Annotated in this window: 49 protein-coding genes and 2 pseudogenes (1 of these 51 cut by a window edge); 29 read left to right on the top strand and 22 right to left on the bottom strand. The window is 64.1% G+C overall.

Features of this window, described 5'->3' with window-relative positions; all coding sequences use genetic code 11:
- The 6 genes from LH128_RS02070 to LH128_RS02050 form a co-directional block, all read left to right on the top strand.
- Positions 1-538, top strand: partial view of a hypothetical protein gene (locus LH128_RS02070; protein ID WP_008827915.1) — the 3' portion only. The gene continues 23 nt to the left of window position 1, outside the view; 538 of the gene's 561 nt are visible here — the last part of the coding sequence; its start codon lies beyond the left edge, outside the window; its stop codon occupies positions 536-538.
- On the top strand, positions 535-1,155 hold the full coding sequence (locus tag LH128_RS02065; protein WP_008827914.1) for an enolase C-terminal domain-like protein: 621 nt from the start codon (positions 535-537) through the stop codon (positions 1,153-1,155). Before LH128_RS02070 ends, LH128_RS02065 begins: the two co-directional genes overlap by 4 nt.
- Positions 1,156-1,590: 435 nt before the next feature.
- A complete protein-coding gene (locus LH128_RS02060; RefSeq protein ID WP_008827913.1) occupies positions 1,591-1,866 on the top strand; it encodes an HU family DNA-binding protein in 276 nt (91 codons plus the stop codon).
- Positions 1,867-1,949: 83 nt separating this feature from the next.
- The gene (gene aac(6'), locus LH128_RS02055) at positions 1,950-2,420 is read left to right on the top strand and encodes an aminoglycoside 6'-N-acetyltransferase (RefSeq protein ID WP_036530796.1); all 471 of its coding nucleotides are present in this window, start codon (positions 1,950-1,952) and stop codon (positions 2,418-2,420) included.
- A gap of 332 nt (positions 2,421-2,752) precedes the next feature.
- Complete coding sequence (locus LH128_RS31805; protein ID WP_083910046.1) at positions 2,753-3,841, top strand: MucR family transcriptional regulator; 1,089 nt, start codon at positions 2,753-2,755, stop codon at positions 3,839-3,841.
- Positions 3,842-4,136: 295 nt separating this feature from the next.
- The gene (locus LH128_RS02050) at positions 4,137-4,799 is read left to right on the top strand and encodes a DsbA family oxidoreductase (protein ID WP_008827910.1); all 663 of its coding nucleotides are present in this window, start codon (positions 4,137-4,139) and stop codon (positions 4,797-4,799) included.
- Positions 4,800-5,413: 614 nt separating this feature from the next.
- Here LH128_RS02050 and LH128_RS02040 read toward each other — a convergent pair.
- Positions 5,414-6,745 (bottom strand): carbohydrate porin, encoded by a 1,332-nt coding sequence (locus tag LH128_RS02040; protein WP_008827908.1) that lies wholly within the window; start codon positions 6,743-6,745, stop codon positions 5,414-5,416.
- Positions 6,746-6,988: 243 nt separating this feature from the next.
- Between LH128_RS02040 and LH128_RS02035 the strand changes: the two genes are divergently transcribed.
- Genes LH128_RS02035 through LH128_RS31800 form a run of 3 tightly spaced genes read left to right on the top strand, consistent with a single transcriptional unit; the run spans position 6,989 to position 10,730 of the window.
- Positions 6,989-9,301, top strand: coding sequence for a membrane-bound PQQ-dependent dehydrogenase, glucose/quinate/shikimate family (locus LH128_RS02035; RefSeq protein ID WP_008827907.1), 2,313 nt, complete (start codon positions 6,989-6,991; stop codon positions 9,299-9,301).
- Positions 9,302-9,326: 25 nt separating this feature from the next.
- Positions 9,327-10,358, top strand: a complete 1,032-nt coding sequence (locus LH128_RS02030) for a LacI family DNA-binding transcriptional regulator (RefSeq protein WP_008827906.1) — start codon at positions 9,327-9,329, stop codon at positions 10,356-10,358.
- Between the two features lie 12 nt (positions 10,359-10,370).
- Positions 10,371-10,730, top strand: a complete 360-nt coding sequence (locus LH128_RS31800; protein WP_081799253.1) for an FAD-dependent oxidoreductase — start codon at positions 10,371-10,373, stop codon at positions 10,728-10,730.
- Here LH128_RS31800 and LH128_RS31175 read toward each other — a convergent pair.
- Both LH128_RS31175 and LH128_RS02020 read right to left on the bottom strand, forming a co-directional pair.
- Complete coding sequence (locus LH128_RS31175) at positions 10,710-11,207, bottom strand: IS110 family transposase (protein ID WP_172704884.1); 498 nt, start codon at positions 11,205-11,207, stop codon at positions 10,710-10,712. The two genes, LH128_RS31800 and LH128_RS31175, sit on opposite strands and share 21 nt — an antisense overlap.
- 184 nt (positions 11,208-11,391) lie before the next feature.
- Entirely contained in the window at positions 11,392-11,997 is a 606-nt protein-coding gene (locus tag LH128_RS02020; protein WP_008827904.1) for a TetR/AcrR family transcriptional regulator, read from the bottom strand.
- A gap of 87 nt (positions 11,998-12,084) precedes the next feature.
- Between LH128_RS02020 and LH128_RS02015 the strand changes: the two genes are divergently transcribed.
- A complete protein-coding gene (locus LH128_RS02015) occupies positions 12,085-13,308 on the top strand; it encodes an MFS transporter (protein ID WP_008827903.1) in 1,224 nt (407 codons plus the stop codon).
- A gap of 80 nt (positions 13,309-13,388) precedes the next feature.
- On the opposite strand, the gene LH128_RS33010 is transcribed toward LH128_RS02015, so the two are convergent.
- Positions 13,389-13,664, bottom strand: a complete 276-nt coding sequence (locus tag LH128_RS33010; RefSeq protein ID WP_327195022.1) for a hypothetical protein — start codon at positions 13,662-13,664, stop codon at positions 13,389-13,391.
- Positions 13,665-13,898: 234 nt separating this feature from the next.
- On the opposite strand from LH128_RS33010, the gene LH128_RS02010 reads away from it, so the two are divergent.
- The 3 genes from LH128_RS02010 (at position 13,899) to LH128_RS02000 (ending at position 16,621) form a co-directional block, all read left to right on the top strand.
- Positions 13,899-14,576: a response regulator transcription factor gene (locus tag LH128_RS02010; protein WP_008827902.1), complete on the top strand. Its 678-nt coding sequence runs from the start codon at positions 13,899-13,901 to the stop codon at positions 14,574-14,576.
- The gene (locus LH128_RS02005; RefSeq protein WP_008827901.1) at positions 14,573-15,931 is read left to right on the top strand and encodes a sensor histidine kinase; all 1,359 of its coding nucleotides are present in this window, start codon (positions 14,573-14,575) and stop codon (positions 15,929-15,931) included. The genes LH128_RS02010 and LH128_RS02005 overlap by 4 nt, the downstream gene beginning before the upstream one ends.
- A 198-nt stretch (positions 15,932-16,129) precedes the next feature.
- Complete coding sequence (locus LH128_RS02000; RefSeq protein WP_008827900.1) at positions 16,130-16,621, top strand: hypothetical protein; 492 nt, start codon at positions 16,130-16,132, stop codon at positions 16,619-16,621.
- 115 nt (positions 16,622-16,736) lie between these two features.
- Here the strand turns inward: LH128_RS02000 and LH128_RS01995 are convergent, their stop codons facing one another.
- Entirely contained in the window at positions 16,737-17,798 is a 1,062-nt protein-coding gene (locus tag LH128_RS01995) for a YncE family protein (RefSeq protein WP_008827899.1), read from the bottom strand.
- A 140-nt stretch (positions 17,799-17,938) separates the two neighbouring features.
- Positions 17,939-20,434, bottom strand: a complete 2,496-nt coding sequence (locus LH128_RS01990) for a TonB-dependent receptor (RefSeq protein WP_172704882.1) — start codon at positions 20,432-20,434, stop codon at positions 17,939-17,941.
- Between the two features lie 332 nt (positions 20,435-20,766).
- On the opposite strand from LH128_RS01990, the gene LH128_RS34265 reads away from it, so the two are divergent.
- Entirely contained in the window at positions 20,767-20,916 is a 150-nt protein-coding gene (locus LH128_RS34265; RefSeq protein WP_327195021.1) for a hypothetical protein, read from the top strand.
- Here LH128_RS34265 and LH128_RS01985 read toward each other — a convergent pair.
- Positions 20,903-21,046 (bottom strand): SDR family oxidoreductase, encoded by a 144-nt coding sequence (locus tag LH128_RS01985; RefSeq protein WP_008827897.1) that lies wholly within the window; start codon positions 21,044-21,046, stop codon positions 20,903-20,905. The genes LH128_RS34265 and LH128_RS01985 overlap by 14 nt on opposite strands.
- Positions 21,047-21,056: 10 nt before the next feature.
- Between LH128_RS01985 and LH128_RS34260 the strand changes: the two are divergent.
- Positions 21,057-21,281: pseudogene (locus LH128_RS34260) on the top strand (IS21 family transposase); the annotation flags it as partial.
- A 131-nt stretch (positions 21,282-21,412) separates the two neighbouring features.
- Here the strand turns inward: LH128_RS34260 and LH128_RS01980 are convergent.
- The 3 genes from LH128_RS01980 to LH128_RS01970 form a co-directional block, all read right to left on the bottom strand.
- Positions 21,413-22,426, bottom strand: a complete 1,014-nt coding sequence (locus LH128_RS01980) for an aldo/keto reductase (RefSeq protein WP_008827896.1) — start codon at positions 22,424-22,426, stop codon at positions 21,413-21,415.
- A 14-nt stretch (positions 22,427-22,440) separates the two neighbouring features.
- Positions 22,441-22,737 (bottom strand): putative quinol monooxygenase, encoded by a 297-nt coding sequence (locus LH128_RS01975; protein ID WP_008827895.1) that lies wholly within the window; start codon positions 22,735-22,737, stop codon positions 22,441-22,443.
- A gap of 65 nt (positions 22,738-22,802) precedes the next feature.
- Positions 22,803-23,606, bottom strand: coding sequence for a type 1 glutamine amidotransferase domain-containing protein (locus tag LH128_RS01970; protein WP_008827894.1), 804 nt, complete (start codon positions 23,604-23,606; stop codon positions 22,803-22,805).
- Between the two features lie 123 nt (positions 23,607-23,729).
- Here LH128_RS01970 and LH128_RS01965 point away from each other — a divergent pair, with 123 nt between their 5' ends.
- Entirely contained in the window at positions 23,730-24,644 is a 915-nt protein-coding gene (locus LH128_RS01965) for a LysR substrate-binding domain-containing protein (RefSeq protein WP_008827893.1), read from the top strand.
- A 13-nt stretch (positions 24,645-24,657) separates the two neighbouring features.
- On the opposite strand, the gene LH128_RS01960 is transcribed toward LH128_RS01965, so the two are convergent.
- Complete coding sequence (locus LH128_RS01960; RefSeq protein WP_008827892.1) at positions 24,658-25,530, bottom strand: sensor domain-containing diguanylate cyclase; 873 nt, start codon at positions 25,528-25,530, stop codon at positions 24,658-24,660.
- Between the two features lie 276 nt (positions 25,531-25,806).
- On the opposite strand from LH128_RS01960, the gene LH128_RS01955 reads away from it, so the two are divergent.
- The 4 genes from LH128_RS01955 (at position 25,807) to LH128_RS01940 (ending at position 32,965) form a co-directional block, all read left to right on the top strand.
- Positions 25,807-26,493, top strand: a complete 687-nt coding sequence (locus LH128_RS01955) for a response regulator transcription factor (RefSeq protein WP_036530845.1) — start codon at positions 25,807-25,809, stop codon at positions 26,491-26,493.
- On the top strand, positions 26,474-27,817 hold the full coding sequence (locus LH128_RS01950; RefSeq protein WP_236727511.1) for a FecR domain-containing protein: 1,344 nt from the start codon (positions 26,474-26,476) through the stop codon (positions 27,815-27,817). The genes LH128_RS01955 and LH128_RS01950 overlap by 20 nt, the downstream gene beginning before the upstream one ends.
- Complete coding sequence (locus tag LH128_RS01945) at positions 27,814-30,084, top strand: CHASE2 domain-containing protein (protein WP_008827889.1); 2,271 nt, start codon at positions 27,814-27,816, stop codon at positions 30,082-30,084. The genes LH128_RS01950 and LH128_RS01945 overlap by 4 nt, the downstream gene beginning before the upstream one ends.
- 307 nt (positions 30,085-30,391) lie before the next feature.
- Positions 30,392-32,965, top strand: coding sequence for a TonB-dependent receptor (locus tag LH128_RS01940; protein WP_008827888.1), 2,574 nt, complete (start codon positions 30,392-30,394; stop codon positions 32,963-32,965).
- A gap of 96 nt (positions 32,966-33,061) precedes the next feature.
- Here LH128_RS01940 and LH128_RS01935 read toward each other — a convergent pair whose 3' ends face one another.
- Positions 33,062-33,865: a FadR/GntR family transcriptional regulator gene (locus LH128_RS01935; RefSeq protein ID WP_008827887.1), complete on the bottom strand. Its 804-nt coding sequence runs from the start codon at positions 33,863-33,865 to the stop codon at positions 33,062-33,064.
- A 431-nt stretch (positions 33,866-34,296) separates the two neighbouring features.
- Between LH128_RS01935 and LH128_RS01930 the strand changes: the two genes are divergently transcribed.
- From LH128_RS01930 to LH128_RS01900, 7 genes are read left to right on the top strand one after another with little or no spacing between them, the layout of a single operon-like run.
- Positions 34,297-35,079, top strand: coding sequence for an SDR family NAD(P)-dependent oxidoreductase (locus tag LH128_RS01930; protein ID WP_008827886.1), 783 nt, complete (start codon positions 34,297-34,299; stop codon positions 35,077-35,079).
- Positions 35,076-36,362: a sulfotransferase family protein gene (locus tag LH128_RS01925; RefSeq protein ID WP_008827885.1), complete on the top strand. Its 1,287-nt coding sequence runs from the start codon at positions 35,076-35,078 to the stop codon at positions 36,360-36,362. The genes LH128_RS01930 and LH128_RS01925 overlap by 4 nt, the downstream gene beginning before the upstream one ends.
- Before the next feature lie 47 nt (positions 36,363-36,409).
- Positions 36,410-37,660, top strand: coding sequence for an MBL fold metallo-hydrolase (locus tag LH128_RS01920; RefSeq protein WP_172704881.1), 1,251 nt, complete (start codon positions 36,410-36,412; stop codon positions 37,658-37,660).
- Positions 37,657-38,448, top strand: coding sequence for a sugar phosphate isomerase/epimerase family protein (locus LH128_RS01915; protein ID WP_051211384.1), 792 nt, complete (start codon positions 37,657-37,659; stop codon positions 38,446-38,448). Before LH128_RS01920 ends, LH128_RS01915 begins: the two co-directional genes overlap by 4 nt.
- A 38-nt stretch (positions 38,449-38,486) precedes the next feature.
- Positions 38,487-39,341: an SDR family NAD(P)-dependent oxidoreductase gene (locus LH128_RS01910; protein WP_008827882.1), complete on the top strand. Its 855-nt coding sequence runs from the start codon at positions 38,487-38,489 to the stop codon at positions 39,339-39,341.
- Positions 39,342-39,351: 10 nt separating this feature from the next.
- Complete coding sequence (locus LH128_RS01905; RefSeq protein WP_008827881.1) at positions 39,352-40,137, top strand: carboxymuconolactone decarboxylase family protein; 786 nt, start codon at positions 39,352-39,354, stop codon at positions 40,135-40,137.
- Positions 40,134-40,952 carry an NAD(P)-dependent oxidoreductase gene (locus LH128_RS01900; protein ID WP_037517131.1) on the top strand — a complete coding sequence of 273 codons (819 nt, stop codon included), beginning with the start codon at positions 40,134-40,136 and terminating at the stop codon, positions 40,950-40,952. The genes LH128_RS01905 and LH128_RS01900 overlap by 4 nt, the downstream gene beginning before the upstream one ends.
- Before the next feature lie 58 nt (positions 40,953-41,010).
- Here LH128_RS01900 and LH128_RS01895 read toward each other — a convergent pair whose 3' ends face one another.
- The 4 genes from LH128_RS01895 to LH128_RS01880 all read right to left on the bottom strand — a co-directional run bounded on the left by LH128_RS01895 (position 41,011) and on the right by LH128_RS01880 (position 45,085).
- A complete protein-coding gene (locus tag LH128_RS01895; RefSeq protein ID WP_008827879.1) occupies positions 41,011-41,856 on the bottom strand; it encodes an SDR family oxidoreductase in 846 nt (281 codons plus the stop codon).
- Positions 41,853-43,127 (bottom strand): MFS transporter, encoded by a 1,275-nt coding sequence (locus LH128_RS01890; protein WP_008827878.1) that lies wholly within the window; start codon positions 43,125-43,127, stop codon positions 41,853-41,855. The genes LH128_RS01895 and LH128_RS01890 overlap by 4 nt, the downstream gene beginning before the upstream one ends.
- Positions 43,128-43,369: 242 nt before the next feature.
- Positions 43,370-44,128, bottom strand: a complete 759-nt coding sequence (locus LH128_RS31170; protein ID WP_008827877.1) for a GntR family transcriptional regulator — start codon at positions 44,126-44,128, stop codon at positions 43,370-43,372.
- A gap of 48 nt (positions 44,129-44,176) precedes the next feature.
- The gene (locus LH128_RS01880) at positions 44,177-45,085 is read right to left on the bottom strand and encodes a sugar phosphate isomerase/epimerase family protein (protein WP_083910042.1); all 909 of its coding nucleotides are present in this window, start codon (positions 45,083-45,085) and stop codon (positions 44,177-44,179) included.
- Between the two features lie 419 nt (positions 45,086-45,504).
- Here LH128_RS01880 and LH128_RS01875 point away from each other — a divergent pair, with 419 nt between their 5' ends.
- Positions 45,505-47,658, top strand: a complete 2,154-nt coding sequence (locus tag LH128_RS01875; RefSeq protein ID WP_172704880.1) for a PKD domain-containing protein — start codon at positions 45,505-45,507, stop codon at positions 47,656-47,658.
- A gap of 118 nt (positions 47,659-47,776) precedes the next feature.
- Here LH128_RS01875 and LH128_RS01870 read toward each other — a convergent pair whose 3' ends face one another.
- From LH128_RS01870 to LH128_RS01855, 5 genes are all read right to left on the bottom strand, one after another.
- On the bottom strand, positions 47,777-49,567 hold the full coding sequence (locus LH128_RS01870) for a TonB-dependent receptor domain-containing protein (protein WP_327195025.1): 1,791 nt from the start codon (positions 49,565-49,567) through the stop codon (positions 47,777-47,779).
- Between the two features lie 32 nt (positions 49,568-49,599).
- Positions 49,600-50,529: a TonB-dependent receptor plug domain-containing protein gene (locus LH128_RS34255; protein WP_327195019.1), complete on the bottom strand. Its 930-nt coding sequence runs from the start codon at positions 50,527-50,529 to the stop codon at positions 49,600-49,602.
- A gap of 73 nt (positions 50,530-50,602) precedes the next feature.
- The gene (locus LH128_RS01865) at positions 50,603-52,306 is read right to left on the bottom strand and encodes a class I adenylate-forming enzyme family protein (RefSeq protein ID WP_008827874.1); all 1,704 of its coding nucleotides are present in this window, start codon (positions 52,304-52,306) and stop codon (positions 50,603-50,605) included.
- 13 nt (positions 52,307-52,319) lie between these two features.
- Complete coding sequence (locus tag LH128_RS01860) at positions 52,320-53,507, bottom strand: MaoC family dehydratase (protein ID WP_008827873.1); 1,188 nt, start codon at positions 53,505-53,507, stop codon at positions 52,320-52,322.
- Between the two features lie 295 nt (positions 53,508-53,802).
- A complete protein-coding gene (locus LH128_RS01855; protein ID WP_008827872.1) occupies positions 53,803-54,744 on the bottom strand; it encodes a homocysteine S-methyltransferase family protein in 942 nt (313 codons plus the stop codon).
- A gap of 457 nt (positions 54,745-55,201) precedes the next feature.
- On the opposite strand from LH128_RS01855, the gene proP reads away from it, so the two are divergent.
- Positions 55,202-56,707 (top strand): glycine betaine/L-proline transporter ProP, encoded by a 1,506-nt coding sequence (gene proP / locus LH128_RS01850; protein ID WP_008827871.1) that lies wholly within the window; start codon positions 55,202-55,204, stop codon positions 56,705-56,707.
- A gap of 36 nt (positions 56,708-56,743) precedes the next feature.
- Here the strand turns inward: proP and LH128_RS01845 are convergent.
- A pseudogene (locus LH128_RS01845) lies at positions 56,744-57,334 on the bottom strand (DUF4139 domain-containing protein); the annotation flags it as partial.

Below are 57,334 nucleotides of genomic sequence, written 5' to 3'. Positions count from 1 at the left end.
CCCAGGCGCGTTCCTGCAGACCGGCTGCGGTGAAGACACCGGCGATCGCCTTATGGTCCTGCTTCCCGCCGGAAAGCGCCAGCAGATACTGTGCGTTCTCCACGGCACTCAAGTGTTCCTAGAGCGCGACGTTTTCGGGCAGGCAGGCGACCTGGCGGCGGGCGGTATCGTCGGCGCGCTTGCCGGAGGGCAGGGCGCGGAACTCGGCCGTCGGCGTGGGGGCCGGGCCGGGGTGCTGGCCCTCAACCTGACGATGGGTGCGGTGACGGCGACGATCGGGGTGATCGCGATCGCGCTCAACGTCCCCAACGAGATACGCGGGCTGGCGCTGGGCACGAACGTCTTCGTCTCGGCGGTATTCGGCGTCGCGACCGCGCCGTCCGCCATCGCCCTGCTCAGCCAGGCGCTGGGCGGCGAAGCGATGCTGGGGCAGGCGATCGCGGGCGTCAGCTTTCCCAGTTCGCTGCTGGCGGCGTTCTTCTTTCTGCTTGCCATGCGCGGCGCGCGGCGGACCGGGATCGTGGGGGCGACGGCATGAGCAAGCTCACGCTGCACGTAGCTACCGACCCGATGACCTTCAGGCAGCCGCTGCGCATCGCCGGCCATGTCTTCACCGGCATCCCCGCCGTACGGGTCAGGCTGGAAGGCGGTGGTATCGCCGGGCGCGGCGAGGCGAGCGGGGTCTACTACACCGGCGATACGCTCGATCACATGCAGTCCGAGCTGGAAGCCTACCGCCCCTTGATCGAGGACGGCCCCAGCCGCGAGGAACTGCGCCGGGCGATGCCTGCGGGCGGCGCGGGCATTCCCATCGCGGCGGACGAAAGCCTGCTGGGACTGGAGGACATCGCGGGACTGGTCGGCCGGTTCCAGGTTGCCAACATCAAGCTCGACAAGTGCGGAGGCCTGACCGAAGCGCTGGACATGGAGGCGTTCGCGCGCAAGCTGGGGCTGGGCGTGATGGTCGGCAACATGGCGGGGTCCAGCCTTGCCGCGGCTCCGGCGTTTCTGCTCGGTCAGCTATGTGACTTCGTGGACCTCGACGGTCCGGCCTTCATCGCTGCGGATTTGCCCGAGCCTGTGTCCTATCGTGACGGACGCATTCATTGCCCGCCGAACCTCTGGGGCGCGGCGTGGGGGAGCGTGACTGCCTGACTTCGGCGGGGACGGCTTCATGCCGCCCCCGGAAACGCGCGGTTCAGCCTAGCTGCACGCCTGCACCCAGCCATGCCGATCCGGCCGATCGCCGCGCTGCAGCGCGGTGAGTTCGTCGCGGAGCGCCCCCCTGGACGTGCTTTGCGGCCTTGTTTCCTGCGATTGCGCCGATGACCATGCCAAACATGGGAATTCTCCTTGTGTGCGTTATGCAAGAGACCGGCCGAGAATGGTTCCGCGCGCGATGTTTTCCGGGTAATTCGGTCACCGAATGAGTTTCACATATCCACAGACTGTGGACAAAGCGGCCTCAAGGCGCGTTCAGCGTGAGTATGCGACTTTGAACGCGGTTTCGGCTGTTCCATGGTGGAAGGCCGCGAAGCTCGAAAGCAACGTAGCTTTGCGAACCATAGACATCGACAGGACGAACTTCTCATGAACAACAGCGATCTCGCCGACGCCATCGCCAACGATCACGGCATTACCAAAACCGACGCCCGCAAGATTGTCGACGCCGTGTTCGAGGCGATCGGCAGCGCGGCGGCCAAGGGTGAGGAAGTCTCGCTCAACGGCTTTGGCAAGTTCAAGGTGAAGGACAGCCCTGAGCGTGAAGGCCGCAACCCCGCTACCGGCGAGGCAATGACCATCAAGGCTTCGAAGAAGCTGACCTTCACGGTCGCCAAGGCGGTCAAGGACAAGCTCAACGGCTGATGCAATACGGTGGCGGCATCGCGCCTATTGCCGGCGTCGCCACCATGCATAATTTCCCTGACCAGTTCCCGAGGCCGAGCGGCATGATCGTACGGATAACAGTGGGCAGCAACGCTGATCTTCTTGAATGGTCGGCTCTGCGCACGTCGCTCTGGCCAGATGGCTCGGAAGCGGAGCACCAGGAAGACGTGGTTCAGCTAATGGCGGAGCCGCAGCCTTTCATTGGCTTCCTAGCGCGCGATAAGCACGGCGCGCTTGTCGGATTTGCGGAAGCCGCGATGCGCGTCGATTACGTCAACGGCTGCGAAACTTCACCGGTCGCGTTCCTTGAGGGGCTGTATGTCGTGGAAGAATGCCGGCGACAAGGCATCGGGCGCGGCTTGGTGGACGCCGTGGAAGCTTGGGCTCGCAGCATGGGCTGCGCTGAACTCGCCTCGGATGCCATGTTGGACAACACCGTGTCGCATGCAATGCACGCAGCGCTGAAATTCGAGGAAACCGAGCGAGTGGTGTATTTTCGCAAGGTCCTGACGCCGATGCCGCTGTTAAGCTGAACTGCTCCAGATGAAGCTTCGGATGTCGATTGACACCTTTTTCCGCAGCTTGTTCACCGTGTTATCAACAGGCCGTACATCTATGGGGCATGCCGGGCAGATCGGGCATTGATGCTGATCGGCCGCCGCCAATCCGACGATAGGAGTATCTGCTGGCTAATCGTCTCATAGGAGTACGCGCCGTTGACGCATTGTCGTACTCGGGCGTGCCTCAGATCGAGGTGTTCGCTATATTTACCCTTGAAAAGCACTGCAACCGCGTCGATCCATGACAAATTGCCATAAAGGCAATAGCTCAACGTCGTCGTTATAAATCCGAGAGGGGCAAATCGATGCCTGACACCGAACCGACTTCCGATATTGCTGCACTCACCGTTCAACTTCTGAGCGCGTATCTCGCCAACAATACGGTCAGTGCCGATGATCTTGCCGGGCTCATTCGCTCGACACGGGCCGCTCTGGTCGAAGACAGCACCCCTGAACAAGCAGAACCCGAAGCACCTATCTTCACGCCCGCGGTTTCAGTGCGCAAGAGCCTGGCGTCGGCGGATCACATTCTCAGCCTCATCGACGGCAAACCTTACAAAACGCTCAAACGTCACCTGGCGAGCAACGGCCTCACCCCGGAACAATACCGTGAACGCTACAACCTGTCCTCGACCTATCCTATGGTCGCGCCGTCATTCGCGGCGCGGCGCCGCGAGATCGCCGAAAAAATCGGATTGGGCAGCCGCAAGGCAGTCGCTGAAAGTTTAGCGCCGGAACGCACTGGTTCGGTCGATGAAAGCGTTGAACTGAGCCCGTCAAGTGAACCCGCATCAGCACCAGGAAAGCCCAAGCGTACGGCAAAGTCGAAGTTTACAGCAGCGCCAGAACAGCGCAAAGCTGCTCCAGCAACTGATGTGCGGCAAGCACCCGCTTCTTCGGTCGCCGCCCCTTCTGCCAAGCCCGTGAAGGAGGCAGCGAAGGCTGCTCCGGCAATGCCAAAGCGGCGCAACGCAAAAAAGGCTGGCAAAGCTCTCGCGGATTCCCCGTCTGCCGCGGCTGAAACGGGAGCCATCCCAGCGGTCGAGATACCTTCGAACACTGCTGAGCCGGAGACCGCCGCGCCAAAGGTCGAAACCGCTGCTGTTGCCTCTGCCGAAACGGGGAAGCCAGAAAAGGCCGCGACCGGCGCCAAGACGCGGAGGAAGCAGCCGGTAAAGCGTATGGCACGGACACCTCAGCCGGCGAGAGGGTCTGCTGCCTCAATTCCAGTGGTGGAAGAAACTGCCGAAGTGGTCGAAAAGCCGAAGCGCCGGCGCAAGCTCGGCCTATTCGGGAACGAGGCCGCTGAGGCAACCACTGCGGTTGAAACGACCGTACCCGCTGTCGCGGAGGCTAAACCGCGCCGTAAGCGTCAGGCCACTAAGGCCAAGTAAAGCTGTCGGACCCACCACTCTGCCGCGACAGGCGGCAGAGTGGGATGGGGAGGTTGGCGTTCCCTACCAGACAGCTTCGCACTACCGACGATCCAATGGTAGTTCCTGGTCGCCAACCCATAACGCCGAACCGAAGCCGTTATCCATTCTCGCCACCACGCGCTCCTTTAGATCTGACGAAGCGGCGCGCCTTGCAGGGGCATTGGCCTTCGATACAACACCGTAACCTCGTCATGTGCCGAGAACGTTCCTATCTGTCTGGGGCATGTGAAGCTGATCGAAGGAACGCCTGAGAATGCCCCAGCAGTTGAAGATCGATTTCGTGTCCGATGTGGCCTGTCCCTGGTGCGTCATCGGACTGAAGGGCCTGGAAGCCGCCCTTGAGCGGCTCGAGGGAGAAGTCACTGCCGAGATCCATTTCCAGCCGTTCGAACTGAATCCGAACATGGGGAGCGAGGGGCAAAACCTGCGTGAGCACATTGCCCAGAAGTACGGATCCACGCCCGAACAGTCGGCCGCGAGCAGGGCGGTGCTTCAGGAGCGCGCCGCAAGCGTCGGCTTCACAATTGCGATGAACGACGAGAGCCGCATCTACAATACGTTCGACGCGCATAGGCTGCTGCATTGGGCGGGAGAACAGGGCCGCCAATCCGAACTCAAGCACGCGCTGTTCGAGGCGTACTTCACTCAGGGCGCCAATATCTCGCGCCATGAAGTGCTGCTGGACGTAGTCGCGCGCGCAGGCCTCGATACGTTGCGCGCGGCGGAAATCCTCTGCGGAGACGAATTCGCTTCGGCAGTCCGTGATGACGAGGAACTCTGGCGCTCGCGGGGGATCTCGAGCGTCCCGGCGATCGTCATCGACGAGAAGTACCTTGTGTCGGGCGGCCAGCCAGTCGAGGTGTTCGAGGACGTGTTGAAAAAGATTGCCGCAGAACGGGTTGCAGTCACTCAGTAGCCCCGGACGGCACCTTGATGCAGGCCGATGTCGTTATCTCTGCGGCTTTGGCATGGCTGGCTCCGTCCGGGTGAAGTCGATGAAGGCCCTGAGCGGAGGGGGAAGCTGGCGGCGGCCGGAGTAATAGAGCATCGGCCCCGAGAACGGCTCGTCCCATTCGTCGAGAATCCTTCCAGGGCTCCTGACTGCACGACCGGAGCAAGCCAGTCCTCGAACAGCCGTATGATTCCGAGGCCCGCGATCGCCGTCTCGACCAACAGGTCGCACGCCGATCCGGGCTGGATCAGCACAGGGCCAGGCGGGTCGAGGCGGATCACTTCGTCGCCGCGCTCAAACTCCCAGGTGGCCCGCGCGCCACTGGAGAAGCGCAGGCGTAGGCAGGCGTGGTCGAGGAGGTCGCGGGGATGCGTAGGGCGGCCATGGGCGTCCAGATAGGCGGGAGCCGCCGCCGTGATTATCCTCTGCGACCGTGGCCCGATCGGTACGGCAATCATGTCCTGCTCCAGCCGTTCCTCGTAGCGGATGGGCTGGCGGGGGCGACGCTCTTAATACCGTGCGCACTATCGCGGTCTTCCAGTCAGCCCGTGCTGGCCGCGCGAGTGAGCCTGGTCGCATCAGAAGGTCGTGGCGGTCCTGAAGCCGAGCAGAACTGCGGTTCGCTGGCTCGAATTGCCGCCGGGATGGACGATCACCTGCGCATCGGGTTCAAGCAACAGGCCCGGCATCACGTTGATGGCGTAGAATCCCTCCACGCCATATTCCCGCCCGCGCACCGGCGTGTCCGTGCCGGTGGCGGCGCGGATGATCTTGTCCTGATTGGTAATGCGATCGTTGATGTGCGCCGTGCCGAAGGCGAGGCCGATCTTGTCCTTCGGGCGCGCCTTGAAGATGCCCGAGTATTCCAGCCCCATGCCCAGCGCATTGCTGTTGAGCGCACTCTGGCTGCTGAACTCCGAGGCGTGGAAGAGGGCGGACAGGGCATGTGACCCATCGTCGCGCGCGGCGGTCAATTGCTGCTCCGCGCCGAAATAAACACCGAGCTCGGTATCGCGCATGAGCGGCGTGCCGCCCTGCAGAACCAGGCGCTGATGCTGGGTGTTGAGCACGGGATCGACCTGGTGCGAATTGCTGAAGAAGCCGCCCAAGATATACCTTCCCTGCAACGTCCCGCCGATCTTGGGCTTGTAATCGAGTTCGACGGGCACGGAGACGCCGTTCGCGCCGCTGAATCCGACGTAGAAATCGCGGTTCGTGGCGAGATTTTTCGGGTTGAAGCTGTAGATAGCGGTCTTGAGCGACCAGCCCGCGCCAAAGTCATAGACCAGCCGCGCACCCCATTGCGAGGCCGGGGTGACGACCCAGCTGTTGTTGGCGACGCGGATATTCTCGCCCAGGCAGCTATAGCCGTTGACGAAGTCGCACTGGCCGATGTCGAAATCCTCGTCCATCAGCATCCTGCCAACTTTAACGTCCACGCGTCCCAGGGCGACCTGGTAGGAAAACTGGCTGACCCGCCACAGTTCGCCGCGCCCCTGGATCGCCATAGGGTTGACCAGCGCGTTCACGCCCGACGCCGTGTTGAAGGCCTGGCCATAACGTCGGGTCAGCAGGACCCTGAAGGTGCCAGGCAACGATCCGGTAAGCGAGTGAAGGTCGGCAACGGCGCCGATGTTGAACTGTCCGGCGGTGACGAACCGTTGCCGTGATCCCCCACGGACATTGTCGAGGCTTTGAGTGGTGTTGGCGAGGATCGGCGTGATTCCGATGTCGACGAGCTTGTGCCGCAACCCGAACCAGTCACCGAGCAAATGCGGGGTGTCGGGCGTTTTCCCGTTCGCGGCATCATGTTCCGTAGCCGGTGGCAGGTGGTGCGCGGTCGAATTATCGGCGCCCGCCGCATTGTCCGAGCCGTCTGGGATAGGGCCGTTCGATTGCTCTACGAGCATGCGATCCGCTGTGACGGGCGGTATCGCTGCGACATAGTGGACGATCGTAAGTGGCTGAACAGGAAGGGAGAACATGGCGGATACTGCAAACTCGGGTTACCTCAGACCGCTTGTTGCGAACCGAGGGTTGCCAATTTATGGAACCGGTTCCATACACATTTGGTCACGATTATCGAGTCCTTTCCCATGACCTCTTCTTCACGTTCGGCCCCAGGCAGCCGCTGGCCACGCCGAATCCTTAGCGTGTTGCTGCTACTGTTCTCGCTCCCCCTTCTCGTCGGCGGCCTGTGGCTGATAGGCCTCGGGGGGTCCTTCTATTATGCCATTGCCGGAGCGCTGTTCCTGGGTTGTTCCGCGCTGCTCTGGCTGGGACGGACCCGCAATGCCATGTGGCTTTATTGCCTACTCGCGCTCGGTTCGATCCTTTGGTGCTATTCCGAAGTCGGGTTCGACTGGTGGCAGATCACTCCGCGCCTGGGCGTGATCGGCATCCTGGCGGCCGCGTTGCTGGTGATCCCGTCGATTTCGCGCGGGGTCCGCACCCCGCTGGTCGCGACGGTGGTGATCGGCGCCGCCTACATGGGGATCGCGGTTGCGCAGGACCCGCACAGCTTCGAAGGCGATCTCACCGCCAACCAAAGCCAGGTCGATGCCGCGATGGCGGCGGTCCAGCCGGCGGGCGACTGGCGCGCCTATGGCCGTAGCCAGGGCGGCGATCGCTTCTCGCCGCTCGACCAGATCACGCCGGCCAATGTCGACAAGCTCAAGGTCGCCTGGCAGATCCACACCGGCGACGAAGTGCGTCCCAACGATCCCAAGGACGCCACCTTCGAGGATACGCCGCTGGCGGTGAACGGCACCGTCTATCTGTGTTCGACGCACCAGAAGGTGATCGCCGTTGACGGCGCCACCGGCCATGTCCGCTGGCAGTTCGATCCCAAGGTCTTCGGCAACAAGACCTTCCAGCACATGACCTGCCGCGGCGTCTCCTATCACGAGACCCCCGCCAACGCGCTCGACAGCCAGGGCAAGCCGGCCCCGGCCGAATGCGCCGCGCGTATCTATCTGCCGACCAACGACGCCCGCCTGATCGCGCTCGACGCCAAGACCGGCCAGGTCTGCAAGGGGTTCGGCACCAACGGCACCGTCGATCTGAACAAGGACATGGGCATGTCCAAGGTCGGCTTCTACGAGCCGACATCGCCGCCGATCGTTTCCGATCACGTCCTCGTCCTGGGCGGATCGATCACCGACAACTATTCCAGCAATGAACCCTCGGGCGTGATCCGCGGCTACGACGTCTACACCGGCCGGCTGGTCTGGGCGTGGGATTCGGGCGCGATCGACGAGAATCACCTGCCCGGCAAGGGCGAGAGCTTCAAGACCAACTCGCCCAACGCCTGGGCACCGCTCGCCTTCGACGCAAAGGCGGGGCTGGTCTACCTGCCGATGGGCGTGAGCACCCCCGACGTATGGGGTGGCAACCGTTCGCCGTCCGTGGAGCGCTACAGCAGCTCAATCGTCGCGCTCAACGTCAACACCGGGCATCGCGTCTGGTCGTACCAGACCGTTCACCACGATCTGTGGGACATGGACATTCCCGCCCAGCCCTCGCTCGTCGATCTGCGTCGGAATGGAAAGGTCGTCCCGGCGCTCTTTGCCCCCACCAAGAGCGGCGACATCTTCGTGCTGAACCGCCTGACCGGCAAGCTGCTGGTCGATGCGCCCGAAACGGCGGTCCCGCAGGGCGGCGCTCCCGGCGAGCGTCTGTCGCCGACCCAGCCGTTCTCTCAGCTGAGCTTCCGCCCGAAGGCCCCGGTTACCGGCGCCGACATGTGGGGGGCGACGATGTTCGACCAGCTCGCCTGCCGGATTCAGTTCCACCAGCTGCGTTATGAAGGGCCGTTCACACCGCCGAGCACGCAAGGGACGCTCGTGTTCCCGGGCAACATCGGCATGTTCGAATGGGGCGGTGTCGCGATCGACCCCGAGCGCCAGATCATGGTCGGCAACCTGAACTACATGCCGTTCGTGTCCAAGCTGCTGCCGCGTGGCCCGCAAAATCCGTCCTATGCCACGCCGCAGCACCCGCCGGGACCGGAAGGCGGCCTGCAGCCGATGCTCGGCACGCCTTATGGCGTCGCGCATGGTCCGCTGTTCTCGCCGATCGGCCTGCCCTGCTTCCGTCCGCCCTGGGGCGCCGTGGTCGCGGTCGATCTGCGCACGATGAAAACCGCCTGGCAGGTCCGCAACGGCACCATCCGTGACAGCGCGCCGCTGCCGATCCCGCTGCGTCTGGGCGTGCCCAGCATCGGCGGACCGCTGATCACCCGTGGCCGCGTGATGTTCCTGACCAGCACGCTCGACCAGTACATCCGCGCATATGCGGTTGATAGCGGCAAGCTGTTGTGGGAGGACCGGCTCGGCGCCGGTGGCCAATCGACCCCGATGACGTACGGGGCCGGCGGGCGGCAATACGTGGTGACCGCGGATGGCGGACACGGTCCGCTCGGCACCAAGCACGGCGATCTGGTCACCGCCTATACCCTGAAGTAGGAAAAAGGATTATCGGAGCAATCCGATGACCAAGAAGAACGCCTCGAACACCGTCACCATCAACGACGTCGCCCGCCGCGCGGGGGTCGGCAAGGTAACGGTGTCGAGGCTTCTCAATTCCCCCTCGACAGTTGCGCCCGCCACGCGCGAGGCGATCAGGCGGGCGATCGAGGAACTGGGCTATCTGCCTTCCAGCGCAGCCCGGGCGCTTGCATCGAAGCGTAGCCACCTGATCGGAGCCGTAGTGCCTACGCTCGACAATCCGATCTTTGCCAATTGCCTGGACGGCTTGCAGAAGGAGGTGGCGGCCGCCGGATCGACGCTCCTGCTCGCGACCAGTAATTATGACGGTGTGCGGGAAGCGGAAGCGGCGCGGATACTCATCGAACGCGGCGCCGAGGCGATCATGCTCGTCGGTGCCGCGCGCGATCCTGCCCTTTATGCGTTGCTCGACCAGCAGGGCGTACCCTATTGCCTGACCTGGACCGCTGATCCGGATATCGACGCAAGCTGGGTCGGTTTCGACAATGCGGCGGCCAGCACCTCGGTCATCCGATATCTGTTCGAATTGGGCCATCGCCGTTTTGGCGCGATCGCCGGCGTTACCGCAGGTAACGATCGCGCCTTCGCCCGACTGCAGGCCCTCGTCGATTTCACGGCCGCGCATGGCTGTACGCTGGCCGTGAGCGAACAGCGCTATACGGTCGATCGCGGAGCGGTTGGCCTTTCCGAAATCCTCGCGGACCAGCCGACCGCGATCATTTGCGCCAACGACATTCTGGCGATCGGCGCGATGGCGGAGGCGCAACGGCTGGGATTTCGGGTTCCGGACGATATCTCGATCGCCGGCTTCGACGATATGGAAATCGCCGCCTGCATGAACCCGCCGCTGACGACGGTGCGGGTGAATGCCTCGGAAATAGGGCGGGCGGCCGCGCAAGCCCTGCTCGGTCAGATTGGCGGCGAGAGCAGATCCATGAAGCTGGTCGAAACCAACCTGATCGTCAGGGCATCTTCGGCGGCTCCACGCAGTTTACCGGATACGACGCTGGCATAGTCGCGCTCGAATATCCTGCCCGCCTTGCCCGAGCGGCTCTCCAACGCGGCCCGGCGGGAACTGGAAACATTGGGCGTCCGCGTGCTGACCGAGGTTCCCGTTACCGAAGTGACCGCCGATGCACCAAGAGCGGCGAACATATCCCGGCAGACCTCATGGTGTGGGGCGGCGGGGGTTCGCGCCACGCCGATCGCCGGCAAGCTCGGCACGTTGGAACTGACGCGCACGGGCCAGATCCTCACTACCCCTACGCTGCGGTCGGTCTCGGACCCGCGCGTTTTCGCGATCGGCGACTGTGCATCCTGCACGCTGCCGGGAAGCGAACGTCCTGGCTTCGGCCATTTTCCTGCCTCAAGCCTGAGGGGTAAATAGCGCCTTCAGGTCAGGGCGCTGGGCGTAGAAGGCCGCCAGTCGCTCTGCCCGACGGCCGGGTGTTCTGGCGGTGCCGATACGAAGGCCGAATAGCTTTAATAGTCCACGCAGTTGGTTGGCCATGGATGTCCGCGCGGTGATGAGCTGAGCACGGATGCGCAGCGCGGCCCGGGCGATATGCGTGGCCAACGCCACCATGTGGACTCGTTTGAACCAGCCGGTGCGTGCCAGCTGAGCAAGTCCCTCTGCGTCGTGGACATCGCTCTTGTTCACACGTGCAGATAGGACGCCCTTGGCGCGCCGCGCACATATACACTCCACCGCGACACCACGCTCGGCCAGTCCATGATAGAGAAAGGTCGATCGCGTTCGTGTTTCCAACACTACGCGCACGAGATCCGCGCAATGCCGGGGCAGCCACTTGGCCAAAACATCGGGATCGCTCGCGACAACATCGCATCGGAAAAACTTTACCATCGGCATCGACCACGCAGATATGCGTCGTCTTGTCACTCACATCTAATCCTGCATCGACATCGGGCACCCTCCTGCATTGAAGCGCCAAGGCGACTTCGTACCATGCACGAGGGTGGCTACGTGAATTATGCGGTGTCCTATGATCCGGCGTTCGCTCCCCGTCAGTCACGCATCAGCCCCAGCGTCAGACAGCAGCCTGATCCCAAAGCCGCATCAACGACGTAATCGCTGCGTCAATCTGCGATAAAGGTACGCCATCTCTGGCTTCGACTGACATACCGCTCAGGAAGGTGCTAAACATCCGTGCCATTGCGGCCGTGTCAGTACCGGGTGACAACTCTCCGTTCGTTTTGGCTCTCTCGACATGCCGTTCGATCCCTTGGCGGTTGCGTTGACGCTCCTGTACCAGGATCGCCTCGACCTGCCGATTTTCTGGCGAGCAATTGTTGGCGCCAAGCATGATCAAGCAGCCTGGGGGATGCGACTGCGCCGTTTGCATAGCGGCCGATTTGCGCAATGCCGTCTCGATCGCATTGCGCGGGGCGAGCGTATCGTCCTTGAGGCTTGCGGTCACTTGACCATAGGATCCGATATAACGGTCCACGACATCCTGGAACAGCGCCTCCTTGGACGTGAAAGCCGCATAGAAGCTGGCCGACGATAGCCCCCCCATGCTGGACCTGAGCTGCGACAAGGATGTCGGCTCATAACCTTGGGCCCAGAAAAGCGTCATGGCCGCATCGATGGCGGCGTCTCGGTCAAAAGTGCGTGGGCGTCCTGTGCGCGGCATGCAATCCTCATTTATGGACTGATCAATCTATAAATCATTGCCATTCGGCTGTCACCTGCGTAGTTATGGATCGATCAATCCATAAGTATGAAGGTTTCCATGCCGAACGAAGAATGCAACCGGGCAAGTGATCCCATGCCAGTTTCCGCACTTCTCGCGCTTGCGATGACTGGCTTCATCTGCATCGCCACCGAAACCTTGCCGGCTGGACTGCTGCCGCAAATATCCTCGAGCATGGACATTTCATCAGCGCTCGCGGGACAAACTGTTACCGCTTATGCGATCGGTTCGCTGATCGCTGCCATTCCGCTCAGCATTGCGACGCAGGGGTGGCGGCGGCGCAGCGTGTTGTTGCTGACGATTGTCGGTTTCCTCGTCTTCAATTCGATCACTGCACTCTCGCACGACGTTGTGCTCACGATGGCCGCCCGCTTCATGGCCGGCATGTCGGCGGGGTTGGCCTGGAGCCTGCTGGCGGGATATGCGCGCCGGATGGTTGCACCCGAACAACAGGGCCGAGCGATGGCGATTGCCATGGTTGGAACGCCTGTAGCCTTGTCACTCGGTGTTCCCTTCGGAACTTGGCTGGGTGCCGCAGTCGGCTGGCGTTCTGCTTTTGGTGTAATGTCACTGCTGACGATCGTGCTGATCCTGTGGGTGCTGGCGAAGGTTCCCGATTATCCCGGTCAGGCCCGCAGCGCGCGAATGCCGCTTTACCGCGTTCTCGCGACACCGGGGGTCCGTCCCGTCCTGGGCGTCGTCGTCAGTTGGATGCTCGCACACAACATCCTTTATACCTACGTGGCGCCGTTCGTGACGCCTGCTGGCCTGGCAGACCGTGTGGATCTCGTCCTGCTCACATTTGGCATGACCGCGTTGGCCGGAATATGGTTGACCGGGAAGCTGGTGGACCATTTCCTGCGGTCGACCGTGCTGGCGAGTCTTGCTTTGTTTGCACTGGTCACGGTGACACTTGTGCTGGGCGCTAGGTCCGTCATCGTCATCTACGCCTGCACTGCGATCTGGGGGCTGACTTTTGGCGGCGCGGCAACTTTGCTCCAGACCGCCCTCGCAGATGCTGCCGGCGACAGCGCGGACACGGCTCTGTCGATGAATGTCGTTGCCTGGAACGGTGCGATCGCAGCGGGAGGCCTTGCTGGCGGTTTTATGCTTCAGACTTGGGGTGTCGCAGCATTTCCCTGGGCCATGCTCGCGTTGACATGCGTTAGCTTCGTGGTTGCATGGTCATCACATGCGCACGGCTTTCTCACAGGAAGCCGCACGGGAGACATGACGGTCATAGGCCATTGATTTAACTCGGCTGCTTGGGTGGCGTGCCTCGACTTTCGGCCTCTCTTGCTTGAGCGAGCGAAGCTGCGGGAATGACAGCTTTAGCCTAGGTCGTGAACTGAATGGCCACTCTTGCCGTAACAGGCCATGTCGATATGCTGTACCTTCTGAAAGTCTGCGAAGACACGAGGAATCCTGACTGCACCGCTTTCAAGCGTGGTCCTCACAACCGACGGCGCATCGAAGTAGACGACCTCAATTTCGTGGTTAGCCATATTTTTACATTGCGAATGAATTGGCCCGCGGGCGCCAAGTGGGTTGGCGAGCAGCAATCCTGTCAGGAGCGGAATGCGCACCCGCAAGGCAGGAACTGTCATAGAGCGATTGTGATTCCCCTCGGCGCTGCGCAGTTCAGGCAACCCTTAAACGAGGTGGAATCGCTCGTGCGCCCCGGCTGCTCCCAGAGGTAAGTTGTGATTTGCCAATGTTTGGCCATCGACCTTTATTGGGCGGTGGCCCTCGACCTATAAGGCGCATGACACAGGGAGCGCCCAGGCCGGTATGGTGCTTCGCAACCCGTGTATATTAGCTGGCACGCGAGGAACCTGTCGATGCGTATTCTCTTGGCCGAGGACGATCCCCAGGCGGCCGAATTTGTCGCGCGTGGGCTTCGCGATCTCGGTCATAGCGTCACCGTGGCCGCAGACGGCCGTGATGCGCTCCAGATAACCCAGTTGCACGACCACGATGTCCTCGTGCTGGATAGGATGATGCCCGTACACGACGGGATACAGGTCTTGCGAGCCTTGCGTAGCGCGCAGGTGCATGTTCCCGTGCTGCTGCTTACCGCACTGGGCCGCATAGAAGACCGGGTCGAAGGACTGGAAGCGGGCGCGGATGACTATCTTGTCAAGCCGTTCGCGTTTGCGGAACTGGCTGCGCGCGTCCAGGCGCTGGGTCGCCGCAGTTCAAACGCCGGTGGTAGCACGACCCAACTCATGTGGGGGGTACTTCGGATGGATTTGCTCAGGCGCGAGGTGACTTGCAGCGGCGAGCGGATAGCGCTCCAACCACGCGAATTCGCCCTGCTTGAAGAACTGATACGGGGCGGTGGCAAGACCATTACCCGGACCATGCTGCTGGAAACGGTCTGGGAATTCCATTTCGACCCGCGGACCAACATTGTCGAGACGCACATGAGCCGGCTGCGCGGCAAACTTGCGGAAGGCGGCGCGAAAGACATCATCGAGACCGTTCGCGGAGTCGGCTACCGGATGCGCGCGGTGTGATCCGCTGGCACAAGAGCGCGACACTGCGCATGGCGCTCGCCTACACAGCCTGTCTCACCCTGGGTGTCATGGGGCTGTGGGGCGGCGCCTTCTGGACCATGCGCCACGCCTTTCAGCAACAACTCGACGTGGATCTCGACGACGAGGCCGACCGTCTCCTTGCCGAATTCCGCAAGGGCAGCACACCGGCGCTGGTCGGAGCGGTCGGCTCCCGCGTTCGGCTGAACACCAGCGACGAGCTGATCTACGCGCTCTACGACCGGAAAGGGGAGGAAATCGCGGGAAACCTGCCCCATCCACGCCCCCGTCCGGGCAAATACACGATGCAGTTCGAGGACCGCGACGAGGGGCTGGATACGATCCGTGTCGTGGCGCGCGACGTGCCCGGTGGCCTGTTGCTTCTTGTCGCGGCCGACAGCGAGCGGATGGACCGGATCGACCGGAGGATGGAGACGTCGTTCGTCGGGGCATTGCTGGGCGTTCTGGCGCTGGGGCTTCTGGGCGCCTTTCTGTTTGCCCGACTGTTGCATGACAAGCTCGGGCGAATTGCCTTGCAAGCCTATGCCGTCGCCGACGGTGCCGTATCCGCGCGCATGCCGGTCAGTGACAGGGGGGACGAATTCGACCATCTGGCGGCAAGCCTCAACCATATGCTTGCGCGCATCGAGGCTCTGATCGCAAATCTCCGTCTGGTCTCCGGCGCGCTGGCGCACGATCTGCGCACGCCGCTCACCCGGCTGCGCCAGCGCATCGAGGATGCGGCCGACGCATGCCAGGAGGGGCGTGTGCAGGATGAACTCGACCGGGCGACGCGGGAGGTGGAGGATGTGCTCGGCCTGTTCGGCGCTATTCTCCAGTTGAGCGAGGTGGAGGGCGGCGGCGCGTTGCAGATGCAGCCCTTTGATGTGGCCGAACTCGCAGACAGGGTTGCCGAGACGTACGAACCGGCATTCGCCGAAGACGGAAGGCGCCTTGGCTGGCTGGTGGAGCCGGGGATGAACATCGTCGGCTCGTCGAGCCTGATCGCGCAAAGTCTTTCCAACCTTCTCGAGAATGCGAGCCGTCACACGCCTGTCGGCAGTGAGGTCGAGATCACCCTGGCTTCGGGAAATGGCGAAGTGCTGCTGTCCGTACGTGACAATGGTGCGGGAATCGATTCCGCGGACCGCGCGCGGGCGCTTGAACGTTTCGTGAGGCTCGACGCCGCAAGATCGACGCCCGGCTTCGGACTGGGGCTGCCGCTGGTCGATGCCGTGGCTCGGCGCCACGGTGGCTGGCTCGAACTGGCGGACGCTCGGCCCGGCCTGCGCGCCACGATGCATCTGCCCTGCCGAGGTGTGAGTAATGGGGCCTGACCCTGGGCGGGTGATCCGCGCGCGGGACCTCCACCGGCTTGCCGACATTGGGAAATGGTAATTGGAGCATGGCGGGTTCCTGCGCTTTATTGCAGGCAGCGACGAAAGGCGACCGGCTTGCCGTCGGCGGTCTCCCGCCAAAGAAGCCGAACGCAGCGTCGATGCCGGCCCGCCGGATCCTGCAATGGAGTATCCTGCATGAAGTGCACTTCCCCCCGCCTTGCCGCGATGGCCATCGCCATCCTTGGAGGGACCGTCTCGATGGCGGCGCTCGCTGCGCCTCAACATCTTGCAACGCCTGCCCATGCTCCGAAGGCGACTGCGCTCGTGGCGCATACCATGACGCGAAACCCTGGCCTGCTCGACATTCTGCTGCATGTGACCCCGCCGGGCTCGAATACGAATTCGGTCGTGGCGGCGCATCTTCCCGATGATCTGGGTGAAATTTCCGGGGACGATGATGTCGGAGTGGCCCGGACCGGCAAGCCGCTGGTCGAAGTGCAGAAGGATGGCGTTCGCATCGGAGTGCTGCTGCAACTGCGCGATGCCCGGCGTCGGCCGATCGGTGCCGTGGGAATCATGGCGCCCTGGCACGAAGGCGACAGCCAGAAGGCTGCTCTGGAGCGTGCGGTACGCATTCGTGACGAAATGGCGCGGCAAATCCCGTCACGCGCCGCGTTGTTCCGGTAGGGGCGCCCCCATGCCCCTTGGCAGGTCGGTATTTCCCCCATGATGCCGGCCTGCCACCCTCGTCCAATCCGGCCCGGTATGGTCTTGCGCCATGGCCGGGCCGGATTGATCTGCATCAGCCGTGATGGCTGGCCGGTGCCATGACGAGAATGTGGAAGCTGCCCGGCACGATCGTTCCCCTTCCTCCGTTCGTGGCTGGCGTGAAGCTGGCAGCGGGAAGGAACAGCCGGCCGGTGGCGGGATCGTAGGCACCGGTGCGCGCGCTCGTCTCCGACTTCGAGGTCGATGCCGGCATGGCCTTGCGCCCCTTGAGAGCGATGACCGAGACAGTGCCGCTCTTGCCGCAGGGCACGATGAAGCGCTTGTGCTGCCCGTCCCAGATGGCGGTGTCCGGACCCAGGCCGATCGAAAGCAGGGCGACCTGCTTGCCGGTGTGGGTATCGACCAGGGAAGCCTTGCCGTTGGCGCATGCGCTAAGCGCCAGGCCCGTGCTCGGATCGAGCGCGAGACCGGTGGGGCCAGTGCAGCCGGGCAGGGCGATGATGCCGCTCATGCGGCCCGCCTGCGTATCGACCAGTTCGATCTCGTTTTCGTCCTCGTTGTTGACGGCGATCTTGCCGGGCGCATATTCGACGGCGACTTCGAGCCCCGGCTTGACCGGGATACGCGCGGTTTCCTTGTAGGTGACAAGGTCGATCACCGAGACGGCGCCGCCGGCGGCATCCATGACGTAGCCGGTGTGGCCGTCGGGCGAAATCAGTTCGGCATCGGGATCTTCACCGATCGCGATGTTGGCGATCTGCTCTCCCGTCGAAGCATCGAGGATACGCGCGCTGGCGTCCTTCTTGCTGCTGACGAGCAGGGAATTGGTGCCCGGGATCGGCAGGACGCCGTGGGCATAGGCAATTTTCCCGATGGCCTTGACCGGTTGGCGGGCGTCCGGATCGACCACCAGCACGTCGTTGCCATGGGCGACTAGCAGCCGGTGCGTCGCCGCGTCCCAGGTCGCGAAATCCCAGCTGTCGTCACCTGCCGGGATGCTGGCGGACCTGACGAAGGCAGAAGCGGGGGCGCGGGCAGGCGCTGCCTGTGCCGGGGTTGCCAGTGCCGCGGCGAGCGCGGCCGATCCGCAGAGGCCAAGTATCCCGGCCAGCGTCTTGGGGGATGAGCTGATCATGTCTGAGAAAATCCTTGATAATGCCGTTGAGTTGGGCCCCGCGCTTCTTGAAGCGGCGCATGCGGGGCGGTGCAAGTTGGCTATTCCCAACGATGGGGGCAGGCGGGCGCGCAGGGGCTGCCCGCCCGCCCGCTCAGCCTTTAGAAATGCAGCTTTGCACCCAGTTCGAGCGTCAGGTCATAGAACTCGCGCTGGATGGGACGATTGGGGGTGCCCTCGTAGAAGCGCAAAGGCGCGTTGGTGAGGTTCTTGGCGTTGGCGTAGAACTGCAGGTTTTGCGTCACGTCGTAACTGGCGTTCGCGTCGAGCGTGGTGCGGCTGTCCTGGAATACGTCGGTGGCCCTGGTGCTGCCGATGCCGAACAACACGTGGCTCTCGAATTGCGATGCCAGGCGCAGCTTGACCGGGCCGCGTTCGTAGAAGACCGCCGCGTTCCAGGTCCATCCGAAGGTCCCGGGCATGGCCACGGTCTCGCCGGGCCGCAAGGCCACCTTGCTGTTGGCGTATGTGAAGTTGCCGTCGATACCAAGGCCGCCGAGCAGGCCGGGCAAGCGGGTGAAGTGATCGACGAACTGGCCCTCGATCCCGCGAACACGAGCGTGCGAGACGTTGGCATAGCTCTGGACAAGGAAGATCTGCGACTGGCTCAGTCCCGGATAGCCGGTCTGACGCGAGGCAAAGGTCACTATGTAGTTCCTGAGTTCCTCGTCGAACGCGCCCAGCGAGATGATGCCGTGGCCGGGCAGATAGTACTCGGCGCTGACATCGAAGTTATTGGAGGTGATCGGCTTCAGGTCGGGGTTCCCGGTGGAAACCACCGAGTTGCCGACGTCGATACCGGTCGATTGCTGCGTCTGGTAGAAGCCGGGGCGGGCGATGGCCGTCGAATAGGTCGCGCGCAGGACCGCCCGGTCGGTGGGCTGATAGCGCAGTTGCAGCGTCGGGAAGACGTTGTCGTAGCTGCGGTTCGTCGTGATCTGTCCGTGCACGACGCTACCGGCGCTCACGTAGTCTCCGATGCCGCTGTAGCTTGCCTTGGTGTGTTCCCAGCGTAACCCGGCCAGGACGCCGAGCGGTCCAAAAGTGCCGCGGTATTGTGCAAAGGCGGCGCTCACGTCCTCGTGATCGTCGAAATAGTTGCCTTCGTCGAGCGCCATTGCAGTCGAGCCGTAGAGATTGCGAAGGGCGGTATTGCCGATGCTCGGACCGATCGAATAGCCGTTGCCGTAGAAGTCATCGACGGTGTTGAGCGAGGCATTGTCGCTGAGCAGATAAGTCGAGCCGGGGGTCAACGTGCCGGAGTACGGAAGCGCGACCTTGTGCCGGTAGCGCAGCTTGCCGCCTACCTTGAGTTCGTCGCCCGCAGCCAGGCCGACCGGAACCGCGACGCTGGCGGCGTAGCTGTATTCCTCGTCGCGATCGTGTTCGACCGCGTTGGAAATCTTGCTCAGTGCGTAGTTCGAAGGCGCGTAGAAGCCGCTGCCGGAGGTGATGGCGAACGCGGGGTAATCGGGGTTGGTGATGTTGTCGTAAGTGCTGGTGTAGTCGTTGGGGTTTTCGTAGGTCGAGTTGTAGTCGTAGTGCTTGTCGTACGTCGCCCGCGAATAGGCGGCGAAATATTCCAGATGCGCTACGCCGATATGGTTGTCGCCGCCGCCCTGGATGACGAGGTTCTTGTGGGTCTCGTCGTAGTCGCGCAAAGTCTTCACGCCGTTGGTCTGCTGGGCGACGAAGCCGTTGGGATTTTTCGGGTCTATGGACTGGACGCCGTTGAAGTCGGTTTCCAGGCGGTTGCGGAAAGCATGTTCGTTGTAGCCGGCTAGGCTGGCGCGCAGGTAGAAGCGCTGCTGGCTGTCCGGCGTGAAGTCGAGCTCGCCCGAGTAGCCGAAGCGCCGGCGATCGTAGGCGTATCGACGCATCTCCAGGGCACTGTAGGCTTTGTCGGGCGCGACGCTGGTGTCGTCTACGTAAGCGGCCTCAAGGTCGTCGAAACTGCGCTTGTCGTTGTAGAGGTACTGGCTGAGCACGAAGGAGAACGGCGCGTCGCCATCGGCGTTGGTCCCGCCGAAAGGTGCTCCGACGACGATTTCGTCGCGGTACAGGCCGGTGTTGCGATCCGTCTCGATGCCGCTGCCCAGGGTGATTTCGGCGAAGGGCTTTTTCGTGCCGATCGCGGTGCGTGGCACGAGGTTGACCTGGCCACCGATGCCTTCGGCGTCATGGTCGGGCAGCCCGGACTTGGTGACGATGATCTGGTCGATTGCGCCGATCGGGATCGTATCGAATTCGACCGCTCGGCCCGCGGCGTTGAAATAGGTGCCTCCCGGCTGCGTGTTAAGAAGGACCACGCCTCCGAAGTTCGCGCCGTTGAGATTCCCGTCAAGGCCGCGGATGTTCACGAACCTGCCTTCGCCCGTGTCGATCGAGAGTGCTACGCCCGGCATGCGGCTAAGTGCTTCGGCCGCGTTCACGTCGGGATACCGGGCGATGGCTTCGGCTGACTGGATGGCGACCAGATTGGGCGCCGCCTTTTGCACGTCGCGCGCCGTCTTGGCTTGGCGAGCCTCGCTGACGACGATGGTGGAACCGTCGTCATTGTCCTCCGCGCGGGCCGGCGCCGCAAACACGATAGGCATGATGCATGCCGCCACCGCAGCCGGGATGAGATTTTTTGCTGACACGGATAATTCGCTCCTGAGACCCAAGCGTGTCAGCTGAACTCGATCTGTGACGCTCCTGTTATGATTCCGGGCGTAGAATTAATGATTCCCAACATTTGGTCCGAGCTTTCCAGTTTTCCCCTTGCGCGGGGCGTGACCGACGTGGCGGGAACCGCCGAGGCTGATCAATGCCTCGCTGACCGGCGCCACCGAGAAGTAAGCGGAGCCTGCGCCCCATCTTGTGGGTGTGAAGCGCATGGGCGTCGCCGCACAGCACTTTGTCGGTGATCTCGGCAAGATGCGGCGCAATGTCGCCGAAGGATTTGCGGGCGTTGGTAGGTTCGGTAGTCATCGTCTTCGCTCCTGCTATGGGCGGCCACGGGATGGTGGCGGCAGCGGTTATCGAGATCGCGGTTCGCCGGCTGAAGATGGCGTCCGGCATCATCAGTGCGCGGTAAAGCCGCCGTCGACCGGCAGCGCGGCGCCGATCACGAAGCTTGCTGCCGGACTGCACAGCCACAGCACGGCGGCGGCGCCTTTATCACAGGCAGCGACTTTCTGATCGACGGCGGCACCGCTGCTGTTCACTGGTACGGATAACCATGTCGCGGCCTTCGCACGGAACTGGCGTGAGGATTATCACCGGCAGCAGCAGATGAGCGGCCGCGGAACGTTCGTGCCGCTGTCGTTCGTACCGGATGAAGCCTTTCAGTTCGACTAGAGTGAGGACTGGGCGATCCTTACGGGGGTGCGCACGAAGCTGCAGGCGGCGCACCTCAAATTGAATGGCAGCCGGGCCTTCTTCGTGGGGGCTTATCTGCTGATGCGCTGCGCGCCGGAACGCTGGTCCGCGTGTTGCCTGAATGACGCGGGCGCAGGGCATCGTCCATCTGGTCGTCACGACCCGGCGCGGACTGCCGCCGGCTGTCCGCGCGCGGATTGTCCTGCCGTGCCTCAGGCACCACCCGGCAGCGGAGCGGCCGGATCGACGAGCCCGGCGACGCGCAGTTCGTGCCAGAAGTCCACCGGCACCGTCTCGCCAAGCGCCGCGCTGTCCTCGGCGATGCGGCCCGGCCGGCTGGCGCCCGGGATCACCGCCGCTACCGCCGGATTGGCAAGCGAGAACTGCAGCCCGGCCGCCTTCATGCTGATCCCGTGGCGATCGGCGATGGCCTTGATCCGTGCGACCCGCTCGAGGATATCGGGCGTCGCCGGAGCATATTCGAAGTTCGGTCCGCCGACGAGCGCACCCGAACTGTACGGCCCTCCGACCACGATCCCGGCCCCGCGCGCGGCAGCCAGCGGCATCACGCGCTGCAGCGCCTGGCCATGGTCGAGCAGCGTGTAGCGGCCGGCAAGCAGGAAGGCGTCGGGGCGCGGTTCCTCCAGGCCGAGCACGAGTTCGATCGGCTCGACCTTGTTGACGCCCAGACCCCAGGCCCTGATCGTACCTTCGTCCCGCAGGCGGTCGAGCGCCCGGAATGCGCCGGTGCGGGCTTCCTCGAATTTCGCCAGCCACAGATCGCCCCAGAAGTCCTGGGCAAGATCATGGACGAATGCGATTTCGATATGGTCGGTCCGCAGGCGCTTCAGGCTGTCCTCGATCGAGCGCAGCGTCGCGTCGTAGGTGTAGTCGTTGACGATCTGATTGGCGCGGCCATGGGCGAACACCCGGGCCTTTTCGCCCTGCTGGCGGGCGCTGACGTCCTCCAGTTCGTCAAGGATGATGCGGCCGACCTTGGTGCTGATGACGTACTGGTCGCGCGGCTTGCCCGCCAATGCCTCGCCCATGCGCAGTTCGGCAAGGCCGGCGCCGTAGAAGGGCGCATTGTCGTAATAGCGGATGCCGTCGTTCCAGGCGGCTTCGACCGTGGCGAGCGCCTCGTCCTCGGGAATGTCGCGGAACATGTTGCCGAGCGGCGCGGCACCGAAGCCGAGCTTGCCCGGCAGGATATCTTGGAGAGCCATGGTCAGGGGTCCTTTCAGGCGACCGCCAGCGGATCGAGCGTCAGCGCGACACGATCGGCAAGGTCGTTGATGTGCGACAGGTAATTCTGGAAGTGCGGACTGGCGCGGTGCGCCTCGATCGCGGCCTTGTCTCTATAGAGTTCGTCGAGAGCGAACCGGTCGGGCGCAGCCTGATCGGCCCAGAGGTCATAGCGCAGGTTGCCCGCCTCGGCGCGGCTGGGTGCGATCATGCCGTCGAGCAGGGCGCGCAGCGCTTCTCCCTGGCCGGGCCTGGCGGTGAGGATTGCCATGATCTTGATGGTATCGGTCATCTTTCCTGTCCTTGCTGGCGGTCCGGCGGGGCCAATGCGAAGTGCCCCGCCGGTCATACGTGTCTTCAAGCATCTGTCTCTTGCGAGGCCCGGTCGAGCGCTTCGATCAAGGCCCGCGCGACTTGGTGGTCCGAGCGGGGGTTCTGCCCGGTAATGAGTTCGCGGTCGATGACGACGTGGGGTTCGAAGTCGACTGGCGTGACGATCACCTCGCCGCCCGCATCGCTCAGCGCCTGCGGCATGGAAAAATACAGCTTGGCCTGGAGCACCTGCTCCTCGACATAGGTTTCCTCCGAGGCGGAGAAGATCGTCATCCGGTAGCCGGCATAAGGCCACTCCGCAGCCAGTTCCCGCGCACCGGCGTCATCTCCGGCGATCAGCGCGGCACGGAAGGCCGGCGCATTCGCCATCGCCGAAACCAGCGCGATCGGGCCATGGCAAAGCAGGGCGGTCGGCCTGGACTTGGCATGGAAATGCCGCAGGATCGTGCCGGTCTCGGCGTCCTGCATCAGATCGACTACGGGGGCCTGACCACCCGGCACGAACACGCCGGCGAACTGGTCGAGGCCATCGGCGATCACGGCGCGCAGTGTGCGCACTGCGTTCATCGACGGATCGTTCGCGTAGAACGCCTTCGCCTGCTCATAGGCCGCGACGTCGTCGTCGAAGTGCATGGCGGAATCCGAGGCGGGGTCGATGATCGGCTTGGTGCCGTTCGGCGTCGCGAGCACCAGTTCGTAACCGGCCGCGATCAGGGCCATCGCCGGCACCACCGTTTCGTTGAGGTACTGTCCGGTCGCAGCGTGGCCGCCCAGAACCTCGATTTGCGTGGCATTGGAGCCAAGTACGAGCACTTTACCCTTGGTCATCTGAACCTCCTTCGATTGTCAGCATCCGGCGACGATCCGCCGATGCCCCGAAGATGGCGTGTTCGTGGCTATTCCAGAACTTTATTTCTTGGATTTTAGATATACCGATGAGATGATGACTGGATGCGTTACGATCTCAATCTGCTGCCGATCTTCGTGGCATTGATGGAGGAGCGCAACGTGACCCGCGCCGCCATTCGTCTGGGCATGACGCAGCCGGCTCTCTCCAATGCGCTCGGCCGGTTGCGGGCCATGCTGCAGGACCAGCTTTTCATTCGCGAGCGCTATGGAATCCAGCCGACACCCATCGCTCTCGAACTGGCGCCGGGGATCGCCGAGGCGCTTGCCCGGCTCGACGATGCGGTGCTCGGCCAGCAGGATTTCGATCCTGCGCGGGCCGAGCGGCTCTTCACGATCGCGCCCAACGGCTATGTCGAGTTCGTGCTGGTCCCGGCGATCGTCGCGAAACTCGCCGAGGTGGCACCGGGCATCAAGCTGCGGCTTACCCCCTATGGCAATGACCTTACCGAAACCGGGGCCATCTCCGGCACGACGGCGATGGTACTTGGCCGGATCGTCGATCCGCCGGACAATCTCGTCGTCCAGCACCTGATGGACGAGAGCCTGGAATGCGTGGTGCGTGCGGATCATCCGGAGGTCGGCGATGCCATCACCCGCGAGCAGTTCGAGCGGCTGCGCCATGTCAACGTGATGCCGCCCGGCCGCGTCCGCTCCGGCGTGTTCCAGGCGCTGGCCCAGCAGCAGTTGAAGCGCGACGTGGCGATCTCCGTCACGAACTTCTTCGCGGTGGCAGAGATGGTCGCGGTGACCGATTACTGCACCACTCTGCCGCGATTGATCTGCAGTCGGCTCAAGCACGACCCGCGGTTGAAAGTGCTGCCCGCTCCAGTCGATCTCGGCACCTTTCCGGTCCAGATGGCCTGGCACGTCCGCTATCGGCACGACCCGGCACATCGCTGGCTGCGATCCTTGATCACCGACGTGGTGCGGCGCTTCGAAGCCGAAGGTACTTCCTAATCGACGTCGATGGTCAAAGGCCGTTCAGCTCGTAACGGTTTCGGCCGTTGCGTTTCGCACTGTACAAGGCGGCGTCGGCCTGAGCGAACACCTGCGCCGGGTCGGCCGGGACGGATCCGGCATTCGCTCCGACGATCCCGATGCTGGCGGTGATCCGTCCATGAACGCTGGCCGGATGGGCGATCGCAAGGGCTTCGATTGCTCGCTGGCAGTTGGCGGCCACTGCGATTGCACCCCTGGCATCGGTATCAGGCAGGATGAGCACGAACTCTTCGCCGCCATAGCGGCAGGCGAGATCGCTGGCGCGGCGCAGGCATGTTCCAAGTGCATCGGCGACGAGCCGCAGGCATCGATCGCCTTCCTGATGACCGAGGCTGTCGTTGTAGGGCTTGAACCAGTCGATATCCACGATGAGCAGCGCAAGCGGTGTTGCCGAGCGCCTTGCCCGCCTGACTTCACGATCCAGAGCGGCATCGAAGCCACGCCTGTTCAGCAGTCCGGTAAGGTGGTCCTGGCGCGATTCCACTAGAAGGCGTCGACGCGAAGTGCGGAGCACCCGTTCGATCCGGAGGCTGCGGGTCACGTCCATGGCGATGGTCAGCAATGCGGAAATGCCGAGGTCGGCGTGTCGTACCGGATGAAACGTGACGGCGTAATCCCGCCCGCCCAGCATGAACCGGTGGTCGGGAAGAGGCAGGCCAAGGTCGGCCAGTTCGAAGCATCGGCGCAGCACCGGCGCGGCGCCGGGGACGAGGTCGCCGGCTTGCCGATCCAGCAGCGTGGGCATGCCGAACATCGCTGCAGCCGCTTCGCTGGCCTTGCCGATTGTAAGATCGCGATCGAGCATGCAGGCCGCCAGCGACGTCGATCCGAACAGGTGTTCCACGATCCTCCAGGGGCGCTCGCAACGGAAATACTGCAGCCGTTTATCCGGCCCCGCCAACCATCGCCTTGTTCTCTAGGGAGTTTCCCTAGTTAGCTTGAGGGGCGGCATAAGCGCCGTGCTCGGAGACTGTCATGTAAAGAAATGCAAAATCGGACCTGCCCTTGTTCGAGACACCACCTGTAAAACATTGCAAAGCCCGGCCGCGCCGCCTCGCAATCGGCATCGGCACTGCTATGGCGAAGTCTCGGCCCTGCGCAGGGGCAACAAAGGGCAGCCGTGCGGATAGCGATACTTGAGGACGATGTGGCCCTGGCAGGGCTTGTGGAGATGACGCTCGCAGAGGCGGGCCATTCCTGCGAAGTGTTCGGCGACGGTCAGGTTCTCGTGCGGGCGTTGCACCGATCGACTTACGACGTCCTCATCCTCGACTGGAACGTGCCGGGCTTGTCCGGGCTCGAAGTCATATCCTGGGTACGCGAAAATCTGGAGATCGCCCCGCCCTCGCTGATGCTCACCAGCAGGTCGGCGGAAGAGGATATCGTCGCCGGGCTCACCGCCGGTGCGGATGACTACGTGATCAAGCCGGTCGCGCCGGTGGTCCTCAAGGCGAGGATCAGCGCCCTGGCGCGTCGGGCTTATCCCGCGGCCCTTTCGGGCTTCGAGCACTACGGCAGCTATTGCTTCGATACGCGGGCCGAGACGGTCGAACTCTCCGGAGAGCCGATTGCTCTGACCGCGAAGGAATTCGCGCTGGCGCTGCTCCTGTTCAGGAACATGCACCGCGCTCTGGCGCGCGCCTACATTTTCGAAGCCGTATGGGGACGCAACCCGAACCTCCCCACTAGAACCCTCGACGTGCACATCTCAAACGTCAGGACCAAGCTGCATCTTCGCCCGGATAACGGCGTCAAGCTGGTCCCGATCTACTCGTATGGATATCGACTTGAAGCCCTGGCATCTTAGAACCCGCGCATGGGCGAGCGCCGCCCTCCTGCTGCTGGCGGCGGTTCCCGGCGGGATGGCCGTCGCCCGGCCCGACGGCTCTGCGGTGGTGGAGCCGGCGCGTCCTGATGTGCGTTATGTGGTCCGGCCCGGAGACAACCTCTTTCGGCTGGCCGCCAACTACTTCATCCGCACCGAAGACTATCGCATCGTCCAACGGCTCAACCGGGTGGCGGATCCGCTGCGGTTGCCGGTGGGCATGGTGCTCGTCATCCCGCGCGAACTACTGAGGCACGAGCCGGTGAGGGGAACCGTGCACAGCGTTCGCGGCGCGGTGCGGATCGGCGGCAAGCCGGCGGCCGTCGGCATGACGGTGGGCGAGGGGATGCTCATCGAGACCGGGCAGAAGTCCTTTGTCACGCTCGCCTTGCCCGACGCGACGACCATCGCCCTGCCGTCGCAGTCGGCGGTGCGCGTGCAGCGCCTGCGCCGGCTGGTGTTCGACAGCCACGTCGAGCGGCTGTTCGGCATCGAACGGGGCGGTGCGAGCGCCACCGTCACGCCGATGACCGACCCGCAGAGCGATTTCCGGTTCTCGACCCCCCGGGCCATTACCTCGGTGCGCGGCACGAAGTTCCGGATGGCCTATGATGCCGACGCCGGGCTGGCGACGAGCGAGGTTCTGGAAGGCAAGGTCGGTTTCGATGCCGAGGCGAACGAGACTCAGACGCTGCCCGCAGGCTTCGGAACGACGAGTGAACTGTCGGAGCCGGTCGCCCTGCTGCCTGCTCCCGAACTGCTTGGGCCGGACGCGGCCCAGACCGGCGAGGGCCTGCACTTCGCCCTGAAGCCGTTGCCCGGCGCCACGGCGTACCACGTGCAGATCGCCGCCGACGCAAGATTCCTCGAGGTTCTGGACGAGGCGACCAGCAAATCTGCAGAGGTGCGGTTCGCCTCGCTGCCCGATGGCGCCTACTTCGTGCGGGCAACGGCTATCGACCGTAACGAACTGGAGGGCGTACCCGCGACGTTCTCCTTCCAGCGCCGTCTCGAAGGTCTGCGCATGGGCATCGAGATGGGTTGGGCGGGGCCGTATCGCCAATACCTGTTCTGGTGGAACGCGCACGATGTGTCGGGCGCACGGTTCCGCTTCCAGCTTGCCAAGGCAGGCCGGGAGGCAAAGCCGCTGGTCGATCTGCCCGAACTCTCGAACACGTCCCAGCCGGTGATCGATCTGCCGCGCGGCCGCTATCGCTGGCGCGTGCAGACAAGCCGGATCGTCGACGGCAAGGTCAGCACCCAATGGTCGGACTACGGCGAGTTGAGGGTAGAGGGGAACTGGTGAGGCTACGGCGGCATCTCAAGCTGCGTACCCAGTGGTGGCTGATTGTCATCGTCACCAGCCTGCTGGTCATGCTCATGACGATGGACCGCACGATGGAGCGGTTCGACAACGGCATCTACGATCACCTGCTGCAACTCGTTCCGTCGCCGTCGTCCGATGCGATCCTGCTGGTCGAGATCGATGACGACAGCGTGGGAAGGATCGGTCGCTGGCCATGGAACCGCGCGACCCATGCCGCGCTCATCGATCGGCTCAACGCGGCGGGGGCGAAGGCGATCGGCTACGATGTGCTTTTCACCGAGCCGACCGATGCGGCCAACGACGATGCGCTGGCAGGCGCGATGGCCCGGGCTATGGCGGGCGGTGCTCCCGTCTTCCTGCCGGTCCTGCCGGGTGCTTCATCCGAAAACGACGCCACGACCATCCTTCCGATAGAATCGCTTCGTAAGGCTGCCGCCGGGATCGGCGCCGCCACCATCGCGCCGGATGCGGACGGTGTCGTGCGCGCGGCGCCGCGTTCGGATGAAGGGCCTGACGGGGCGCGGCTGCTGATGCGCGTCATGGCGCAATCCCTTGCCGGGGGTGGGCATGTCTCATCGCAGGCCGGGCTGATACCGTTCGGCGGTGGCACCGGGCGTTGGCCGGAGGTTTCGGCCGCAGCGGTTCTGGCCGGGGAAGTGCCCGCCGAACTGTTGAAGGGCAAGATCGTGCTCGTCGGCGTGACGGCGTCGGGCCTCGGCAGCCGGTACGCAACGCCTGCCGGCGGCGTGATGTCCGGGCTTGAGATCCAGGCTTATCTGCTTCAGGGGCTGCGCGGCGGCACGATGATGACGCAGGCCGACCTGTCCGCCTGCCTGATCGCGGGACTGCTGCCGCTGTGGATGCTGATGATGGGGCTGGGGCCGTTCAGGCGGATGCCGGCGCTGACCTGCCTGGCGCTGTGCTCGGCGCTGGTGCTGGGCCTCTCGCTTTGCGCCCTGATACTGCTGCGCATCTGGCTGCCGCCTTCTGCTGCGTTGGCCGGGCTGGTGCTGGCCTATCCCGTCTGGGGCTGGAGACAGCTCGCGGCGACCGAAAGGTTCATGCGCACGCAGCTCGAACGCCTGCAGGAACAGCCCATGCTCGTTCCGCAAAGGAACGTCGTTCATACCGAGAGGGGCGTCGCCTACACGATCGCACTGTTGAATGCAGCTATCACCCGCAACCGGGAGATGCGCCATTTCGTGGCCGATCGCCTCGACCAGTTGCCGGACGCGACGATCGTGGCCGATCTGAACGGCGACATCCTGCTGGCGAATGTCGCCGCGCGCAAGCTCTTCGCCAGCCCGGATGGAGGACTGGAAGAGAAGACCGGCGCGGTCTCGATCCTGAGCCGTTGCCGCCTCATCGGCAGCGGCGATCCGGTTCGCTTTCCTCCGTCCGCTGAGGAACCGCTCGCTTGCGAGGTCCAGCTCGATCAGGGGCGCTTCTTCCTTCTCGGGATGGCGGGACAGACTTCGGCGGAGGGTACGCGCGTCGGCTGGGTCATCCGCTTCGTCGACATCAGCGACGCCAAGACCGCGCAGAAACAACGCGACGACGTGGTGCAACTGCTCACCCACGACATGCGCTCACCCCAGGCGTCCATTCTGGCCGTGCTTGAAACCGCGCCTGCAGACCGCATTGCGGCCAGGGAATCCGGCGTGATCCGGCACTACGCGGAACGCACCCTGCAACTCGCGGACGGCTTCGTCCAACTGGCCCGCGCCGAGAATCTGGAGTACGCCCTAGAGGAGGTGGACCTCGGCGACATGCTGATGGATGCGATCGACGATCTCTGGCCGCAATCGAAGGCCAAATCGATCGGCATCGTAACCCACGCGGACGAGCGGCTGCTGGTCACGGTCGAGCGCTCGTTGCTGACCAGAGTGCTGGTCAACGTCATCGGCAATGCCATCAAGTACAGCGCGGAAGGGACCACGATCACCTGCTCGCTGTCCTGTCAGCCGCGTGGCGATGGGGCGTACTGGGCAGTGTGCGCGATCGAGGATCAGGGGCCGGGCATAGAGCCGGGTCTGCGGCAGGCGATCTTCGAGCGCTTTCGCCGCGGACCGGTTGGCCTGGGGCCGAGGATCAACGGTGCGGGTCTGGGGCTCAGCTTCGCTCACACGGTGATGACCCGCCATCACGGACTAATCGAATGCCAGAGCGAACCGGGACGCGGCACCGCGTTTCTGCTGAAGCTGCCTCTGCACCCCAATCCTGCGTCGACGGATTGCACTCCATGATCGGTGACGAGCCTTGTCAGGGCGGCAACGGGCTCGGCTATCGACGCATCCAATAATCGGACCATTCCGTGGGCACTGCAGCCTCAGCAAGGTCTTTCGTTACGTCGAGCTTTGATTAGAGTAACCTGAAATCGCCACAGCGCTTTGACAGAATCTCAAAATTCAAGATAACAGGTCCCTTAATTGGTCGTATCCCCGATTGCCTCAGCAACGGGAGGCCGCCGCACGAGAGAAACGTGACCCGCGATCAGTCGGGGCGGGCAATCATCGGTGAGCGCGAACCGCGTCTCGCTCGGAGGGAGAGAAAATGAAGAAGACCGCGCTGGTGCTCCTGGCATCCACCACGCTTGCGACGACCCCGCTACAGGCGGCTATCGCTCAGGATCAGGGCGGGGACGACAACGCCGGGTCTCCTTCTGCGGGCGACATCATCGTCACCGCACGCCGCGTCGAGGAACGCCTCCAGGACGTGCCGATCTCGATGACGGTGTTCAACCAGAAGGCGCTTGATCGCCAGAACGTGTTCTCCGCCAAGGATCTCGCGACCTACACGCCGTCGCTGACGGCAAACTCGCGGTACGGGGCCGACTTTGCCTCCTTTGCCATCCGCGGGTTCACCCAGGAGGCGCGCACCACGACCTCGGTTGGCGTCTATTTCGCGGATGCGGTCGTGCCGCGTTCCTCGCCCTTGAGCGCCTCGGGCGACGGTGCGGGCCCGGGCCATCTGTTCGACCTGCAAAGCGTCCAGGTTCTCAAGGGGCCGCAGGGGACCCTGTTCGGTCGCAATACGACCGGCGGCGCGGTTGTCCTCGTCCCCAATCGCCCGACCTACGACTTCGAGGGATATGTCGAGGCGTCCGCCGGCAACTACGATATGAAACGCGTGCAGGCAGTGCTCAACCTGCCCGTCAGCGAGAGCTTCCGACTGCGTTTCGGCGTCGATACGCAGGAGCGCGACGGCTATCTGCGCAACATCTCGGGTGTCGGTCCTCGCGATTTCGCGGACGTGGGCTATGTCGCCGCGCGGGTGAGCGCGGTCGCCGACCTCTCGGACAACGTGGAGAACTACACGGTCATCTCCTACACCCGCTCGAAGACCAACGGCGCGGCCTCGAGGACGACCGACTGCTATGCCAGCAGTGCCGCGGGCGTCGCCACCAACGGTCCCAACGGGTACAGTTGCCAGCAAATCCAGCGCGAGCGTGATGCCGGCGACCTCACGGTAACGAACGCCCTGCCATGGGCGTACCAGAAGCTGGAGACCTGGCAGATCGTGAATTCGCTGAAGTGGCAGGTCAGCGACAACCTCACGATCAAGAATATCAACAGCTATGGGCAGATCATTCAGGACCAGGCGATCGACCTGTTCGGCGTATGGGTTCCGCTCGGCAACACGCTGCGGGTTCCGACCAGCACCGCGCCCTATTTCAGGACCGTCAACGTGCCCAGCCAGTATGTCGGGAAGGGCTGGGGCAGCGATACATCGATCAGCCCGCCGGGCCTTCACAGTGGACAGCAGGAGACGTTCACGCAGGAACTGCAGTTTCAGGGCACCAACTTCGGCAGCAACCTGACTTGGCAGGCCGGCCTCTACTATGAGCGCAGCCTGCCGCTCGGCTGGGCGGGCTCGCAGAGCATGAACGGGGTCTTGTGCGACAGTGAAGCGGAGTGGGCGGAATTTGCCTGCACCGATGCCTCGGCCGTCACCGGCGCGGCGACCGCCACGGGCAGCAGAAACTTCAATGTCGGCCGCGTGGCGTTCCGCAACATGGCCGCTTATGCGCAGGGCAGCTACAAGTTGACCTCCGCGCTGACGCTCGATGCCGGCATCCGCTATACCTGGGACAAGACGATGGGCAGTTCCACCAACATGGTGGCGTCCTATGCCGCGGCGACGGGCTGGAACACCCCGACGTTCACGTGCACCAATCCCGCCCTCACGTATGGCGGCTCACCCGCGACGTGCCTCGAGCGCTATAGCCAGAGCTCGAAGGCGCCGACGTGGATGATCGGGCTGAACTACAAGATCATGCCGGACATCATGGTCTGCGCGAAGTATGCAAGAGGCTACCGGCAGGGGTCGGTCAGCCCGCTGGCGGCAGTAGGTTTCAAGACTTACGAGCCCGAGCGCGTCGATGTCTATGAAGGCGGAATCAAGACGAGCTGGCACGGGGCGATGCCGGGCAGTTTCAATCTTTCCGGGTTCTACAACGACTTCCAGGACATGCAGCTGCAGGTCTCGTTCGTCGATACCAACGGCATCGCGCCGAACCTGCCCTCTGGCCCGGCCGTGGTCAACGCCGGCAAGGCGCGGATCTGGGGCCTCGAAGCGGAAGCATCGATCTCTCCGTTCGAGGGCCTCACGCTTCAGGCCAGCTACGCCTATCTCAACACGAAGCTGCTCAAGTTCATTGCGCCGGATCTCTCGACGCAGCCGGTTGGCGGCTACAACCTCGTGGCAAGCACTCCGGTCGAGGGAAGCCGCCTGCAGTTCACGCCGAACCACAAACTCTCGGTCACGGCCAATTACACGCTTCCGCTTCCCGACTCGGTGGGTCAGGTCAGCCTGGGTGCTACGTATGTCTACACTGGCTCGGTCTTTTACGGCAGGGATGCGTCCTTGCCGAACCGGGTCTACAGCGTATTCGCCCCCTCGGATCCCAATTACGATACGCAAGTTGCGCCAAGCTATGACCTGGTCAACTTCAACCTGAATTGGGAGAAGCCGTTCGACGCCCCCGTCGATCTCCAGGTCTTCGTGACGAACGCATTCGACAAGCGGTATTACGAGGCACGCAGCCTTTCGGGTTCGCGCGGCTTCACGTCGCGGTACTACGGTGATCCGCGAATGTATGGTGCGAGAGTGCGCTACACGTTCTGACTGGCAGGATGCACGAAGACGGGCCGAAGCGGGCATTGCCGCTTCGGCCCTCAATTGAAGGCATGTACTTTCGCCATGCCGGTGTTCCTTCTGGGATTACCGGGACGTGGGCATGCGCCCGAATCCCGCAGGCGGCAGCACGAATCTCGCGCGCAACTGCGATACGGATTCGCGAGCGCGCGCCACTTCGTCCTCGGCGTGGATGTCGAGGACCGCTGCAAGGACCCGGTCGTGCTCGGCCCTGAGTTCCCGGCCCGCCACATCGTGGTTGCCGGCCTGCAAGGCCGCCAGAAGCCGCCTAAGGGTTTCGTGGTCGGCAAGCGATCCCGCCAGCCACGCCCGCTGGACAAGACTGTGTGTTGTCGAGGTGCCGAGGCGGACCTGCCAAAGCTGCCCGATCATGAGGCTGAGGACTTCGTTTCCTCCCGCTTTCGCGAGGGTGACGTGGAATTCCGCCAGACCATGGTGCCAACTTTCGAAGTCGGCATCCGCGCGGATTGCCCCCTCCAGGCTTTCCGCAAGCGCGTCCAGCAGTGTCTTGTCGGTTAGGCCCGCAGCATGAATCAGGGCAGAGCATTCCAGAGTCGAGAGAGTGCCGAGAACTTCGAAGGCGGAAGCGTCCAGGACTTGGTTGCCGAGGTCGCGATGCGCATCGACGACATATGTGCCCGATCCCACTCGCGTCTCGACCACGCCGAGCAGGTCGAGCGCGTGCAGAGCTTCGCGAATGATGGGGCGGCTGACACCCAGAGCCTGCGCGAGAACGCGTTCCGCCGGCAACCGTTCTCCGCGTTCGTACCGGCCATCGCGCAGATCCTGCATCAGACTGTGCAGCACCGATCGCGAGAGGCGCGCGGGTTCCTTGCCGCCGTGAGGCGGGAGGCCGCGTTGACGCACCATTGATCCTCACCCTGATTGACTAATTAAAGTATACTGTATGTCTATTTCGGGCTCTGAGCAAGGGTCTGCAATATGATTTCTCTTGGCTCACATGGAGTTGAAAGGCCGTGCCGATCGTTTGCGACGAAAGGCATGAGCGGACGAAGGTTGCCGCCGCTTGTCCGGGTTGATTCCTCAGGAAAGTAGATCGTCTCCGCGATCTTGCTGTGTCTCTCAGATCCGGTATGGAGCGGGTGGTGCATTTTTCTGCTCATTCCGAATGGTTGCTTGAATTTAGCGGCAAGGCCACGCCAGTTGATCGACTTGACATATATAAAGGATACTGTTTTTAATCCACGTGCCGAGACGGTCTTGTCGTTCGGCCGATGAAAAACAGATAGTGGAGTGGAGCGGCGATGGCTCGTCTACCGTGGGACTTGCAGGGGCGAGTCGTGGTTATTTCCGGTGGCAACGCCGGCATCGGCCTGGGCTTTGCCCGGGGCATTGCAAAGGCGGGCGGCGACCTTGTCATCTGGGGAAGGCGCCAGGACAAGAATGAAGTCGCGGCGGACGAGCTGCGCGGCCTGGGCGCCAAGGTGCTCACGCAGGAAGTCGATGTGTCCGACGAGAACCGGGTGATCGAGGCTTTCGCGCAGGCCGTATCGACGATGGGCCGCGTGGATGGCGCCATCGCCAATGCCGGCCTGATGATGAATCAGGGCTGCTTCACCAACATGACCGGCGAGGCGTGGCATTCGCTGCTGTCGGTCAACCAGCACGGCGCATTCTACCTCGCCCGTGAGGCCGCGCGCCATATGCGGGACCGTGCGGAGGCGGGCGACGCAGGCGGATCGATCCTGTTCTGTGCGAGCCTGTCCGCCGTGACCGGCTCGATCGGCATGCAGCACTATAATGCCTCGAAGGGCGCGATGGCGTCACTGGCCCGGGGGATCGCCGTCGATCTCGGCAAATATGGCATTCGGGCCAACACCGTCTGCCCCGGATACACCGAGAGCGAGACCGTCAAGGATCAGGGCCCCGATTCCCCGCTCGGCGCACAAGTGCGTGAGCGCTGTCCTATCCCGCGGTTCGGCGCGCCCGAGGATTTCGAAGGGATAGGGGTCTACTTCATGAGCGATGCATCGCGTTACCACACCGGCGATCTGGTGAAGGTCGACGGCGGCTGGATGGCCAATGCCGGCAAGCTCAACACCTCGCTGGAGCGCCGCGCATGAGCACGTCCGATACCGCAACCGAGGTCAAGACCAAGGTTTTCCGCGTCGAGCAGTTCCGCGACCCGGTGCTTCCCGCCGAGCGGCGGGCCGAGCTGGAGGCCGCCGAGGCCGAGCCGCTGGACATGACCGTCGAAGCCGTCCTTGCAGACGCGCAGGCTCAGACGGGCTTGTCCGACTTCGGGCCGGGCGATTTCACCCAACGTCTGGGGCTGCTGCTGGAAGAGGTCGGGAGCAATCCCAACCTGTGGCGCTTCGCCAAGGCGAACTTCCGCGCCGCCTGCGTCAAGCAGGTCGCGAACCGCCTGAAGAACAAGGCCTACCTCGATGCGCATCCCGAGGTCGATCGCGAGGTCATCGACCGCCCGATCATCATCGTCGGCCTGCCGCGCTCGGGCACCACGCATCTCGAGAACCTGATCGCCGCCGATCGCCGGCTGCGCCACCTGCCGGTCTACCTCGGCTCCGAGGCAGTGCTCGCGCCCGGCGAAGCGCCGGGGCCGGACGGGGTCGATCCGCGCTGGCTGCGTTCCAGCGCGCACTGGGACCGGATGAAGCAGAACGCCATCATGGCCGCGATGCACGAGCATTCGCCGGACCACGCCTGCGGCGAGAACGAACTGCAGATGCCCGATTTCACCACCTATCAGTGGGAATGGATGGCAGAGGTGCCGCGCTGGCGCGATCATCTGCTCGGCCACGACCAGACGCCCCACTATGCCTATGGCAAGCGGATGCTCAAGGCCATCGCTCACCAGTTCCCGTCGGACCGGCGCTGGATCCTCAAGGGCAACCAGCATTCCGAGCAGATACCCGCGCTCGTCGCCAACTATCCCGACGCCTACGTCGTCCAGATCCACCGCGACCCGCTGGCATTGCTGCAGTCGGTGCTGACCATGCGGGGCCTTTCCGTCCTCGCGCACCAGAAGCAGCCGGACATCCAGGCGCATGTTGCCTACTGGGTCGATCGCATAGAGCGCATGCTGCGCGCGTATTTGCGCGACATGGACACGGTGCCTCAGGGCCAGCGGCTCGATATCCTGTTCGGCGACGTCATCGCCGACGATGTCGGGACCGCGCAGAAGGTGCTGGAGTTCGCCGGGCTCCCCTGGAGCGAGGACAGCATCGCCGACATGCGCGAATACATGGACAGCCATCCGCGCGGCAAGGACGGGCGGGTGGTCTACGACCTCGCCGGTGACTTCAACCTCGACATCCCGGCGCTTCGGGAGCGCTTCGCGTTCTACCTCGACCGCTTTCCGGTTCGGGTGGAAGTGAAGGTCTGAGCAGCCGATTTCGCTGCGGCACAGAAAAAGACTTCGGGAGAATGGACATGACCCAGACGGCTCGGGACGCCAACGAACCCCTCAATGCCCAGATCATCAACGACGGCGCCGGGCGGCAGGATGCGGTCGATCTTGGCCATGGCATCTTCATGTCCAGGGACGTGTCCAATCTCTATCTGGTGACGACTGCGGACGGCAACGTCCTCGTCAACACCGGCATCATCTATAGCGCGGCGGAGAACCGGCGCCGCTTCGATGCCGTCTCCGACCAGCCGATCCGCAGGATCGTCCTGACCCAGAGCCACGAGGATCACATCGGCGGCTGGCCGACATTCAGCGGCCCGGAGGTGGAGACCATCGGGCAGGCGAACCTGCCCTTCGTGCGCAAGCAGTACCGCGATCTCGGCCCTGCCATGGGCGCACGCTCGCGCCGGTTGTGGAGCCGCGACCAGAAGCGCGAACTGACCGAGCGGCCCGAGCCGGTGCTGACCACCACGTTCCAGGACAGTCACCGCTTCGAACAGGGCGGCCGCGCATTCGAGTTGCTGTCGGTGAAGGGCGGGGAAACGGTCGATTCGCTTGCCGTCTGGCTGCCGCAGGAGCGTATCGTCTTCACCGGCAACATGACCGGGCCGATCTTCGGCCACGTGCCCAATCTCTACACCGTGCGGGGCGAGCGCTATCGCTATGTGCAGTGGTACATCGACAGCGTGCAGCGCGTCATCGATCTCGAACCCGAAGTGCTCATCACCGGTCACGGGGAGCCGGTGCGCGGCGCGGCCGAGATACGCTCCTGCCTGACCCGCATGCGCGATGCGGCGCAGTACCTGCGCGACCGGACCTTCGAGGGCATGAACGCAGGCAAGGGCCTGTGGGAACTGATGGATACCATCCGCCTGCCCGACGATCTCGCCATCCCGCAAGGGCACGGCAAAGTGCCCTGGATCGTACGTTCCATCTGGGAGGAGCATCTGGGCTGGTTCCGCTACGAATCCTCCACCGAACTCTATTCGGTTCCGCCCCAGGCCGTGTTTCCCGAACTCGTCGCGCTCGCGAGAGGCCATGCGCCGGTGCTCGGGCGGGCGAGGGCGCTGCTGGAGGAAGGCAAGCCGCTCCTCGCGCTCCATCTGGCCGAGGCCATTCCCGCCGGGGAGCCCGGGCATCGTGACGCGCTCGGCGTCCAGCTTGCAGCCCAGCGGGCGGTGCTCGAAGGCGCGGGGCGGGAGAACTTCAGCGAAGTGCGCTGGCTCGAAAGCGAAATTCTCCGGCTGGAGACGGCCCTGGGTGAAGCGCAGTGACCCATCCGCGTCTGTCTCTGGATGCCATGTGCACGTTCCGGTGGCCGTTCGAGCGCGAACTGGCGCTGTGGAAGGACGTGGGCGTCACGCACGCGGGCCTGCTGATGAACAAGATCGCGGACGATCCGGAGCGCCACCTTGGCGCGCTCGACGATGCCGGTATCCGCATCAGCACGCTCATCACCGCAGGCTTCCAGCTCGCCGCGCCCGAGACGTGGGATGCGACGCGCGAAACGCACAAGGCGATGATCGACCTGGTCGCGGCGCATGGCGGCCATTCGATCTATTTCACCAGCGGCCGGACGGTGCGCTGCAACTGGGACGAGGATGCGACGCTGTTCGCACAGGCCGTCGCGCCGACCGTTGAGCATGCCCGCGCAAACGGCGTGATCGCGGCGTTCGAGCCCAGCTTGCGGACCAGTGTTTCGTTCTGCACGCGCCTTGCCGACGCAGTGGACATCGCCGAGCGAACCGGGCTCGGGATCGTCTCCGACTTCAGCAACAACTGGATGGAGCGGGGTCTTGCCCAGACCCTGAAGCGCGCCATGCCGCACATCGCGCTTGTCCAGATCGGCGACATCGCCATCTCCGGACCGGGCGGGCGCTTGCACGTCGGGCAGGGCGACCTGCCGCTCGGCCGCATGATGAACGACGTGCTGGAAGCCGGTTACGAGGGCGTGTTCGACCTTGAGGTCGTGCCTGCGGACTACACCGCAGATACCGCAGAGGCCGAGTTTCGGGCGGGCATCGAGGCGGCTTCGGACCTGCTGTACGCGGCCGGAATCTGAGCACCGGTCGCGAACAATAACGGGAGAGGAATGGGAAGATGTCTACATTCGAAGGCAAGACGGCGCTGATCATCGGCGCCGGGCAGAACATCGGTCGCCAGATCGCCCTCGAATGGGCCCGCCGCGGCGCCCGCGTCGCGGTTGCCGACATATCGAGGGACGGGGCCGAAGAGACCGCCGAACTCGTGCGCGCACTGGGCGCCGAGAGCACCGGGCTGCATTGCAACGTGCTCGACGAGGCGTCGGTGCTGGAAACCATCGATGCCGCCGAAGCCGCGCTCGGTCCCCTCGACATCCACATGAACAATGCCGGGATACTCTCGGGCGGCAATCCCGAGGACATCCCGCTTGCCGAATGGCAGCGCATGTTCGACGTCAATCTCTTCGGCATGGTGCGCGCCAACGCCATTGTGGTTCCGCGCATGATGGGACGCGGCGAGGGGCACATCGTCAATACGGCCAGCTTCGCCGGGCTCTATCCGTTCGCCGCGAGCCGAATTCACTATGCGGCGTCCAAGGCGGCGGTGCTGTCCATGTCGCAGAACCTCGCGCTCTATCTCATGCAGTTCGGGATTCGCGTGAGCTGCCTGTGTCCCGGCCCGGTCATGACGACCTCGCCCGATGCGATGAAGCATTTCAGTGAAGGCTACACGATGCGGGCGCCGGGAAGCCATCTGTTCGTCAAGTCGCAGCCCGAGACGGCACGGATCCTGTCCGATGCGATGGAGGGCGGGGAGATCGTCGTGCCCACCCACGATGAGGTCTGGACGACGCTGGCCGAAGTCGCCGCGAACCCGGATGCCTTCATCGAGAAGAAGCATGCCGAATTCATGGCGGGCGATCCCGGCAAGCCGGGCATCACCCAGGCCGTCATCGATTCGATCCGGGGCTGAAGGGACGATAATGACCTTGCTCGATCCCCACGAACGTTCGGCGCGCGGTGCGCAGGTCGCGCTGCGCGCCACGGCGCGCGAACACGAGGTTCCGGCCACGCCGACCGAGGCGAGCTGGCGCGATTTCATCTTCGCGGAAATCTGGGCGCGACCGGGCCTCGAGATGCGCGCCCGCTACCTGATCTCGATCGCCAGCGCGGCCAGCAGCAACGGCCCGGCCGATCTTGTCGAGGATTACATTCGCGGCGCTCTGGTTACCCGTGAACTGACCCAGCCGGAGCTGCGAGAGGCGGCCTTGCACCTCGCCGTCTATGCCGGGTGGTCGCGCGGCGTGGAACTGGATCGGGCGATCACCCGCGTGACGATGGCGCTGGGGCAGCAGGTCAGCGAATACGACTCGATCAGGGCCGAGCCCTGGGATCCGGATTTCCGCGTGCGGGACGGCATCGACGAATTCAACACGGTCATGGGCTTTCCGGGACCGCCGCCGATGACCCCGTATTTCGAGGCGGGCATCGATAATTTCGTGTTCGGGGAAATGTGGAAGCGCGGCGCACTGGACCAACGCTCGCGGCGATGGATCACGCTGGTCGGCGTTTCCGAAAGCTGCGCGGCGACGCCGATCAAGACGCACTTCTACGCGGCGCTTTCGAGCGGCAACTGTACCGCGCACGAGTTGCAGGAGTTCGTCCTGCAGTACGCCGTCCATGCAGGGTGGCCGAAGGCTTCCGTGATCCAGGGCGCGGTGCTGGCGATGATCAGGAACCACCGGGAAGGTCTGCCGTGGGACGCATGATGAACACGCAGCCCATCCGGACCGCCTTCATCGGGCTGGGCAGCCAGGGCGCGCCCATGGCCGAGCGTATGCTCGCCGCAGGCTTCCCGCTGACGGTCTGGGCGCGGCGGCCGGAGGCGCTCGCCCCGTTCGTGGCGCAAGGCGCTCTGGCGGCGGCATCTTTGCCGGAACTTGCGGCCTGGGCCGATCACGTGGGTATCTGCGTGGTCGACGATGCCGGCGTTGCCGCTATTTGCGAGCAATTGCTGCCCGCGATGCGACCGGGCAGCCTGCTGGCGATCCACTCCACGATTCTGCCCGAAAGCTGCGAGCGCCTGGCGCGCCGCTGCGAAGCGGCCGGGATCGCATTTGTCGATGCCCCTGTCAGCGGCGGCGGCGGGGCGGCGGCGGCGGGCTCCCTGACGGTGATGTGCGGCGGCACGGAGGAAGCCTTCGCAAAGGCGAAGCCGGTTTTCGAGGCATTCGCCGGGCTGCTGGTGCACCTCGGGGCCGCGGGGGCCGGGCAACGCGCGAAGATCGTGAACAATTCGCTGATGGCGGCCAACATGGGACTGGCTCATGCCGCCCTCGCGGCAGCCGAGGCGCTCGGCATAGACCGCAAAGCGGCGGCAGAGCTGATCAAGGGCAGTAGCGGCCGCAGCTTCGGCTTCGAGGTCTATGCGCGACTTTCGCGTCCCGAGGACTTCGAGCACGGCGCGGCGCTCCTGCGCAAGGATGTCGCCCTCCTGAGGGCAAGCCTTGGCGTGAACGGACCGGGTCTCGTACTTGACGAGGCCGCCGCGGACTTTCTCGATGCGGCCGTGCATCGCGCCTAGAGCATTTTCTAATCAGGTAGAATCACCTGATGACTCGGAAAATGCGGCAAACGAGTGGCTATCCCTGCGGATATCCGAGCGCGGCGGAAAGCCCGCCGTCCACGAGCAGATCGGTCCCGCTGATGAACGATGCGCGATCGGAAGCCAGGAATTCGACGGCGTCGGCGATTTCCGACATGGCGCCTTCGCGCGACAACGGGGTCTGTGCGAACATTGCCCGCTTGCCCGCGCTCTTCTCGTAGGCGAGCGCCCCCATGGGCGTCGCGATGAGGCCGGGCGACAGCGACACGATACGCGCGCCGACCCGGCCCCAGTCCGCCGCCTCGCGCCGTGCCATCTGAAGCAAGCCGACCTTCGAGAGCGCGTAGGCGGTCGCAGGCGTGGCATTCTCGGCGCCCAGCACCCCGGCGATGCGGTCGGCGAGGTCCGGTGCGGCGGGCATTGCGAGGACTTCGATCACGGCCGGTGAAGGGCGGAAGCTGTGCGCGGCCAGCGACGCGATGAGGATGGCGCTTGCACCCGGCCGGGCGAGCGGCCGCAACGCTGCCGCAACCAGCGCTGGTCCACGCAGGTTCACCGCCAGTATTCTCGCAAAATCATCGGCCGCAATCGACAGGCCCGCAACGTGCACGAGGGAGCGAAATCCGCCCAGGCCCTCAGCCATGCGGGAGAGTGCCGCGACCGCGTCGGTGTCAGTGACATCGCATGCGAGCGGATGGACATCCGCGCCGTCACGGGCGAGTGAATCGGCCTGTGCACGGGCTGCCTCACCATCGATGTCGGCCAGCAGCACGCGGTGGGTCTGCGCCATGCGCCTTGCTACGGCCGAGCCCATCCCACCGGCACCGATGACGATCGCCAGCGGAAGGTCGGGCCTCCGGGTCCGGCCCGGAACGCCGCTCATTCTGGGGCGCCTTCGCCATCGTCGGACACGGCGGGCGTCCAGTCCGGATAAGCGCCGAGGCTGAGGACGATCAGGCCACTGACGATCGAAATGCTGACACCGGTGAGGAGAAGGGGGGAGTAACTGCCGAAGGCGTCGTGCGCCACTCCGGCGGAAAGCGGACCGATGGCCGATGCCAGCGCGATCATGCTCGTCATCACGCCGAAGATCGCACCGTAATGGCGAAGGCCTGCGTAGCGCGCGGTCAGGTAGCTGCACAGCTGCATCTTCGTGCCGGCCGCATAGCCGCTGATCATCATACCCACGACAACCAGCGCGGGAGTGGCGACCCCGTCCATGAGCAGGGGCCAGGCGATAGCGGTCGACGCCAGGGTCAGGCCGCCGATCCAGCGGGCATGAAAGCGATCGACCAGGGTTCCGGTGATGAGTTTGCCCGCAACCCCGGCGATCCCGGACAAGCTCACGAGCCAGGCGGCACTTTCGCGCGAGACCCCGGCCTCGACCAGAATGGGGAACTGATGCACCACGACGGCGATGGTCGCGGTCAGGATAAGGAAGGTGGCGATCGCGACTTTCCAGAGCGCGACACTGCGCCACGCCTGCGCGATCGTCAGGCCGGGCACGTCCGAGGCCGGTGCCGGTTTCTGGGCTCGGCGGTCACCGGGCGTGGCGGCCGCGCTTTTCCCCCTGAGGAACAGCACTGACAGGACGAAGGCAACGCCGCCCCAGCCGAGGCCCAGAATTACGAATGCTTTCCGCCAGCCGAAATGTGTGATCAGCCAGTTGCTGAGGGGCGGCGCGATGACCTGCGCCAGCGCGGTGCCCGACATGGTTATGCCAAGGGCGAGCCCGCGGCCCTTGGTGAAAGTGGCCGCCACGGCGGTGGACCACAGCGTCGACTGGACGAACAGGACGAACACCCCCCACACCAGCCACAAGACGATCCACTGCACGAACGAACCCGACGCCAGCGCGAAGGCGCAGATGGAAGCGGTCGTGAGCACCAAGCCCGGCAAGGCGATGCGGCGCACTCCGCTGCGGTCGATCAATGCCCCGATGAACGGCGAGAGCACGATGGAAATCAGGGCCGCCGCAGCAAGGCCGCTCGAAAGCTGCGTGCGGTCCCATCCGAAGTCGCGCGCCAACGGGTCCATGAACACCCCGGCGGCGGGGGTCATGAACGACATGAATGAGAAGCCGATCGAAGAGGCGAGCACGACCGGCCAGTAGCGACGCCACTCGGCCGATGCGGAAACGAGCTCTCCAGTCATATGCAACCTCTCCCTTGTGCCCGCTTGTCGCGGCGCGCGATTCTTCTTTGGGAGATCAGTATGGGGCGAGGACAGCGGCCGTCCACTAAAAGTATCCTCTTTTAGTGGGTCTGTACAACGCTCAAGCGATATGCACGGCTGGACGGCGAGATTTCATCTACTATTCGCCGCTACACCCATTGGATGCATCATCAATCGGCGGCGGAATAAAGGGTTCTTAATTTGCATCCCGCCGCCGCGCGTCATCCGCGTTGCCCGGTAGAAGCTGACGTATCAGCGGCTAGAGCGACGAAGCGGCGCTTCAGGCGCGAATGCCAGATCTTGCGGCTCAGCTGCGCGCCGAGCACCGCAAGTTCGCCGTCACCGAGGCCAATCGCGGTAAGTTCGAGCAGTTTCGCGTTCCGCCACTCGCGCACGAACACGCGATGCTCGGCGCTGGCGTTGTCCTCGATCGGCTCTGCGAACCGCCGGCGGGAGAAGGCGGAATTGATATCGAAGATGAGCTTGATGTATTCGCTCTGCGCCAGCGCGAAGATCGCATCCTGCGTCTCGCGTTCGAGCACCCTGACCGCATCGAAGGTGGCCTCATCCTTGAGCGCCGCGATCTTTGCCTTCAGGCGGCTGCATGTCGGCTCGATCGCCTGAGGATCGCGGCTTGCGGCCTTGCGCACCGCCTCCACCCACAGCGCCGAGGCAAGCACGGTCACGTCGCTGGGTTCCATGTCGAGCGTCTCGAGATACGCGCTGACGGTCGCTTCGATCGTGTCGGCGTCCGGACGTGCGCTGAAGTACCCGCCGTTCATGCCGCGCCGCACGCGCAGCAGGCCTTCACGCTCCAGCAGGCGGGCGACCTGACGTACCGTGGCGCGCGCACAACCGAGCTGGACGATGAGCGCCTCTTCACTCCCGAGAAGCGTGCCCTCCGGACTGGCGAGCGAAATTTCGCGAAGGCGTTCCGCGGCGACTTCCAGGGGGGTACGGGTTTTGGCGGCGATGCTCATGGATGCATCTCAAGCACAGAACGCGCGCGGCGGTCCAGTGCGCGTGTTTCAGAACAGCGCACGGACCTGCCGCATCGCCCGCCCGGCGTAGTCTTCAAGGCTGGCGATATCCGGTGCCTCGATCCGGTTTGGCGCTTCGAGACAGACCGGGACATGCGGGGGAAGGGCAGCTGCGAGGGCCTCCAGGGGGAGTTCCCCTTCGCCGGGAAGGGATCGTTCGAAGCACGCCTCTTCCATGTACGGCTTGCCGGGGCCTACCATTGCCGCATCGGACATCTGCACGCGTCCCAGAAGCTGCGGATCAAGCTGCGCGACCTGTTCCGCGCTGTTGCCGCAGCGAAACAGGTGCATGGCGTCGATGATCAGCTTGGCGTGCGGCGACCCCAGCGCGTCCAGTGCGCCCAAAGCGTGTTGAAGGCCGGGAAAGGCGTGAGGAGGGGCAAATTCGAGATAGAGGCCGAGACCGCGATCATGGGTCATCGACGCCAGTATCGCCAATTCGTCCATGGCGCGCGCCGGGTCCGTTTCGATGGCCACCGTGCCGACTGCGATCACACCCATTTCACCCATGAAGTCGAGATCCTTGTCGAGCGCGGCAACAGAGGAGCCCGGGCGGATCGCAAACCCCTCGCCGAGCGACAGGCATATCCCTTTGTCATCGGCCCGCTGCACCACTTCGAGCCGCGCGGATCGTACATCGCGCAGCGACCATGGTGCGAATTGCGGGAGGCGCCACGGGACCGGGGCAAGGCCAATGGAGATGTGCCCGCAGCCAAGTCGCGCCGCCAGATCGATGTGATCCCCGGGAGGCATTCCGAACACCGTTTGGGAATCGATGCCAAATCGGTTCATGTCCATATTCCTTCGTTGCTCTGACGATCGAGTCCGTCTCATTGCATTCGCATGCCAAAATACAGGATTCTTTTTTGCAATTTTTCTGAGTGATATCGCCGTCATGATGCAGATATTTCGGATAAAGTGCGCCCAATCGTTGTGTCGCCCTCTGAGTGTCGGGGCTGTGGGCGCAATATCCGCAAGACGCTCGAAGATGCGCGCCCAGGATATCGTTGCGGCAGCGGGCAAACTGACCCGGCTGGCGATGCTTCCACGAACTCCTGACGTCGGCTGCTCACTGGCGATGGAGCCTGCCTTCCCGAAATTTGAAGGGTAAGTACGGTTCTGACGAGTACGATCTCGCCGAATACGGCCTGAGCCGGGAAGTTCTCCGGGACCATTACGTCGATCGGTAGCGGATGGTCGTCCGCGCCTGAAGGGCACTCGCTTATTCGCGTGGACGATGCAGTTCAGCTTTGCGCCCGGCCTTGGCCCCTACACTATTCAAGGACCGAAACAAGAAACACGGCAGGGGAGAGAAAATGGGACGTTCAGCCAGTTTTCGTTCGCGATCCGGTCTGGGGACGGCGATGTGCATCGTCACGGGAGTGCTTTCAGCTGCCGTTGCCATTCCGGGCGAAGCTGCATCGCCAGAGCCGATTGCCTGGCCCGAAGCCGTTCCGCGGGGTGCGACCGCCGATCCTCTCTTCACGAAACCCTATGTCGACATCGACGAGTGGCGTGATGCACCGGTGCGGCACCGTTACGTGCATGGCGGCTTCACCGGCACGGACATGCGTTTTTCCTTCTACCTCCCGCCCAAGGAAAAGTACGAAGGACGCTTCTTCGAATACGTCACCCCGGTGCCGGACAGCGAGAACCTCGCGCAGAAGGACACGCGCGATGGCGGAGGCAACATCGGTTTCGCGGTCAACCATGGCGGCTATTACATCGAGACCAACGGCGGCGGAGCCAGCGCCAACTCGGGCCCCGCTTACGCGACCGACCCGACCATCGGGGCCTACCGGGCCAACGCAGCTGCAGCCCAATTCTCCCGCGTCGTCGCCGCCAGGATGTACGGGGGCAAGCGCCCCTTCGGCTACATCTGGGGCGGCAGCGGCGGCGCCTATCGGACCGTAGGCAGCATCGAGAACACGGCCGGTGTCTGGGACGGGGCGGTTCCCTTCGTGATGGGCTCGGCGATGGCGACGCCGTACAATTTCACCGCGCCGCTCTATGCCTATCGGGTCCTGGGAGACAAACTGCCCGGCATCATCGACGCCTTCGACGTCGGTGGAACGGGGGACCCTTACAAGGGGCTGGACGCCGAGCAGCGCTCGGCGCTTCGGGAGATCCTGCGGTTTGGTTATCCCTTGCCCGAGTTGCGCGCTCTCGCGCGCGGCTACGTCGGGGCCTTTCCGGTGCTTTATCCGGGCATGCTCGCGGCCGACCCGACGTACTTCACCGACTTCTGGACCAAGTCCGGCTATGAAGGATTCGATCCGCCCAAGTCCTTGCGCGACGCCCGTATCCAGCAAAAGGCGAAAGTCGTGCGGCTCATCATGGCGGCCGATGCAAACCGGCTAGGGATCGCGCTCAAGCCGCAGATGGGCCAGGCCCGGGGCACGGCGGAGCTTGCCTGGCAGGCGCTGATGGGTCCGGGAGGCAGCGAACTGCCGGTCGCCATCGAACTCGACGCGGTTCCGCAACGTGACTTCGGCAGCGCGGCCGACCTGAAGGTCAACAGCGGCGCAGCGGCGGGAGCGCTGCTTCGGCTGCAGCGCGTCGATGGGAAGATCGTCGTCCTGCAGAGCAACGATCCGGCCGTTCTCGCCAAGCTTGCCACCGGGGACGAAGTGCAGATCGACAACTCGAACTGGCTGGCCGCGCAGACTTATCACCGGCATCAGGTCCCGACCCCGGACTTCTACACCTGGAACCAGTATCGCGGCCCGGATGGCAAACCGCTGGGACCCCAGCGGCCCAAGCTGCTAGGTCCCCAGTTCGCCATCGGAGCGGCGGGCGCCGTGCCCACCGGCAGGATCGGCGCGAAAGTCATTCTCGTCGAAAATCTCTCGGACACTGCGGCATGGCCGTGGGGCGCGGACTGGTATCGTACTAAGGTGGGCGAGCACCTCGGCATGAAAGCCAACGACTCCTTCCGGGTCTGGTTCACCGAGCATGCCGAACATGGCGGTCAGGGCAGCGCCGAACTGGTGACTTTCACCGGCGTGCTGCAGCAGGCGCTGCTCGACGTCAGCGCGTGGGTGGAAAAGGGCATCGCACCGGCGCCGAGCACTGCCTATTCCATCAAGGACGGACAGGTTATCGTGCCGCCGACGGCAGCGGCGCGGCTGGGCATTCAGCCGGTGGTCGCGCTGCGGGCCAATGGCGGCCTGCGCGCCGAGGTCGCCGCCGGAAAGCCGGTCACCCTGACCGCCGAGGCTCGCCTTCCAAAAGGTACTGGCCGCATCGTCGGCGGGGAGTGGGATTTCGAGGGGAAGGGCAGTTTCAGCGATCCTGCGGTTCTGGAGTTCCGCAAGGACGGGAGCGCCGCAGTGAGCGTCACTCACGCTTTCGCGGTGCCGGGGACCTATTTCGTGGGACTGCGCGTGACCGCCCAGCGGGAAGTGGAAGCCGGAAGCCCGTATGGGCGGATCATGAACCTCGGCCGGGTTCGTGTCGTGGTGAAGTAGCCTCGACGCGCTATCTTTTCCGATCGAACGAGAACGGCTCCGGGGAAAACCCCGGAGCCGCATTTTTTCGTCCTGCCCGGTCGGGGCCGGACCAGTGGCCCGGCCTCGCCGCTCACGGTCAGAAGTTCTTGCGCACGCCGAACTGCACGATGCGGCCGATCGAGAAGGCGGAACCCTGGGTCGCGTCGTAACCCAGCCCGGTCGCGCTGCGGAACTCAGGGGGGGCGGCGTCGAACAGGTTCTGGACGTTCAGCGTGAACGACAGGTTGCTCGTCAGGACCGAATCGGACTTCACGTCGTACTTGAAGAATAGGTTGATGGCATCGAACGCCGACACTTTGGTCTGGCCGAACTCGACCGTGCCGCGCTTGTAGCCGGAGGTGTGGTTCCAGGTGACCTGTGCGCGAAGGCCACCAATCGTCGTTCCCAGAGTGCCCTGCATACGGAACACGGGCGTATTGAACGCCAGGTCGTCCGCGATCGGGAGCGATGGCAGCGCACGGGACTTCTGTGACAGGCGATAGTTGCCCGATGCGCTCGCATCGAACGAGGCGAAGCTGGTGTCGAGCACGTAGTTGGCGCTGAAGTCGATGCCATCGAGCTTCGCGGTCCCGAGGTTACGCGACCGGGTATCGAGCGAAACCAGGACGGGCGTGGTGACCCCGCCCGCAGTGATCAGCGCCTGAGAGGTCGAGGTGGGGTTGGCGACCGTGAAGTTGAAGTTGGCCGGATTGAACTGCGTCAGATAGGCGGCCAGTTCCTGACCGGTGGGCCGCACCGAGTAGAGCTGCGGGAAGTTGGCATAGTAGTCGGTGAGATCGGCGCTGGTCACCGGTCGGCCGATCGTGCCGGACAGGTCGATGTTGTAGTAGCTGGCGTTCAGGGTGAGCCCCGGCACGAAAGGCGGCTCGATTTCCAGTCCGGCGGACCAGTTGGTCGCCTTTTGGGGCTGCAGGCCGGGGGCCGTGCCGGATACGAAGAGACCGACCTCGCCGGGCGCTGCGGTCACGCCGGGCGGCGTGCGCAGGAAGGCGGCAGGCACCGTCGCGACCGCCGATGCCAGAACGCCAAGCTGGTCGACAGGTGATGGTGCGGTGAAGGACTTGCCCCAGTTGCCGCGTATCGCGATCCATTCGACGGGGCGCAGCGTGGCGGCGAACTTGGGATTGAAGGTGTCGCCGAAGTCGCTGTACTTGTCGTAGCGGGCCGAGGCGGACAGCGACAGCTCGTTGAGGAACGACATTTCGTTGCTGCTGCCGACGATCGGCACTTGCAGTTCGCCGAAGACGGAATCGACCTTCTGCGTGTAGCTGGTGGGGTCCTGGAAGGCATACGTGGTGGCGTTGGTCGTGCGCCGCTGGAAATTGTCCTGCATGTGTTCGTAGCCCACGGCAGCCTTGACCGAGCCGCCCGGGAGGGCGAACAGCGGGCCGTTGGCGATCGCGCGATAATCGAACAGTTCGTTGCGTCCCACGCCCTCGGCGTAACGAAGAAGGCTGGCGGCCGTGGCCGGGCTGGCGGCGCCCACGTCATAGGGGTTCAATGCCCCGGACGCGAGTGCGCTGGCCTGCGCGGTCGTGCTGATCTGTGCGTTGCGAAAGGAGGTGGTGGCGATGCCGTAGCTGAACAGGCCGCTCAGTTCCCAGTCGGAGCCGAGTTCGATCGAGATCGACGGCGCGATGCGCCATGTTTCCAGATTGGTTTCCTGCGTGGCAGAGCGAGCGCCGAACAGGGGGCTGTAGTCGTACCGAACGACTTGCGGCAGGCCGGTGTTGGCATCGCCGGTGGGGCGGTAATACGGCGATGCGGCGGTCAGCGTCGCCTGCCCCGTGGCTCCGGTGCTCAGAGCGCCGGTCCCCAGCGTGCCGCCTACGGCCTCGATGGCGCGGTTCGCATAGAGCGCGGTCACGTCGAAACGAACCGAGTCCGAGAGACGCTGGTTCAAACGGGCGAAGACCGTGTGCAGCGTCGCGGTGGGATAGATGGCAACCGTGTCCGAGAAGTCGCACACGTTGGGGCCACCGGCCGCCAGCCCGGCGCCCGACGGCACGTAGGTTGCCGTGCCGATGCTGACGTTCGGAGCGGCGCAGTTGCGACCGGTCGGCACCTTGGTGTCCCAGTTGATCTGCTTAACCCAGTCCCGGTCCGAACCATAGACGCTGTCATGGTGCGAATAGCCGTAGGCGACGTAGAAGCCGCCCGAGCCCCAATCCTTGCCTGCCATCGCACTGGCATCGACCGACTTGTAGTTTCGCCCAGGCCGTAGCGGGCGTCGACCTGAAGGCCGTTGAAGCGGTCGCGGGTGACGAAGTTCAGCACGCCGCCGAGAGCGTCCGAGCCGTAGACGGCCGAGCCGCCATCGGTCATGGCCTCGACGCGCGCGATGACGCCGGGCGCGATGATGTCGGGATCGACCGCAACCTGCTGGATGCCTGCACCGACCACACGCTGGCCGTCGAACAGAACGAGCGTCTGGGCGCCGCCGCTGGTGTTGGCGCCGGGCAGGTTGCGCAGGTTCGGACGGTTAATTGGATTGGACGCGTTCGCTCCGGCCTGGGGCGACACACCGGCGGGCAGGGCGTTGAAGAAGTTACCCACTTGCGGAACGCTGGCGAGAACCTGGCTCGTCGATGCGGCGCCGGTCGCGGTGACCTGTTCGCTGGTGACGCCGATGACGTTGTTGCCCGCCGGTGCGATGCCGCGGATGAGCGTACCGGTCACCACGATCGGCTCCGACGTGATCTGGTCGGCCGAGGTGTCCTCGGCGGGCGCCGCTTTCTCCTGCGCCGCCGCCATGCCCGGCATCAGGGCGATCCCGGCCACGCCGATCGCAAAACGCCACGCGGCGCGCTTCTTATTGAATTTCATCATGTTATCCTCCCCTTCTTGGTTGAAAACCATCGCCCGCCGGCTCTTTCCGACCGATCGGGCGCAACACGAATTGTCAGGTCTGCATGGCGAGCCTTTCTGCCGCGACGCGGCGCAGCTCGCTTGTCTTGATCTTGTTGCTGCCGGTGACCGCCAGATCCTCGGGCGCGAAGAACAGCACCCGGCGTGGAACCTTGTAGCTGGCCAGCCTGGTTCGGGCGTGGGACCGCAGGTCTTCCTCGCTGACCTGCGCGCGCTCGTGAAGGGCGACGCAGGACACCACGATCTCACCCAGCGTATCGTGCGGTACGCCGACCGTCTGCGCGACCTTGACGCCCGCGCATTCGCGGATGACCTCGTCGATCTCCAGCGGGGAGACGTTGGCGCCCCCGGTCTTGATGATGTCGTTCAGCCGGCCTTCCCAGTGCAGCCGTCCGGCATCGTCGAGCCACCCGCCGTCCCCGGTGCGCAGGAAGCCCTCCGCGTCGAGCGTGTCGGCAAGGGGCACGCCGAGGTAGCCGAGCATGAGCGTCGGCCCCTTGACCGCCAGTTCCCCGCGTTCGCCCAGCGGCATGGTCCGGCCGGTCAGAGGGTCGACGATCTTGAGGATATTGCCCGGCAAGGGCAGCCCGTGACTCTCTGCAGCCTCTTCCCGCGACGTCTGGGCAGGGTAAGCGGCGCTGAGCGTGAAAGTCTCGGTGTTGCCATAGCAATGCCGTGGCTCGATCCAGTCGACCTCGACCGTCGGATGCCGGGCGATCGGCGAGGTCTCGTCGACATAGACCAGCGAGGACAGATCGACTTCGGCCCAGTTCGGTGCGGCGATCAGTTGCTCCCACTGATGCGGCCAGGCGAAGAGGAACTGGACCTTGTGCGCCTCCATCAGCGCCAGCGCGTCGGCGGGCTGGAACGTGCGCTGCAGAACGATGGTGCCGCCTTTCGCGAGCGTGCCGCCCACGATCATCGCGAAGTTGCCGGACCAGAAGAAGCCATTCGCGGTCCAACTGCGAACGCCATCGCTCAGCCCTTGCTGCGGCCCCATGCGCCACATCTGCAAGGTCACCCCGCGATGCGAGGATACGATGCCCTTGGGAAGCGCGGTGGACCCTGAGGAAAAGAACAGCACGCCGGCATCGGCCGGAGAGACCGCAGCGGCACGCGCGGCAATACTCGCCTCCGCGATCGCGTTGCCCGCCGCGAGGAAAGCGGACCAGTCCTGCACCGCTCCGCAGGCCCCGTCGCCGACCATGACCAGCGTCTTGAGAAAGGGAAAGCGCAGCGAGGCGAAGCTATGCGGCGTGGCCTCGGTAACCCGGGTATCGAGTTCGGCCAGTGCCGCCAGGAAGTCCTTCTTGAGCACGGTGCGCTCGAACAGCAGTGTAGAGATCGCCGATTTCTCGATGAGGTAACCAAGCTCGGCGGCCGTCGAGAAAGTTCCGATCGGCGCGGCGACACCTCCGGCGAGCGCGATGCCGAAAGTGGCGGACAGGAATTCCGGCCGGTTCGTCATCAGAACGCCGACCCGCTCGCCGTGCGCAAGCCCACAGGCGACGAGCGCTTTGGCCACCGCATTGGCTTCCCGCCAGAGGTCCGCATAGGACCAGCGCTCGGTCGTGCCATCCGGCCGGGAATGGATCAGGGCCTCGCGGCTGCAATATTGCGCTGTAACTTCGCGCAGGAAGCCCCCGAGCGTCAGCGCGCCCAGGCCGGCCTCGTCGCCGAGCGGCAGACCGCAGGAGACGGACAGGGCCTGATCGGCTATGAAGCGGTGCTGAGTCACGGCGTCGATCCGGTCAGTAGGGAAGCTGGACTTCGTTGACCGAAGTTACGACCGTCTTGCCGTCCTGGTTAGTCATCCGCACCTCGATCCGCACTACAGGGAAGCCCCATTCCGAATCCGCGATCTTCTCGACCACTTCGCCCTCGATCCAGGTGACGTCGCCTTCGAACGCAGGACCGCGGAACTCGGACTTGGCGTGGCGGACCATGCCGTCGTGCCCGGCCCAGAAGGCCAGGTAGTCGGTGTTCCACGCGGCCATCGTAGCGCCGTAGCCGTAAGCACGGTGCATCCCGATCTCGCTCGCCCGGCTGTCGTCGATGTGGCCACGCGATGGACCGAGGTAGAGCCCGTCACGCAGGCGCGGATCGATCATCGCGCCTTCCTCGTCGAAGCTGAACCCGTCGATCCAGCCCATGTCCTGATTGACCCAGCAGTCGGGCACGCCATCCACGCCCTGCCAGTAGAAGCTGCCCCAGATGTTGAATACGAAAGCGCGGTATTCAGTGGTGAAGCTCGCGATCGAGTGCGGGCCGATCACCCGGCGCGGCAGCTTGTCGCCCACCGCGACGTCCTCGAAATGCGGTGACTTGCCGTCGCGATTGGAAAGGAACCAGTCGCGCCGCACCTGGTCGATTTCCGCCAGTTCCGCCTGTGTCCATTTGTGCGGCGTGCCTGCGGTGGAGGCGTACATGCCCCGCTTTTCGGCCTCCTTGGCAAGATAGCGGATCACGGTAGGGCAGGATTTGGCGATGAGGTCACCGCGCTGGTTGCGATGGATCGTGTCGCCGCGCTGGAACAGGGTCGGACCGGCGAACTTGGTGTCTGTCAGCTTGTAGCCGGTGAAGATCCGCTCATGGCTGATCTGGTCGCCGGGCCGGACGTTCACGCCGTACCACCACCATTCCTCGCCGCCGAAGATCATGTGCTGGCCATCGATCCGGCCCACGCAGGCCTGATTGTTGCCGTGCCCGTAATCGAGTGCGACCAGCATGGATTGCGGTGCGATTATGTCCCCGAATTTGGACGCCGCTGCAAATCGCTGGTCCCAGTGGATCGGGTTGACGTAGTCCATCGCCATGACCCAGCGGCGGATGTCCGTCTTGTTGCATGGCTCCCACAGCTCGCCGCCGCCGACCTGGTGACCAAGTCGCCACTCGACGTCGCTGATATCCATTTCGATCCTGGGATCCGCTTCGGCCATGTCCCGCTCCTCCTCGCGAAACCACGCGACGCAGGGCAGGCCTGCAACGTCGCTGGTTCGTCGTTGAGGGGCATAGTCGCGCAATCAGAACCGTATGGCTTGACCTATCAGGACAAAGTGTTCCCTGCCGTTGCAGACTTGCGGGTCGCGCGTAGCTGCGAAGGCGATTGCTAAACCCCGCGCTTATGCGCAACAAAGCTGCCGGATTCTAATCCGCGCTGGTTGAAGCCAGGGGGCAGGTCAGCACCAATCGAACCGCACCTAACGGCGGCCAGTTGCAGCACGGGCATGGGGTTTATCGTGCGATTTTGCGGATGTTGCGCGCCATCTCATCGAGATGCGACGACCAGGTTCCGCAGCAGCCTCCAAAGATATCGATATGCGGATAGCGTTGCGCCAGGTTGCTGATGCGATGGCCCAGGTCGACGGGGTCTCCTTCCTCCAAGTGGCCGATCGAGCACAACTCGATCTTGTCCTTTGCGCTCGCATTTGGGCGTAAGCTGCGCAAGCGCCGGACCCAGTCTCCCGGTTCGAGCGCCGGTTCGAATTCAAGCGGATGCGAGCAATTGATACCGTAGTAGTCCGGCTTGGCGTCGCCAGCCTGCGCATCGATGGTCTCGACGGCTTCTTTCAGGCTTGCGCCCGATTTGAGGTGGTGGTCGCTATCCAGCATGAAGGAGATGCCAAGGGGGAGGCCGATCCGCGCAGCCGCCCGTGCTACACCGAGCGCCTCAGGGATGCCGTTGAATGTGGCCGCCCACACAAAGTCGACCTCCGCACGCTTGAGCACCTCGAACTGAAAACCGTGATAATCCTCGGCTTCGTCGGCCGTGATCGTCCGGTTGAGCGAGTAGGCGTCTCCACGCGGGCCAACTTGTCCGCCGATGAGGATTTCCGTGACTTGTCCCTCATAGGGCCGCGCGACCTCGCGAAGGAAGTCAATCGACCGTTGGAGCGCATCGGCGAGTCCGGCACGCGAATAGCCGAGCTTGTCGCCCCAGTCCGGGCTGCCGCGATAGTCGAGCCCAGAGAGCATCGCGACGAAGCCGTGCTCGGCGGCGACGTCGAGTACGCGGCTGTACATCGTCTTCAGGTCGGACATGGCGGCGGGATTGTCGAGCAAGGGATACATGGCAAATTCCGGCAGATCGTGCCCGTACCGATATTGTATCTCGGTCTCCTGACCGCCTTCCGTCAGATAGAAGCGGCCGTCTCTCTGCGGAGTAAATCCTGCCATCTTCCACGTCCTCGCGTTGGCACGCCCAATCATATCTTATTGAGAGGGGCACTTGAAGTCCTGGAAAACTCACCATCGCCAATAGTATCCGCGCGACAAAAAAGCTCGAGATCTGCCGGTTGGAACACGGCCGAGCTTGCTCGCTCGAGATGGGGAAGCGGCCGGTCTGCCCTTGGAGAGTGAAAATCGGCGGATAAGCGACTGGGATGGGTCGGGCCGAGAAGCCCGTCATCCTGGAAGCCATCATTGGAAAGAATTGAAAGCCTTTCGACCTGCCCTGCCTGGGGCACGGTTCGTCCATCCGTTTCCCTTTTTAACGATTCCGTGTCTAGGGGCCGACGAACTCGCTTGATGCCGACTTCGGCGTCGCTTCCATTCCTTGGTCGATCATCGGCCTTATTCGCCACGTGTCGGGCGCGCTGTGTCGCACTCGCTTTCGGCGAAACCGGAGAAAAACATGTCCGCTAGCCAGGCGCCCAGCGCCCAATTCGGCTGGTTCAAACGCAGCAGCGAACTGACCCTGGACGACGTGACCGTCATCGACCGATCCACCATCAACCGGGCGGTTGGCGCCGCCGCGCTCGGCAACGCGATGGAGTGGTTCGACTTTGGCGTATATGGCTATATCGCCATCACGCTGGGTCACGTCTTCTTCCCTACGGGCAGTCCGACAGCCCAGTTGATCGCCACGTTCGCAACGTTCACGGCGGCGTTTTTCGTCCGGCCGCTGGGCGGTCTGGTGTTCGGTCCGCTGGGCGATCGCTACGGGAGGCACCGGATTCTGGCGCTCACCATGATAATGATGGCCGCGGGCACCTTCGCGATCGGCCTGATCCCGTCCTATGCGCAGATCGGCATCGCGGCGCCGGCGCTGCTGCTGGCGGCGCGACTGGTGCAGGGCTTCTCGACCGGCGGCGAATACGGCGGTGCGGCCACGTTCATAGCCGAGTATTCGACCGACCGCCGCCGAGGGCAAATGGGCAGCTGGCTCGAATTCGGGACACTGGGGGGCTACATCGCAGGCGCCGGCACCGTCACCGCGCTGCAGATGATGCTGTCTCCGGCCGAGATGCTGGCTTGGGGCTGGCGCATACCCTTCCTGATCGCCGGACCGCTGGGCCTGCTGGGCCTCTACATGCGGCTCAAGCTGGAGGAAACTCCCGCCTTCCAGGCCTACACCGAGGAAGTGGACAAGCGCGAGGGCGATCGTCCCCGGCTGGGTGATCTGTTCCGGGTTCACCGTGTGCAGTTGCTGAAATGCATGGGGCTAGTCCTGGTGTTCAACGTGACCGACTACATGCTGCTCACGTATATGCCGAACTATCTGAGTGTCACGATGGGCTATGCGCAGAGCAAGGGCCTGTTGCTTATCATTCTGGTGATGGTCGTGATGATGCCGCTCAATGTAATGGGTGGGCTCTTCAGCGACAAGCTTGGTCGCCGTCCCATGATCATCGGTGCCTGCGCCGCACTGATACTTCTGTCTATCCCTTGCATGCTGCTGATCGGCACTGGAAACGATGGCCTGATCTTCCTCGGCCTCATGATTCTGGGCGTCGCACTGGTGTGCTTCACCAGTTCCATGCCGTCGACGCTGCCTGCTCTGTTTTATACGCCGGTTCGTTACAGCGCCCTGTCGATCGCGTTCAACGTGTCGGTCTCACTGTTCGGTGGCACGACGCCGCTGCTGACCGCCTGGCTGGTGGATAAGACGGGCGACCCGCTGATGCCGGCCTACTACCTTATGGGGGCGGCCACAATCGGCCTCGTCACCATGCTCACGGTAAAGGAGACAGCGGGCATGCCGCTGCGCGGATCACCGCCCGCCGTGGAGACCAGGGCAGAGGCCATGGCACTCGTGAAGGGCGACGATCCTGTCACGGTCGACCGGGCGCTGCCCGATCAGGACGTGTCGCGCGCCGATTACGGCAACGTGGAGCTAATGCCTGCACTCGCCGATTAGGGCGACCCACCATCTCCCGTGTCGATCCGCGCTGGTTCAGAAGGTGTAATGCAGTTGGGCCTCTTCTCCGGCGGCGAGCGACCGCGACCATGTCGCAATACCGTCCGTCTCGGCTAGCGTCTCACCCTGTGCGACGATCTTCTGGCCGGGCGAGCCGATCGGGATTTCCACCGCCACGGGGAAGGGGTTGGCGTTCGAGATGGTCAGCACCAACTCCTTTTGCGTCAGCCGCTTCTGGGTCGCCAGGACTTGCATGCTCGTCCCGGCGGCAAGGCGGAAGGTCTCTCCCTCGGCCCGGTCCGTCAGCGTGCCGAGACCCAGAAGCTGTCGGCCTGCCGCACCCTGCGCATAAAGCGCGGTCGTGCCTTGGGGCAGGGCAAGTCCAAGCCCCGCCGCGCTTTCATTGCGCAGGACCAGCACGATGGTAGTCGGCGCGCCGTCCAGCATCTGCCAGGGGGAGACGGTGCGGCGATATCGGCGCTCGAACGGGATGTTCCCGCGCGCCAGCAGCGCGACCTGCTTTTGCGCGCGCGGGACGACGGTGACCCGTTCCGGAACGCGGTAGAGCTTGAGGTCACCCAGATCCTCGGGAGGAGGAGGAGGGGGCGGCGGTGGCGGCGGAGGGGG

Origin of the sequence: Sphingomonas sp. LH128 (assembly GCF_000293195.2) — a bacterium.
GTDB lineage: Bacteria > Pseudomonadota > Alphaproteobacteria > Sphingomonadales > Sphingomonadaceae > Novosphingobium > Novosphingobium resinovorum_A.
The sequence above is the reverse complement of the archived record's forward strand: the minus strand, read 5'-3'. Positions and strand labels throughout refer to the sequence as shown.

Excerpts from the sequence above, each read along its gene's own strand:
- LH128_RS02065 (WP_008827914.1), top strand. The coding sequence starts at position 535 with ATGAGCAAGCTCACGCTGCACGTAGCTACCGACCCGATGACCTTCAGG.
- LH128_RS02060 (WP_008827913.1), top strand. The coding sequence starts at position 1,591 with ATGAACAACAGCGATCTCGCCGACGCCATCGCCAACGATCACGGCATT.
- LH128_RS31805 (WP_083910046.1), top strand. The coding sequence starts at position 2,753 with ATGCCTGACACCGAACCGACTTCCGATATTGCTGCACTCACCGTTCAA.
- LH128_RS02050 (WP_008827910.1), top strand. The coding sequence starts at position 4,137 with ATGCCCCAGCAGTTGAAGATCGATTTCGTGTCCGATGTGGCCTGTCCC.
- LH128_RS02040 (WP_008827908.1), bottom strand. The coding sequence starts at position 6,745 with ATGCTCGTAGAGCAATCGAACGGCCCTATCCCAGACGGCTCGGACAAT.
- LH128_RS02030 (WP_008827906.1), top strand. The coding sequence starts at position 9,327 with ATGACCAAGAAGAACGCCTCGAACACCGTCACCATCAACGACGTCGCC.
- LH128_RS31175 (WP_172704884.1), bottom strand. The coding sequence starts at position 11,207 with ATGGTAAAGTTTTTCCGATGCGATGTTGTCGCGAGCGATCCCGATGTT.
- LH128_RS02020 (WP_008827904.1), bottom strand. The coding sequence starts at position 11,997 with ATGCCGCGCACAGGACGCCCACGCACTTTTGACCGAGACGCCGCCATC.
- LH128_RS02015 (WP_008827903.1), top strand. The coding sequence starts at position 12,085 with ATGAAGGTTTCCATGCCGAACGAAGAATGCAACCGGGCAAGTGATCCC.
- LH128_RS33010 (WP_327195022.1), bottom strand. The coding sequence starts at position 13,664 with ATGACAGTTCCTGCCTTGCGGGTGCGCATTCCGCTCCTGACAGGATTG.
- LH128_RS02010 (WP_008827902.1), top strand. The coding sequence starts at position 13,899 with ATGCGTATTCTCTTGGCCGAGGACGATCCCCAGGCGGCCGAATTTGTC.
- LH128_RS02000 (WP_008827900.1), top strand. The coding sequence starts at position 16,130 with ATGAAGTGCACTTCCCCCCGCCTTGCCGCGATGGCCATCGCCATCCTT.
- LH128_RS01995 (WP_008827899.1), bottom strand. The coding sequence starts at position 17,798 with ATGATCAGCTCATCCCCCAAGACGCTGGCCGGGATACTTGGCCTCTGC.
- LH128_RS01990 (WP_172704882.1), bottom strand. The coding sequence starts at position 20,434 with ATGCCTATCGTGTTTGCGGCGCCGGCCCGCGCGGAGGACAATGACGAC.
- LH128_RS34265 (WP_327195021.1), top strand. The coding sequence starts at position 20,767 with ATGTCGCCGAAGGATTTGCGGGCGTTGGTAGGTTCGGTAGTCATCGTC.
- LH128_RS01980 (WP_008827896.1), bottom strand. The coding sequence starts at position 22,426 with ATGGCTCTCCAAGATATCCTGCCGGGCAAGCTCGGCTTCGGTGCCGCG.
- LH128_RS01975 (WP_008827895.1), bottom strand. The coding sequence starts at position 22,737 with ATGACCGATACCATCAAGATCATGGCAATCCTCACCGCCAGGCCCGGC.
- LH128_RS01970 (WP_008827894.1), bottom strand. The coding sequence starts at position 23,606 with ATGACCAAGGGTAAAGTGCTCGTACTTGGCTCCAATGCCACGCAAATC.
- LH128_RS01965 (WP_008827893.1), top strand. The coding sequence starts at position 23,730 with ATGCGTTACGATCTCAATCTGCTGCCGATCTTCGTGGCATTGATGGAG.
- LH128_RS01940 (WP_008827888.1), top strand. The coding sequence starts at position 30,392 with ATGAAGAAGACCGCGCTGGTGCTCCTGGCATCCACCACGCTTGCGACG.
- LH128_RS01935 (WP_008827887.1), bottom strand. The coding sequence starts at position 33,865 with ATGGTGCGTCAACGCGGCCTCCCGCCTCACGGCGGCAAGGAACCCGCG.
- LH128_RS01925 (WP_008827885.1), top strand. The coding sequence starts at position 35,076 with ATGAGCACGTCCGATACCGCAACCGAGGTCAAGACCAAGGTTTTCCGC.
- LH128_RS01920 (WP_172704881.1), top strand. The coding sequence starts at position 36,410 with ATGACCCAGACGGCTCGGGACGCCAACGAACCCCTCAATGCCCAGATC.
- LH128_RS01910 (WP_008827882.1), top strand. The coding sequence starts at position 38,487 with ATGTCTACATTCGAAGGCAAGACGGCGCTGATCATCGGCGCCGGGCAG.
- LH128_RS01905 (WP_008827881.1), top strand. The coding sequence starts at position 39,352 with ATGACCTTGCTCGATCCCCACGAACGTTCGGCGCGCGGTGCGCAGGTC.
- LH128_RS01900 (WP_037517131.1), top strand. The coding sequence starts at position 40,134 with ATGATGAACACGCAGCCCATCCGGACCGCCTTCATCGGGCTGGGCAGC.
- LH128_RS01895 (WP_008827879.1), bottom strand. The coding sequence starts at position 41,856 with ATGAGCGGCGTTCCGGGCCGGACCCGGAGGCCCGACCTTCCGCTGGCG.
- LH128_RS01890 (WP_008827878.1), bottom strand. The coding sequence starts at position 43,127 with ATGACTGGAGAGCTCGTTTCCGCATCGGCCGAGTGGCGTCGCTACTGG.
- LH128_RS31170 (WP_008827877.1), bottom strand. The coding sequence starts at position 44,128 with ATGAGCATCGCCGCCAAAACCCGTACCCCCCTGGAAGTCGCCGCGGAA.
- LH128_RS01880 (WP_083910042.1), bottom strand. The coding sequence starts at position 45,085 with ATGACGGCGATATCACTCAGAAAAATTGCAAAAAAGAATCCTGTATTT.
- LH128_RS01875 (WP_172704880.1), top strand. The coding sequence starts at position 45,505 with ATGGGACGTTCAGCCAGTTTTCGTTCGCGATCCGGTCTGGGGACGGCG.
- LH128_RS34255 (WP_327195019.1), bottom strand. The coding sequence starts at position 50,529 with ATGATGAAATTCAATAAGAAGCGCGCCGCGTGGCGTTTTGCGATCGGC.
- LH128_RS01860 (WP_008827873.1), bottom strand. The coding sequence starts at position 53,507 with ATGGCCGAAGCGGATCCCAGGATCGAAATGGATATCAGCGACGTCGAG.
- LH128_RS01855 (WP_008827872.1), bottom strand. The coding sequence starts at position 54,744 with ATGGCAGGATTTACTCCGCAGAGAGACGGCCGCTTCTATCTGACGGAA.
- proP (WP_008827871.1), top strand. The coding sequence starts at position 55,202 with ATGTCCGCTAGCCAGGCGCCCAGCGCCCAATTCGGCTGGTTCAAACGC.